The following is a 57,671-nucleotide window of genomic DNA, read 5'->3' on the forward strand; positions in this document are numbered from 1 at the left end:
AATAAACTCCATAGAAGTTGCCTGCCAGGTCATTGCCAACAACCTTCAGGCAAGCGGCGTAGTGAAGCGCGAGGCCAACAGCTACGCGCGGCATATTTTGGCGGCAATCATCTGCGGCCAACTTATTCAGTTCAAAGGTTCAACCGCGGATTTAATCGCAGATGCGGTCGCAGCAGCGGTAGGAGGGGCGATCTTCCATGAGTGGCGAGTTCCCGTAGGGCTAGTATCAGAGGACGCAGCGACAGATTGCCTCGAAGTGGTAGCCGAGTCGTCTGGATGCTTGTTGCTCAAAGGCGCGAACAGGTCGGCATTCGAGGTGTATGGCAGTGCCATTCGCGATGTTGTGGCACGTCGTCAGTTCGCCACGAGTGTTAACAGTCGCTTGGTTCTGATTGCGTCTTGGACCCACGGCCCTGCGGCGTTTCCGGACGGCGGGACGCTGTCAGAACTCGGGCCGGTGTTTGATACGGACGAGTTTGCTATGCGTGGGTTATCGGCGCAGATGCCGTTAATGCAGTTCGGCCAACTGACCGTGGATGATTGGAAAGCCCTGCACAACCAGGCTGAAAACACTCCATTGGCACTGCTAAGCACGCTGAGGGAGCGTCTAGGGCAGGTGGACTTTGCTCCAGGGAACCTGTGGCTCAGGATCGCTGACCGAGCGTACGCTCAATTGCGACTAGTATTGCAAGGTCCTTCTGAGCGAGCGCTTCACACCGTGATGAAGCAATGGGCACTGCCATGGGCTCAATCACTCGGGGGGCCAGTAGAGGCGCTTACCCGCAGCACGACCGAGTTACTGAGCGACATCGACGCGGACGCCGTGCACGCGGAGAGTGTTGAGTGAAGTGGGTGGGGGTTAATCGCGACGCCACCCGGAAAACCTTGGCCGCCGCTTTGGGCTGCAGAAACGACGGTGAAGGATTAAGGGTCGCAGCAGTAGCGGAGTGCTTGCGGGCTGCATCCTATCTTTGTTCCGCGCCCAGGAATGACCGGGAAGCTTGGGTGCCTGCGACCACGCTCAGTTTGACAAGTATAGTCCGCCAGCGTTTGACGCCTCTGTGGCCGACTCTCGACGACGAACACGCTGCTGAACCAGGTATCAAGGCGATTCTGTACAGTCTGGGTGACCTTGGGGATTTGGTGCGACTCGACGGCGGACGTTGGTTAACGCCTTCACCCCAGGCGGTCAGACTTGGGGACAAGCAGGCAGTGATCATCGGCGGGGGGCCCGCACAAACCTTTCCCTGGCCAATCGCGATGCGCGGGGCAGGGCGGGTCAGACTAGTCAACGTCGATGCCTGCGCGGAACGGATTGACCTCTGGGAGCCAAACGAATGGATTGGCTCCCCCATCGAAGGATTGCAGGCGTGGTCGACCCAGTTGTTAACCAGCGCCAAAGAGCAACTGGCGCCCGCGACGACTGAATTAGCGGACATTTCAATTCGGACCAGTGGTAAATGGATCGCGCTGTCTGCTTGCGCGACCGCCGAAGGGCTCTTCCTCGCCAGATGCCGTACAGGTCTACGGTTTGAGTATTTTGTGGTCCAGGTGTCGCGGGGGTGTCTGCGGCAACTGACGGGACTGCGACCGCAACAGGCGAGGCGCTTGCAGTTTTATTTCGACGTGCAAGCCGGTCATCCCATGAAGGTTGAAGCGCATGTGTCGCAAGTACATGTTCGACTGCGCCTGCATCGTTACCTGCCACGGGAAGAGACAAAAGCGCTGCTACTGGGCTGGCAACTGCCGTCACTCGGCGGCGGCGTAGGGACGACCGACTATGTGATACCACGTGAGCTGTTTCCGCTCGTGCGCCAAGCACTTGCAGGGTTGAGCGTGGAAGTGGCTGAGCGCCAGTTTGCCGAGGGAAGTTAATAATGGGTGGGATTTCTATGAATGAAGCATCTGGTGTTCATGAGACTGCGAAAAGCCTGGCGGATAGTCTTCGACAATATATCGAAGCTCAATACCATATTCGCGATGAAGGGCTCGTGAGAGAGCGCCACGCTCTTCTCCTAAGTTCTGAAACGATTGTCCAGACGCCTTATGTGGAAGCGACCTCAGTCTACAAAATTGGAGATCCGTTCAACCGACTTCCCATTCCCAAGGTCGCCGCCGATATGCTCACCCAGTTGTCGCTCATGGGGCTCGGGCTTTACCCTCGGCCCTACGAGCACCAATCGCAAGCGCTAACTGCGTTTCTAGGTGACGAGGCTGCAGATTTAGTTGTCGCAACAGGTACCGGTTCCGGCAAAACCGAAAGCTTTCTTATGCCAATTATTGGTCAATTAGCCATTGAGGGACAGGAACGGCCCGACTCGGCGCAACTGCCGGGTTGTCGGGCACTGTTGCTTTATCCGATGAACGCCTTGGTTAATGATCAATTGGCGCGAATCCGTCGCCTAGTAGGAAACACTGACGCATCGTCGATCTTAACGCAGACTCGTTCCCACCCGATCCGCTTCGGCAGTTATACCGGGCGCACCCCCTACCCGGGAGAGCGCTCCAAAGAGCGTGACGAGCGCTTCATAGAGCCGCTGTTTGAAGAGTTTTATAACAAAGTCGCCGAAAAGCCTGCCGTGAAAGGTGAGCTCGTGAGGATTGGGCGCTGGCCAAGCAAGGATTTGGTAGGTTTCTATGGCGCTGCAGCCATCGAAACGAAGACCTACGGATCGGGTAAGAAAAAAGGCGACAATTTCACCAAAAAAAACTGGACCGGTCGGCTTCAAACCCAGCCTGGCGACCGCGAAATGATGACTCGCCATGAAATGCAAGCACGTTGTCCCGAGTTATTGATTACTAACTACTCCATGCTCGAATACATGCTCATGCGGCCTATCGAGCGCGACATCTTTGATCAGACGAAGGCATGGCTCAAAGCGGACTCGCGTAACGAGTTTATCCTCGTGCTGGATGAGGCACATATGTACAGGGGGGCCGGGGGGGCCGAGGTGGCCCTGCTGATCCGACGTCTCTGCGCTCGGCTCGATATTCCACGAGAACGCATGCGCTGCATTATGACCAGTGCGAGTCTGGGACCTGCTGAAACTGCGGCAGTCGATGGCGAGCGCTTTGCGCGGGACTTGACCGGTTTGGCTGATACATCACCACGGCGCGTCAGGGTAATCCAGGGGACGCCGGAGGAACGTTCCGCATCACAGGCAGCGCCAGCAGAACAACTCAATGCGCTGGCGGATTTCAATTTGGCGGACTTCCAGCGCTCGGCCGATGACCTCGTCGCGGCCACCGAGGCCGCAGCGCAACTGGCACGACGGTTGGGCTGGAGCCAACCGCCGAGTCAGGACCATGCCGCGTTTCGCAACTGGTTGTTTGAACGTCTCACGGGGTTCGAACCGCTGGAAAACTTGATTACCGCTGTATCGGGTCGCGCAGTTCGCTTAGATGAGTTAAGTGATCTCCTGTTTGGCAATTACCCAGCGGTCGACGCACAAAAAGCTACCGACACGCTTTTGGCGCTGGGGAGTTACGCACAGCGGAGCACGGATGGCCGGGTCTTGCTGCCGACTCGCCTGCACCTCTTCCATCGGGGGTTGCCAGGGTTGTTCGCTTGCGTGAACCCTACTTGCTCCAAGCGCTTAGGTGATCACGACGGGCCCACGATTCTCGGCCGCCTGTATACGAAACCCTCGACCCAGTGCGGTTGTAAGTCCAATGGACGTGTGTATGAACTGCTTACGCATCGTGATTGCGGGGCAGCTTTCTTGCGTGGTTTTGTGAACGAGGAGCAGAACTTCGTTTGGCACCAGCCCAGCGGTCCATTTTCAGATGGTGCGATTTCTGCGCTGATGCCGATAGAGTTGTGCGTTGAGGATGCCACTCATCCCCGCAGTCGTCACATCGATAAATGGTTACACATGGCCAGCGGCATCCTCACGGATGATCAGCCGAGAGACGAAACCGGGTTCCGTAGGGTCCGCGTACCGGACAAGGCGGCAGACGCAGGTGATCTGACTTTTGATCATTGCCCTGTCTGCACGCGTAAGATTAGAAATACCAAAGATGATCCATCGAAAATCATGGATCACCTTACCAAAGGGGAGGCTCCGTTCACTGCGCTCGTTAGGACGCAAATGGCGAAGCAGCCTGCCAGTCGAGCCAAAGATGCCCGGCATCCCAATGCAGGGCGAAAGGTTTTGATTTTCTCGGATGGTCGACAAAAGGCCGCTCGACTAGCGCGTGACATTCCGCGCGACATTGAACTTGACGTGTTTCGGCAGGCTGTCGCCTTGGCATGTCAGAAACTGAAGGACTTAGACAAACCCGCCAAACCCGCCGGCTTGCTTTACTTGGCATTTCTTTCCGTGTTGACCAAGCATGACCTCCCTATGTTCGATGGCGGTGATTCAAGACGAGTTGAGAGCGCACGCAAGTTATTTGATGACAATTATGACTCTGACTTGGCGGAAGCCATTGAGGCGAATTTTTCACTACAAGAGATTCCGGCGCGCTACCAAATTGCCCTTCTTAAATTGCTTTGTGGCAACTACTACTCACTGTCCGGAACCATGGTCGGTTTCGTTGAGCCAACGCCTCTGAAACTTAGAAAGTTGAGGCAGCACCTGGTGAATGCCGAGCTTGCGATAAGCGAAGCGAACGTCCGCGAGTTGGCCGTAGGTTGGATAGACTCGATGCTGCAAGAGTACGCATTCGATAGATCGATTGAGTCAGCCTACCGCTACAAGGCTGCGGGCTACTCGAAACCGGCATGGGGCAGCAACGGTCAATTTGGTAAATCGCTGAAAGAGAGCCTGATCAACCATTTCGGTTGGTCGAGTGAGGTGGTTCAGCGCGTTGAAGCGATCTTCCGAGATCAGTTGGCAGAGGAGGACGATGGTCACTGGTTCCTGGTGCCTGACTCCCTAGCCATTGTCGTCGACTTGGCGCATTGTTGGGCGCAATGCGCTGACTGCACAGCCCTGATGCCCTTCGCTTTGGCAGGTAAGGTTTGCCTGGCGTGCGGCAGCGACGCGGCGTCCTCCATCGATCCGATAAACAGCGATTACGTCACGGCTCGCAAAGAGTTCTGGCGACTTCCGGTGGCGCGCGCCCTAACACCAGGTGCAGAGCTATCCAACATGAGCGTCGAGGAACACACGGCGCAGTTGTCGAACCGTGACCGCAGTCGAGTGCATGCCACCACCGAACTCTACGAAATGCGATTCCAGGACGTGCTTATTGAGGATCGGGACCGCCCGATTGACGTGCTCAGTTGCACAACGACGATGGAGGTAGGGGTCGACATTGGCTCGCTGGTAGCGGTGGCGCTGAGGAACGTTCCTCCGCAGCGGGAAAATTACCAGCAACGCGCCGGCCGGGCAGGGCGGCGCGGTTCGTCGGTATCCACCGTCGTAACCTATTCACAGAATGGACCACATGACAGCCACTACTTCTTGAACCCAGCGCGTATCGTGGCGGGCCCCCCACGTACACCGGAGGTCAAGATAGACAATGCGAAAATCGCGCGCCGGCATCTTCACGCGTACCTGATCCAGACTTTCTTCCATGAAATCATGGCGCAAGGCACTGGCGCGTCGACTGAAAAAACCTCGTCGTTGCTCAAAGCGCTTGGTCCGACCGAGGATTTCTTCTGCAGTTCCGACCAATCCGGCCCGAACTTGAAGAGCTTTGAGGCTTGGGTGACACGTCGGGTGCTCGCCAGCGACGGCGATCTCCGAGAGTCAATTGTGGCTTGGCTACCGCCGGGGTTGGATACCCGCGGCCTTTCGTTGATGGAGTGGTTAGCCGCGACCAGTCAACGCTTACTCGTGGAACTTAAGAAGCTTGGTTCAACCATCCAGGTGAATGCCACGCATGAGGAAATCGCTGGACAAGAAGCCCAGGACATTGAAAATCCCTCATCAAGTATCGAACAGGCGGAGCTTCTGGAGTTTCTGTTCTATCACGGATTGCTCCCCAGCTACGCGTTTCCGACCAGCTTATGCAGCTTCCTAGTAGAAAAGCTGACTAAAAACGCGCGAGATCGTTGGGACGTGCGCACGGTGCAACGACCGCAGCAGTCGATTATCAAAGCGTTAAGCGAGTATGCCCCGGGGCGCCTCATCGTTATTGACAAGAAAACCTACCGTTCGGGAGGCGTCTTTGCAGATCTACCGCCGGGAGTTGTGAATCGTGCGGGCCCGCTCTTCGAGAACGCCAAACCGCATACACACTGTAAAGCCTGCTCGTTTGTGCGTGACCCCAATCGGTCAGCGAAGGAACAAACGGGTTGTCCCGTCTGCGGCCAACAGTTGATAACTGAACTGATGATTGTGCCAGAAGTTTTCGGGCCGGAGAGCGCCGCTGACTTGCCAGATAATGACCGTGAGCAAGAAATCACCTACGCGACGATGGCCCAGTTGCCACAACCCGTTGATCCGGAGATTTTCAGTTTTTCCGCATGTGGTCCCTACGCGAGCTTTACCCATGCGGTAGACCGCACGCTCGTCACCGTCAACCGAGGCAAGGAAGGCACAGGCGAGGGTGGCTTTTCAGTCTGCATGGAATGCGGCAATGCCTCGGTCTTCGATCAGGAGGCAAACGCGGGGGCCCATGAACGTCCATACAAACAACTCGGTCCAAAAGGAACACCGCCGAAGTGCTCTGGTAAATTCGCACGCGTGTTGCTAGGCCATGACTTCGATACGGACCTTCTCCTGTTACGCCTCAAAATCGCCTCGCCAATTGTTACCGATACGGTCAACGGGGTGGTGTTGCGCATTCTCGAAGATGCCTTGCATTCGCTTGCAGAAGCGCTGCGGCTAGCGGCCAGTCGGCATCGGCAATTAGATCTGGACCCTGCCGAATTCGGCTCTGGCTTTAGGATTGAACCCGCGCTGCTGGATGAGGCTCGCATCCTGGATGTATTTTTGTATGACACGTTGTCAGGGGGGGCAGGGTACGCAGAGATTGCAGCTCGACACATGGAGGAGGTTTTGGACGCGACTCTTGAGCTGTTAGAGAACTGTACATGTGAGAGCTCCTGCACAGAATGCCTCAATCACTTCCATAACCAACATCTTCAACACCGCCTTGATAGACATTTGGCTTCGATGCTCTTGCGGTACGCCATACGAGGAGAGGAGCCGGCATGTTTGCCGGCGACGGGGCAGATGGTGAAACTGGCCCAGCTTCGAGCCAGCCTTGAGTTAGCAGGGTATGCCTGTAGGGTTGGCTCGATTCCCTCTGCTCCCTTGCTGGTTGACCGAGAGGGTAAAACGGTAGCGGTGGGCTGCTACCCGGGGCTCATCGATAGTCTGGAGCGCCAGCAACCCATTGGCGGCACTGCAGGAGTTCACGCAGTGATCGGGCTCAACGAGTACCTGCTACGCTCGGATCTGGCGAACGCCCAATTGAAGGTACAATCGCTGTTTAAATCGTAGGTGGATCTGTTCTAGTTTTGAAGTTCAGTTGCCCGGCCAGTCACTCCCCGTGACTGGCCGGGTCGTTTTGAGCGTACGCTCAACCGCCAGTTCTGGCCCTCACGGCTTGTTGGCGATCGTTACGGAGGTCTTTTCTGCAGTCTCATTCATCGCGCCATACTGGCTCGACAACTGCTGCTGGAACGCAATGTTTGCGCCCAGGACGAGCAAGCTGTCTCGCGGTTAGGGACAGTTGTTTCCGGATAGGCAGGATCCAGCTACAGAGCGCATCTGAAGCAGGTGGACGATCAAGAGAAAGCTGCCAACACCGACCAGATCTGCTAGCAAATTGCTATAGGCGGACGTGAAAGGGACCCCGTTGCTGATCGGATCAATGACTACCTCATTGGCGATCGAGAAAACCACTGTCCAGCACCCACCTGCCCATGGGCTCCACGGAATTCCTTGCTGCAGGTCACGGCGAATACCCTGGATGCAGGTAGTGGCAGGCGTCGTAGCTAAGTCGGATCAGATCGACGCCGAAACGTTGGACCAGTACGAACACCGCGCATACCAACAGGAACGCGGTGATCGGAATACCCGCGTACTGAATCGCCCCTGGTTTCCTAGACACCTCCAAGCCTCATAATTGCCCAAATAGGAGGAGCCATGAGTCGTCAATGCCCGGTGCGCATCAGAGAGTTAAGGCATTACTTGAAGGAAGCACACCCCTGAAGCGCTCATGAGATCATAAGGATCAGGCTCAGCTGACTACCTTAGAGGTGGTCAGTTGAATCTCATTAAACGTAGCATCCTTTCTTGCCGACCGAAGCAATCGCGGATCGCGTGCGTCAGGCCCGTTTAGCATGCGTGTCGCTGTCACTCGTGCAATGAAGACGGCGACTATTTTGATGCCGACTGGGCGAAATCGCTGCCCGTTGATTTGAACGCAAGAGGACTCATCAGTTGGAGATGCCGCCAGGGATCATCGCGTCATTACTGATGTGCGACTGATCGGACGTTGCGGCCCGCTAAGCTAGAGTGAAAAACAAAAGGCTCAGTAGCAACGACCCCGCCTTCTTTGTCTGGCGGACAATGTGGAACGGGTTTCAGGTGAGTGCAAAACAGCGCTGGTTGATCAAGGTTGGACCTATAGCTCGCTGGTGATACTCCGATTCATCGGTTTCGAAATAAAGCGCGAGTTCGATCCTGCCCAATGTCCTGCGCGCGCTCTTTTCATGTATTCACCAGAGACCTCGAAACTGATTGATATCTGCTGTTTGTGAATAACGATACTCCTCAGGTGAAAAGCGTCCCTGTGGACCAAACAGTAAATCGGCCGTTAGATTTTCGAGATAGGTGATCGCCGCCGGTTGCGCATATCGCATAAAGTACTCGCGCTGTTCCGCAGATAGACAAGCTCGGTGTTTCAGACATGTTCTCACCATTTCCGCCAGTACATAGCCGCGTATGTCGTATCGCTCATCCATGGCGCAAAGGATGGTTCGATAGCATAAGTGATAGTTCGGTTTCTGGCCGGTCTGTAGGTAGGCGTCGTTACTCATCCTTGGCTCCCGGCCTGCCAGGAGGCCAGAAATTGCAGCACCTGCTCAGCTTGGCCCTGACTGACCAGTTGTTCCGCAGTTCGCCCTTCGAAAGTTAACAATTGATCTTGGCGGAACCAGCCAATGGCTTGCTCGACAGTAACTCCGGTCTCAGTCACCGTCAGAACCACCCGTAGGACATCTGTTATGAAGCGTAGCGCTGCTTCGGAGTCAGGCATGGTTGCACCATCTGACTGGCTTTGGCGATAAGTAGTGAGGTAAACGTCAAACTCAGCTGGGTTGAGGCCAAAGACCTTGGCGTAACGCTCCCCTGGAGAGGTTGTCCCTTTCGTGTTGCATAGGTAATCAGCCAGTTCTGCAGCCGACAGCGCGGTTAACTGAAATGCCTCTTGGTTCATGACTTGTTCCCCTCGCGACCTTTCGTTAACAGCATGCCCCCAAATCAACAGTAAGCAAAGCCATAGCTTTGTGGTTTTTATGGTCGACGTGGCAAGGGCGGTCGTTCAGCGGAATCGTATGTACGTCACGGATGTGGAGCTTTCAAGCAACGGCTTGGAATCCCCCAATGACACAGTAGACACAGAAAGGGCCAGGTTGAACGACTAAGGCCGCGTGATGGCGGTGGGCGGCCTGGAACTAATGTTTAGGGAATGTGCGGCAGGGTCGATTTGGGGGATTGACTTACCGCTTTTTGGTCTTTTCAGTTCTGATCACTAGTAGTGGTGCGCAGCGCCGGTTCGCAAGATACCGGAGACCGGCAGGTCCATGAAGTCGTGGTAGAACGACATACCGGTCATGGACCCCGAAACGACTGAGCAGCCGTGGTAACCGCGATCACGGGAAATGATCTTTTTCTTCTTCGGCAGACCACGCAGGTTGTTGTAGTACCACACCAGCTTGGCTTGGGTTTCGTTGGCGTCGGAGCCCGACAGGCCGTAAAACACCTTGCTCATCTTGCCCGGGGCCATTTTTACCAGCCGATCGGACAGCCGCGCCAACTCGTCGGTGGTGTGCGCGGCATAGGTATGGTAGTACGCGAGCTTGTGGGCCTGGCGGGAGATGGCTTCGGCTACCTCGGTGCGGCCGTAGCCGACGTTCATGCAATACAAGCCGGCGAAGCCGTCGATGTACTCACGGCCGGTCGCGTCTGTGATGGTGATACCTTTGCCGGTCTCGACGATTGTTGGGTCTCCCAGTTTCCCGGAAGCGAAGTCCTTCAGGTGGGTGAACGGGTGCAGTACCGCGCCACGATCCTGGGCCGAAATGAGGTCGATCTTTTGCTTGTCCATGGTTGTTCTCCTGTTATTTGATCAAAGGCCGCCGACGCAGACGTATTTGAGTTCCATGTACTCGGCCAGGCCATGTTTTGAGCCTTCCCGGCCCAGGCCGGACTGTTTCCAGCCACCGAAAGGAATCGGTGCGCCGGTGAATTTCGGCGTGTTGAGCGCGACCATGCCGTACTCCAACTGCTCGGATACTTGATCGACAAGAAGACCGCACTGGCCAACTGGCCAACAACATCACCACCCTGGAACAGTTGAAAGATCCGAAGGTCGCCGCGTTGTTCGGCTCCAGTGGCAAGGCCGAGCTGACCAGCTGCGACCCGGCGTGGAGCTGTGGCAAGGTGATCGACTACCAGATGAAGGCGTTCGAACTGACCGGCACGGTGCGCCAGGTGCGTGGCAAGTACGAGGCGCTGATGGCCGACGTGGTGACCAAGGTCAAGGGCGGCAAACCGGTGTTCTTCTATGCCTGGAGCCCGTCGTGGGTGACCAATGCGCTGGTACCGGGTAGCGACGTGCTGTGGCTGCCTACGCCCAAGGACGCGCTGCCCCCGGACATTCCCAACGACGGCTCGGCGCTGGTCAAGGACGTCGAGGGCTGCGCCGGCGATGCCAACCCGTGCCGTATGGCCATGGGCTCGTGGAACTACCACACGGTGGCGAACAAGCAGTTCCTCGCCGACAACCCGGCGATCCGGCAACTGATGCAGCAGGTGCATTTCCCCACTGCCGTGTGGTCGCAGTGGGAGGCAGCGATCGGTAAGGAGGGCGGCTCGCCGGAAATGATCCGCAAGCTCGCCGACCAGTGGATCGGCGCCAACCAGGCGCAGTTCGATCAGTGGATCGCCGCGGCCAAGTGACAGTCACGCCGGGGCGGCTGGCGCCCCGGCACTTATCCAGTATCGAAACGGAGAACCTTGCATGAATCAGGAACTGTTTGAACGCGGGCTGCAGACCCGTCGTGAAGTGTTGGGCGACGCCTACGTGGACGCCGCCCTGGCCAACGCCGATGAGTTCGGCATGCCGATGCAGGAACTGGTGTCGCAATACTGCTGGGGCGATGTATGGAACCGGCCGGGCCTGGACCGGCGCACCCGCAGCCTGCTTAACCTGGCGTTCATGACTGCGCTCAACCGGCCCCACGAGCTCAAGCTTCACATTCGTGGCGCGCTGAACAACGGGGTGAGCAAGGACGAGATCCGCGAGGTGTTCCTGCAGGCGGCGATCTACGCTGGGGTGCCGGCGGCAGTGGACAGCTTCCGCTGTGCCCGTGAGGTGTTCCAGCAGGGTTGATGCCCTGGCACGGGGCTCTCGCGTCAGCGCTATCGCGAGTTCGCCCCGTGACTCAGCCGCTGCAGGCACACTTCCAACCCTCCCCACGGTGATATTCATGGACTACCGCTACTTGGGCCACAGCGCCCTGAAGGTCTCCCCCTTGTGCCTGGGTACCATGATGTTCGGCGGCGCGACCGACGAACCGACCGCCCAGCGCATCATTGCCCACGCCCATGCCCAGGGTGTCAACTTCATCGACACCGCCGACGTTTACACCGGCGGTGCCGCCGAGTGTATCGTCGGCCGGGGCATCGCCTCCCAGCGCGACGACTGGGTGCTGGCCAGCAAGTTCGGCTCACCCGTCGATACTGCCCCGAACCGCCAGGGTCAGTCGCGCAAATGGATCAACCAAGTCGTCGAAGCGAGCCTCAAGCGCCTCGGCACCGACTACCTCGACATCCTTTACTTCCACCGTGCCGTTCCCGGTGTGACCTTGGAAGAAGGCGTGCGCGCCGTCGGCGACCTGATCCGCCAGGGGAAGGTACGTTATTTCGGGGTGTCAAACTTCCGCAGTTGGTACATTGCCGAAGTGGTGCGTCTGGCCGACGATATGGGCCTGGACCGGCCGGTGGCCAGCCAGCCGCTGTATAACCTGGTCAACCGCAGCGTTGAGGTCGAGCATTTGCCTGCCGCCCATCACTACGGTTTGGGTGTTGTGCCTTACAGCCCGCTGGCGCGGGGTGTTCTGACCGGCAAGTACGCTCCAGACGGCCCGCCACCGTCGGACAGCCGGGCAGGGCGCGGCGACCAGCGCATCCGCCAAACCGAATGGCGGCGCGAATCCCTGCACATTGCCCAATCGGTCGCCGCCCACGCCGCCTCGCGCGGCACCAGCAGCGCTGCCTTTGCTCTGGCCTGGGTCCTCAACAACCGCTGCGTGAGCTCGGTCATCGCCGGGCCTCGCACCGAGGCGCAGTGGTACGGTTACCTAGAAGCATTGCAGGTGCGTATCGAGGAGCAGGACGAGTGCTTCGTCGACAGCCTGGTACCGCCCGGGCATTGCTCCACGCCGCACTACACTGACCCTAGCTACCCGGTCGAGGGGCGTTTCAGTTCTCCCTTGCCTCGGCGGTAATGTCCCGCCGATCGTAAGCTTCACTTGGATGGCGAGCAGACCAACTTGCTGGCGCTCAATGCCGATATTGACGCTACCCGGCCAGGCCACCGAGGCCGGGGTATGAGGCGAAGTAGGGCAGCAAACAGGCGATTGGCCAGCGGGCTGTGGTGGTAACGTTCAACCCTGCAGCGTTGCCATTGAAAGGTCAGAAAGCGTGCTCGCCAAAGTATCCATGTCTTCTCCACAGCGGATACCCATTCAAATACCCTTTCCGCACAAATCATTTGCCAGTCGGGTGGTTTTCAGCGCGCCCCCGAAAGGCCAGCATGACCTCGTCGGTCCTTCCAGATGCAAAGGGGAACGGGCCATGTTCTGACTCTGTTCGGTCCATTGTACTGGTCTTCAACCTCTGGGTGGCTCAGGTTTTTAGACTGGTCGCGGGTCGCAACACCTTAGACTGAGGTTCATATGCCCGCTGCTTTCGCCATGCTCATCGGTGCACAACTGCTGGGGGAAATTGCCCGGCGCCTGTTCCATCTGCCGTTACCTGGGCCAGTGATTGGTATGTTCCTGCTCGCAGTGGCACTGGTCACTTTTGCCAACCATTGGATTGTCCCAAGTGATGGGGCACCGGCGCCGTTGACGCAAGTGGCGCAGTCGCTGATCGGTAACATGGGATTGCTGTTTGTACCGGCTGGCGTAGGTATTGTGGCCGAGTTGGGTGTACTCGAGCGAGACTGGATACCGATTGCGGTCGGCCTTCTAGTTTCTACACTGCTTGGCCTGGTGGTCACTGGCTTGGTGATGCATCACCTGACGCGTCTGGCTGAACGGCGTCAAGCATCGGCGAGTGAAGAGGATCGGGCATGATTAGTTCATTGCTTGCGTTATGGACACCATTGGCAGTCTCTCCTCTGTTATGGCTGTCGCTGTCGTTGTTAGCCTTCGTGGTCGGTCAACAGGTGCAACGTCGATGTGCAGGGGCCGCCTGGGCGAATCCCGTGTTGATAGCCATCGTATTGATGGTCGTGGTACTGCAAGCGACCGGGACCGGTTACGACACCTACTATTCTGGTGCGCAATTCATCAATTTCCTCTTGGGACCAGCAACTGTCGCACTTGCGGTACCACTCGCACTTAACCTCAGCCATGTGAGGCGCAGCTTGAGTGGGGTAGGGTTGGCCCTCCTGGCCGGTTCGCTCACCACGACGCTCAGCGGTGTTGTGCTGGTCTGGTTACTGGGAGGGGATCGGAGTGTGGCGCTTTCTATGGCACCCAAATCGGTCACTACGCCAATCGCCATGGCATTGTCGGAGGAGGTTGGTGGAGTCCCCGCACTGACCGCCAGCCTGGCCATTGCCGGGGGAATCGTAGCCGCAGTCTTGGGGCGGAGTGTGTTGGGTTGGCTACGTGTCGACGACTGGCGTGCCCATGGGCTGGCTGCTGGGGTCGCCGGCAGTGGGGTAGCCGCCGCGCAGATTGCTCCGCTCAGTGGGTTGGGGGCTGCGTTCGCGGCGGTCGGCATTGGCCTTAATGGACTGTTGACCGCAGTGATCGTCCCCCTGATCAGTTCCCTGTGGCCTGCCTGAGTGTTGCTTTACCCCTATACGGGGTAATGCGCCGGGTATGGCAGGCGGGCAACGCCTGACTCGACTGCAGCCTTGGCAACTGCGCTCGAAATCGCTACCAGCAAGCGGGCATCCATCGGTTTGGGCAAGATGTAATCCCGGCCAAATGCCAGACTGTCCAGTTGATAGGCCTGCAGTACGTCACTTGGGACCGGGGTTTTGGCCAACTGTCGCAGTGCCTCTACCGCCGCAATTTTCATCGCTTCATTGATATGTCGAGCCCTCACATCCAGGGCACCACGGAAGATGAATGGGAAGCCCAGCACGTTATTCACTTGGTTGGGGTAGTCAGATCGACCGGTGGCGATGATCAGATCGTCACGCACGGATTTGGCCAACTCAGGGCTAATCTCTGGGTCAGGGTTGGAGCAGGCAAACAGGATTGGCCTCGCTGCCATATTGCCGAGTGCCTCAGGGGTCAACAGGTTCGCACCAGAAAGACCCAAGAATACATCGGCGCCTTGCAAGGCCTCGTCCAGGGTGCGTGCTCCTGAGTCATTGGCGAATGCCAACTTGTGCGGATCGAGACCTTCACGACCAGAGTGGATCACGCCTTGACGGTCCAGCATATACAGCTTGTCGCGACGGGCGCCGAGTGCAACCAGCAGGTTCATGCAAGCGGTTGCTGCCGCACCGGCACCAAGACAAACGATGCGAGCGTCCTCTAAGCGCTTGTCCTGGATTTCTAGCGCATTGAGTAGACCGGCCGCAGTCACGATCGCCGTACCATGTTGGTCGTCGTGGAAGACAGGGATGTCGCACAGCTCAATCAATTTCTGCTCAATCTCGAAGCAGTCCGGCGCCTTGATATCTTCAAGGTTGATGCCACCGAACGTGTCGGCTATGCGTGCCACGGTATCGATAAACGTCTCGGGCGTCGTGGCCTTGACCTCGATATCTACCGAATCGATGTCCGCAAAGCGCTTGAAGAGCAGTGCTTTACCCTCCATCACTGGCTTACTGGCCAGCGGGCCGAGGTTGCCGAGGCCGAGGATCGCCGAACCGTTGCTGATAACGGCGACCAAGTTGCCCTTGCTGGTATAGCGGTACGCATCATCTGGGCAGGCAGCGATAGCCCTTACTGGCTCGGCGACGCCTGGGCTGTAAGCCAAGGCAAGATCGTTGGCGGTGTTGGCCGGCTTACTCAGTTCGATACGGATTTTCCCTGGCGTGGGATGTTCATGATAGTCCAGGGCTGCTTGCTTGAAATTGGAGGTCATGGGTTCTCACCGATCATGATTGGGGTGGAAAGGCGCCGGTGAACCCGGCGCCCGGTGGGTATCAGTGCACCAGCATGCCGGTGAACACGTATGCCTGGGACAGGGTGATCAGACCGATGATGGCGGCAAAGATCAGGCTGTGCTTCAAGGTGAAGCGGAACAGATCCGACTCCTTGCCGACGATGCTGGTGGCAGCACATGCCACAGCGATCGACTGCGGCGAGATCATCTTGCCGGTTACGCCGCCACTGGTATTGGCAGCGACCAGCAGGGTGTCGCTGACGCCAATCTGGTGCGCGGTGGTGGCTTGCAGCGAGCCGAACAGGGCATTGGACGAGGTGTCGGAGCCGGTCAGGAATACCCCCAGCCAGCCCAGGAACGGCGAGAAGAACGGGAACGCCGCGCCAGTACCGGCCAGCACCAGCGCCAAGGTGGTAGACATACCGGAATAGTTGGTGACGAAGGCGAAAGCCAGCACCATGCCGATGGACAGGATCGGTAGCTTGAGTTCGACCAGGGTCTCCTTAAAGCTGACCAGTCCGGTCTTCCAGTTGATGCGCAGGACAAACATCGAGACCAGCGCCGACAGTAAGATTGCACTACCACCCGCCGACACCAAGTCGAACTTATACACCGCCGCCATTGGGGTGGGTTGGGCGACGATGGGTGCGGCCTTCATCACCAGTTGGTCCAGGTGCGGAATCTTGAACATCAGCACCAACTGCTCGAGCGCGCCACCTGGGGCGAACATCGCCTTGAATGGTTTGAGCGTCCAGATGGTTACCAGCACAGTGAGGATCAGGAACGGCGACCAAGCCTTGAGGATCTGCCCGAAGCTGTACGGCGACGGCGTACCGCCGCGAGGGCCGGAGAAGCCGCCCATGACCGCCGCACCGCCGGACACGCTGACCACCTCACGATCGGCGGCACGGGTCGGCTGCCAGACCTTGAGGAACAGCGTCAGCGAGACGATACTGACCAGCGCCGAGGTGATGTCCGGCAGTTCCGGGCCGATGTAATTCGAGGTCAGGTACTGGGTGATGGCAAAGCTCGCGCCGGCCACCAGCGCGGCAGGCCAGGTTTCTTTGACGCCGCGCCAACCGTCCATGATCGCTACCAGCCAGAACGGTACGATGACCGAGAGCAGCGGCAGTTGGCGTCCGGCCATGGCGCCAATCTTGAACGCGTCGATGCCAGTCACTTGCCCAGCGACGATAATCGGCACACCCAAAGCACCGAAGGCCACCGGTGCGGTGTTGGCGATCAGGCACAGCCCTGCGGCGTACAGCGGATTGAAACCCAGCCCCACAAGCAAGGCACCGGTGATCGCCACTGGCGCGCCGAAGCCGGCCGCACCTTCGAGGAAAGCCCCGAAGGAGAAGCCGATCAGCAGTACCTGCAGGCGCTGGTCATCGGTGATCGACAGCACCGAGCTGCGAATCACCTCGAACTGACCGCTTTTGACCGTAAGCTTGTAGAGAAATACGGCCGCGACAATGATCCAGGCGATTGGCCACAGACCATAAGCGAAGCCGTAACCGGCAGCGGCAAAGGCCATGTCCAAGGGCATGTCGTAGGCCAGGGTGGCGACTAGGATCGACAACACCAAGGTAATGGTGCCGGCGATATAGCCTTTCATGCGAAAGACGGCGAGAGCAATAAAGAAGAAAATGATCGGGATCAGCGCGACCAAGGCTGACAAGCCCAGGCTGCCGAGGGGAGTGTACATCTGTTCCCAAGTTTGCATGTTAAAAGCCTCTTTTTATTGTTGATAGCTTGTAAGGGTGATGCGGATGTTTCGACGGGGTTAGCTGGTCGAATGTGTATGACGGTGAGCAATGCCTCCTCGCTGGCAAGCCAGATCCTGTCGGCACTGGATGCTGCGAAAACGTTATTTGGGATCTCCCACAGACGCGGTGCAGTCATGTGGGAGTGAGCTCATCAGCGACGGGCAGGTACGGGTTCAGCGAGCCTGTTTGAAGCGTAACCGCCAGGCATGGAGCAGCGGCTCTGTGTAGCCACTTGGCTGCTCACGTCCCTTGAACACCAGGTCACAGGCGGCGCGGAAGGCATGGCTGCTTTCAAAGTCCGGCGCCATCGGGCGGTAGGCTTGGTCCCCAGCATTCTGCCCATCGACCACCTGAGCCATGCGCTCCAGCGCTGCACGGACTTGGCCAGTGCTAACCACACGATGGTGCAGCCAGTTCGCAATATGCTGGGCGGAGATACGCAGGGTGGCGCGGTCTTCCATCAAACCTACGTCGTGGATATCGAGCACTTTGGAACAACCAACGCCCTGTTCGATCCAGCGCACTACATAGCCAAGGATGCTCTGGCAGTTGTTATCCAGTTCTGCCTGGATCTCGGCCGGGCTCCAGTTGCGATCGACACTGACCGGCACACTGAGCAGGCCTTGCAGCAACTCGGCGCGCTGGCTGTCCAGGTCGATGCGTTCCAACTCTTGTTGCACTTGACGCACGTCTACTTGGTGGTAATGCAGCGCATGCAGCGTCGCGGCGGTAGGCGAAGGTACCCACGCAGTGTTGGCGCCGGCCTTGGGGTGAGCAATTTTCTGTTCAAGCATGGCTGCCATCAGGTCCGGCATGGCCCACATGCCCTTGCCGATTTGCGCCCGTCCACGCAGGCCACAGTCCAGCCCCACCAGTACGTTGTTGCGCTCATAGGACTGGATCCAGGGAGTCGACTTCATGTCGCCCTTGCGCAGCATGGCGCCGGCTTCCATGGTCGAGTGCATCTCGTCGCCCGTACGGTCGAGGAACCCGGTATTGATGAACACCACTCGGTTGGCGGCTTCGGCGATGCACGCCTTGAGGTTGATGCTGGTGCGGCGCTCCTCGTCCATGATGCCCATCTTCAAGGTATGAGGGGCCAGGCCAAGAAGATCCTCAACTCGACCAAACAGCCTGTTGGCAAATGCTACCTCAGCAGGGCCGTGCATCTTGGGCTTCACGATATAGACGCTGCCGCTACGCGAGTTGCCGCGGCGGCGCAGGTCGTGAACGGCTGCAAGGCTAGTGATTACGGCATCGAGAATTCCTTCGGGAATCTCCTGACCTTCCTGATCGAGGATGGTTGGGGTGCTCATCAGATGACCAACGTTGCGCACGAACAGCAGCGAGCGCCCCGGCAGGGTTACTGGTTTACCGTCGCGGCCCTGGTAGGTGCGGTCAGGGTTCAGGGTACGCGTGAATGCCTTCCCGTTCTTGCTCACGGTTTCAGTCAGGTCGCCCTTCATCAGGCCCAGCCAGTTACGGTAGACAGCCACCTTGTCATCGGCATCGACCGCGGCCACTGAATCTTCGCAGTCCATGATGGTGGTCAAGGCCGACTCCAGCACCAGGTCCTTGACGCCAGCGGCATCGGTGCTGCCGACTGGGCTGGTCGGGTCGATCTGGATCTCCACGTGCAAGTCACGATGCACGAGCAGTACGACGGTCGGTGACAATGCTTCGCCCTGGTGACCAACGAATTGATCCGATTGGGCCAAACCGATCGCTTCACCGCTATGCAGCGATACCCGCAATTGACCATCCACTACCTGGTAGGCGCTGGCATCGACGTGAGAACCGCCCTGCAGGGGGAAGGCCTGGTCGAGGAAGGCGCGGGCGAACGCAATGACTCGAGCGCCACGCACCGGATTGTATCCAGGCCCCTTGCTGGCGCCGCCGTCTTCGGCGATGGCGTCGGTGCCATACAGGGCATCGTACAACGAGCCCCAACGGGCATTAGCGGCGTTGAGCGCATAGCGTGCGTTCATCACCGGCACCACCAACTGCGGGCCGGCCTGCACTGCTACCTCACGGTCGACATGGTCCGTGCCGACCTTAACCTTTTCAGGTTGTGGCAGCAGATAACCGATGCAGCCAAGGAAGCGCTGATAGGCCTCCATGTCCGTTACCGGCCCGGGGTGGGCGCGGTGCCAGGTATCCAATTCGCCCTGCAAGTGAACACGCTCGGCCAGCAAAGCGCGGTTGCGCGGCGCCAGATCGTGCACCAGGGCATCGAGCCCCCTCCAGAAATGATCCGACGTAATCTCGGTGCCGGGGAGCACCTCATCCTCGATGAAGTGCTTGAAGTTCTCAGCCACCTGCAAACGCTGGCATGGCACGCGCTCGGTCATTCTCGTCTCTCCTATCGCTTGGTTCATCTGTTCTTGAAGCCGCGCTCAGAGCGCAGCGATCCCGGCTGCAGCCACTTGGGCATCCTGTTCGGCCTTCACTCCGGAAACGCCCACGGCAGCAACCACTTGCCCGTCCACCCGCAGCGGAAGGCCCCCTTCGAGCGATGTCAGCAGCGGTGCGCTGACAAACGCGGTGCGCCCGCCGTTGACCATTTCCTCGTAACCCTTGGTGTCGCGTCGGCCGAGCGCTGCGCTGCGAGCCTTTTCGGTGGCGATGTAAGCAGCGATGGGGGCGCAACCATCGAGGCGCTCGAGGGCCAGCGGGTGGCCGCCGTCATCGACTACGGCGATACACACCGCCCACTGGTTACGCTGCGCCTCTTCGCGTGCGGCAGCGAGGATGCGGGCGACTTCGGCTTGTTCGAGCACAGCTTTGCGTTGCATGGTGTTCTCCTGGCTAGTGCTTCTTGCATACTGCTATGCGTTGCATGGCACTAGGTTTTCTGTGGCTATCAGTCTGGATGAGGCTTGTTAGCGGCAGAACACTTGGAAAGCGTTTTCTGCCGATACAAAAGGTATCGAATGGCACTTCGGGAACTCCCACGGACGGAACGTAGCGCCGTGGGAGATCATCGGAGTCACCTAAACGAGTGCTTCTTCCACCAGTTCAATCCAATGGCGCACAGGTGTGCGTCCAGCGCCGTCGAGGTGGGTCTGGCAGCCGATGTTGGCGGTGACGATAACTTCCGGATTGCCGCTTTCCAGGGCGTTGAGCTTGTTGTCGCGCAGTTGAAATGACAGTTCCGGCTGAGTCAGCGAATAGGTGCCTGCCGAACCGCAACACAGGTGACTGTCAGGCACGGCGGTTAGGCTGAAGCCCAGTCGCTCAAGCACACCTTCAACAGCGCCACCGAGCTTTTGTGCATGTTGCAGAGTGCAGGGGCAGTGGAAGGCCAAGCGACGATCGCCGTGGATACCCAGCCGTTCCAATGGCTCGTCGCGCAACACCTCGACCAAGTCACGAGCCAGAGTACTGACCCGCGCGGCCTTTTCGGCGTATGCAGGGTCGTCTTCGAGCAGATGGCCGTAGTCGCGCACAAAAGCGCCGCAGCCACTGGCCGTCTGTACGATGGCTTCGGCACCTGCCTCGATAGCTGGCCACCAGGCATCGATATTGCGCCGGGCGCGTTCCAAGCCCTTTTCTTGAGCATTGAGGTGGTAGTCCACTGCACCACAGCAACCGGCTTCGCGGGCCGCAGTCACAGAAATGCCCAAGCGGTCAAGCACACGTGCTGCCGCCGCATTTGTGTTGGGCGAGAGGGCAGGTTGCACGCAGCCTTCGAGCATTAGCACACGACGTGCATGCAACAGTTGAGGACGAGGCTTAGCCGGGTGCGGATGGCGCGGTAGCTTGGCTTGTAGGGTTTGCGGCAGCAACGGACGGAAGGCTTTGGCGGTGCTGGTCAAGGCCCTGAACAGTGCAGGACGCGGTACCACTGCACGCAGGCCCTCACGCAGTAGCCGCTGGCCCAGCGGGCGAGGCACCTGTTGCTCAACCACGGCGCGGCCGATGTCGAGCAGGTTGTGGTACTGAACTCCGGACGGACAGGTGGTTTCACAGTTGCGGCAGGTCAGGCAGCGGTCCAGGTGAGCTTGGGTCTTGGCCGTGACCGGCTGGCCTTCGAGCACCTGCTTGATCAGGTAAATGCGTCCGCGTGGACTATCCAACTCATCGCCCAGCAGTTGGTAGGTGGGGCAGGTGGCCGTGCAGAACCCGCAATGCACGCAGGAGCGCAGAATACGTTCGGCTTCCTCTGCACGGGGAAGACTTTTGGCTTGTTCGCTCAGATTAGTTTGCATGGTGCACTCTCAGACTTCGGCGTACAGGCGGCCCGGGTTGAAGATGCCCTGGGGATCGAGTTGCAACTTGAGATTGCGGTGGTAGCGCAGCAGCGGTGCCACCAGCGGATGGAACGACGCCGGATCTGATTCATAAAGAGTCGCATGACCGCCGATGCGGGCTACCGCCTGGCGAATCAGTTCTGCGGGGACGTCGGACTTCAACCAGCGCTGTGCGCCCCCCCAGTCCAGCAACTGCCTGCCTGGCAATTCGATCGGCGCGCTGTTGTGTGGCAGCGAAAGGCGCCACAGCGGTTGAGGGGCCTCGAAAAAGCCCAGGCGTTGCTCACGCAGGTCAGTCCAATAACTACCATCGAGGTCCTCACCTCCCAGACGCTCGACCGCGGAGGCCACCGAGCCTTCGCCGCCTTCCAGGCGCAGGTGCAGGGCATGCCCGTCGTAGGAGGCTGCACTGATCGGTATCGGTTGCTGGCCCCATTCGGCCAGCTCGCCCAAGGCCTGGTGCAGGTCCATTTCCAAGCGCAGGCTCTGGCACTTGCGCGGCTTGGGTAGCACCTTCAGCGACACTTCGGTCAACACCCCCAGGCACCCGAAACTACCCGCCATCAGCCGCGAGAGATCGTAGCCAGCGACGTTCTTCATTACTTCACCACCGAAGCGCAGCAGTTTGCCGTGACCGGTGATAACGCGGGTGCCCAGTACATAGTCCCGTACCGAGCCGGCCCAAGGGCGGCGTGGGCCGGAAAGTCCGGCGGCGACCATGCCGCCGAGGGTGGCTCCAGGGCCAAAATGCGGTGGCTCGAAAGGCAGCATCTGGCCGGCGGCGTCGAGCGCGGCCTCGATGTCCACCAACGGCGTACCGGCGCGGGCGGTTAGTACCAACTCGGTGGGGTCATAGCTGACAATCCCGCGGTGGCTGCGGGTATCAAGCACCTCGCCCGTGACCGGACGGCCAAGCATATTCTTGCTGTTGCTGCCCTGAATGCGCAGAGGCGTGCGTTCGTTGAGCGCCTGATTGACCTGCTCCAGCAGGGCAGCGCTAGCGTCGTGATCGTGTCGCATCAGAAGCGCTCCAGTTCAGGGAAGGGCAACTTGCCGTGGTGCACGTGCATCGAGCCAAATTCGGCGCAGCGGTGCAGGGTAGGGATATTCTTGCCGGGGTTGAGCAGGCCCTGCGGGTCGAAGGCGTGCTTGACGGCGTGGAACAGGGTCAGCTCATCGCTGTTGAATTGCGCGCACATCTGGTTGATTTTCTCGCGGCCCACACCGTGCTCACCGGTGATGCTGCCACCGACTGCCACGCACAGCTCGAGGATCTTCCCGCCCAACGCCTCGGCACGCTCCAGTTCACCAGGCTGGTTGGCATCGAAGAGAATCAGCGGATGCATATTGCCGTCGCCGGCATGGAATACGTTGGCGACACGCAAACCGTATTGTTCCGAAAGCTCCGTGATGCCATTGAGCACGCCCGGCAACTCACGGCGTGGAATGGTGCCGTCCATGCAGTAATAGTCTGGAGAGATGCGCCCCACCGCCGGGAAGGCGTTCTTGCGTCCGGCCCAGAAGCGCGCGCGCTCGGCTTCATCGCAGGCCAGACGCACGTCGGTCGCGCCCGCAGCCCGAAGCACTGCCTCGACGCATTCGCAGTCCTCCTGCACGTCGGACTCTACGCCGTCAAGCTCGCACAACAGGATGGCAGCAGCGTCCACGGGGTAACCGGCGTGAATGAAGTCCTCCGTGGCGCGGATAGACAGGTTGTCCATCATCTCCAGCCCCCCGGGGATGATGCCGGCGGCGATGATATCGCCAACTGCGCGCCCGGCTTTTTCCACCGAGTCGAAGCTAGCCAGCAAAACGCGTGCGACCTGGGGCTTGGGCAACAGTTTGACAGTCACCTCAGTGACAATGCCCAACATGCCTTCAGAACCAGTAAACAGCGCCAACAGGTCAAACCCTGGGGCGTCTAGCGCATCGCTGCCCAAGGTCATGTACTCGCCTTCGATGGTGAGAATCTCAACCTTGAGCAGGTTGTGTACGGTTAAACCGTACTTCAGACAATGCACGCCACCTGCGTTCTCGGCGACGTTGCCGCCGATTGAGCAAGCGATCTGTGAGGAAGGATCAGGTGCGTAGTACAACCCATGAGGCGCAGCCGCCTGAGAAATCGCCAGGTTACGAACACCGGGCTGAACCCGTGCGTAACGACCTTCGGGATTGACCTCAATGATTCGGTTGAAGCGGGCCATTACCAACAGAATGCCTTGCTCCAGTGGCAGGGCGCCTCCGGATAGACCTGTGCCAGCGCCGCGTGCGACCACCGGGACCTGACGGGCATGACAAATCTTTAAAAGGGCTTGGACGTGCTCGATCCGCTTAGGCAGTACCACCAACAGCGGAACCACACGGTAGGCGGAAAGACCATCACACTCGTAGGGAAGGAGATCTTCTTGGCTGTGGAGGATTTCCAGATCTGGAAGGGACTCTTGTAGCTCAAAAAGCAGGGCAGCCTTGTCGACCCGCGGCAGGGCACCGTCGACTCGCTCATCGTAGAGAATATTCATAAGGCTCACTTGTATTTTTGTTGTTTTTTGGCGTGGCCGGGGCGCCTGGGGGGATCACCCATACGACGCTGGCTCACCAGACCGAAGTCGAGATTAGGCTGCTCGTTCTATCGCGGGGAGTCGATGAGCACGCCAACTGGTAGGACCACTTTTTTGCCGCATGGCTAAAATGAATGTGGTGGTAGAGAGGTTTTTGCGTGAAAATCTTTCTCTAACGAGATAACAATAAGAAGCTGGTCCTACCAGTTGAGAGGTGGCAATGAACACCGTGGTTTCGCAGAAGCATGAAAAAGTACAGATCGCCGATCAAGTGGCCGAACGTATCGAAAAGCTGATCGTCGATGGTGTACTCAAGGTTGGCCAGGCATTGCCTTCTGAGCGACGTCTGGTGGAGAAGCTGGGATGCTCGCGATCAGCATTACGGGAAGGTTTGCGAGTGCTACGTGGCAGAGGCATTGTTGAGACCGAACAAGGGCGGGGTTCATTCGTTGCAGATTTGAGTAGGACAGGTAATGCGACCCCTTTGATGCACCTTTTTAGCTCACAACCGCGGACGCTGTTCGACCTGCTGGAAGTGCGAGCACTTCTTGAAGCAGAGTCGGCCAGACTGGCCGCACTACGTGCGACTGATATTGATCGGGTGCTGATCAAACGTCGCTACGACGAGATGGTAGACGCCCATGAGAATCCAGAATCCCATGACCCACGTGAGCACGCCCGGCGCGACCATGCCTTCCACAGAGCGATTAGTGAGGCTTCGCATAACCCGGTCTTAGTGCACACCTTGCAGTCACTCAGCGATTTGACGCTCAGCACGGTGTTTGCTTCCGTCAATAATCTCTACTGTCGGCCAGCGCAGAAACGGCAGATCGATCGCCAGCACTCTCGGCTCTACCATGCGGTGATGGAGCAGTTACCCGAACAGGCCCAACGAGCTGCTCGAGAACACATCACTAGCGTCCGTGACAACCTGCAAGAGATTGAGCAAGAAGAACAACGCCTGGTTCGAGCGACTATGCGCCTGGAAGGTTGGAAATAAAAACAGGCGCTTGTAAGCGCCTGTGCTCGGGACTATGGCCTGAGGGTCCTAGCTCATGGGAATTTGTTCTATGCGTAACGTGTTGGTGCTGCCAAGGCGTCCAAACGGCATACCGGCGGTTATGACAACCGTGTCGCCGGGCTTGGCCATTTCCAGCAATTGCACTTGAGAGAGTGCTGTACTCGTAACATCCTCGACCTTCCGCAACCGTTGATTGACGACCGAATAGACGCCCCAGGCGACGCTCAGACGTCGACCTGTGTTCAGATTTGGTGTCAGGTTGAGGATAGGAGCTCTCGGGCGCTCACGGGCGGCACGCAGGGTCGACGCCCCTGATTCGCTATAATTCACCAGCACCGCCACCGGCAGAATGCCGCTGATCCGGCGGATCGCACAACTGATCGCATCCGAGACAGTGGCCTCGGCCTGAGGCCGTCCAACGTCTAACTGCACCTGGTAATCCGGGCCCGCTTCAACCTGGCGGATGATCTTACTCATCATCTGCACCGCTTCCAGTGGGTAGTCACCCGAGGCAGTCTCGGCCGACAACATCACCGCGTCCGCACCTTCGGCCACGGCGTTGGCTACGTCCGTGACCTCAGCGCGGGTCGGGGCAGGGGAGAATCGCATGGACTCGAGCATCTGGGTCGCAACGACCACCGGGCGGCCCAACTGGCGGCAGATGGTGATGATGCTCTTCTGGATCTGCGGCACGCTTTCGGCCGGCACTTCCACACCTAGGTCACCACGGGCGACCATGATCGCGTCGCTCAGTTCGGCGATCTCGCGCAGTTGGGTAACGGCCGACGGTTTCTCGATCTTGGCCATGAGGAAGGCACGGTCGCCGATCAGTTGGCGCGCCTCGACGATGTCCTGCGGGCGCTGCACGAACGACAGCGCCACCCAGTCCACGCCCAGTTCCAGGCCGAAGGTCAGGTCGCGGCGGTCTTTCTCGGTGAGCGGAGAGAGGTCGAGCACCGCCTGCGGCACGTTCACGCCCTTGCGGTCGGACAGCTCGCCACCATTGAGCACCTCGGTGTCGATAGCATCAGCGTGCTTGGCGGTCACCCGCAGGCGCAACTTGCCATCGTCCAGTAGCAGATCCATGCCCAGCTCCAGGGCGGCGATGATCTCAGGGTGCGGCAGATTAACTCGACGCTCATCGCCCGGCGTGCCATCCAAGTCCAGGCGTAGAGACTGGCCACGTTGCAGATGGACCTTGCCTTCGGCAAAGCGGCCAACGCGCAGTTTCGGACCTTGCAGGTCCATGAGGATGCCCAGTGGGTAGTTCAGTTGGCTTTCCACTTCGCGGATCCACTTGAAACGCATCGCATGGTCGGCGTGCTCGCCGTGGCTGAAGTTGAGGCGGAAGATGTTCACCCCGGCCTCGACCAACTGGCGTACGTCGTCGATGCCCTTGATCGCAGGGCCCAGGGTGGCAAGGATCTTTACTTTTTTATCAGGCGTCATGTTGGGCAGTCTCGAGGATCAGGATGGCGCGGAAATCGTTGACGTTGGTGCGGGTCGGCTCGGTGACGATCAGCGCATCCAGCGCGGCGAAGTAGCCGTAGCCGTTGTTGTTGTCCAGCTCGTCGGCGGCCGACAGGCCCAGGGCCTGGGCGCGGGCGTAGCTGTCGGGGGTCATGATCGCCCCGGCGTTCTCTTCCGAACCGTCGATGCCGTCGGTGTCACCGGCCAGGGCGTAGACGCCCGGCAGGCCCTTGAGGCTTTCGGTCAGGCTCAGCAGGAACTCGGCGTTGCGCCCGCCACGGCCGTTGCCGCGCACGGTCACGGTGGTCTCGCCGCCGGAAAGGATCACGCAGGGCGCGGCCAGCGGCTGGCCATGCAGGCGGATCTGCCGGGCGATGCCGGCGTGCACCTTGGCCACTTCACGCGACTCGCCTTCCAGGTCGCCAAGGATCAACGGGCTGAAGCCGTGCTTGCGGGCGATCACGGCGGCGGCGTCCAGCGACTGCTGGGGCTTGGCGATCAACTGGAAGTGGCTGCGGGCCAGGGCCGGGTCGTTTTCCTTGACGGTTTCCGAAGCCGGGTTGTTCAGCCAGTCGATCACCGCTTTTGGTGCGGCGATGTTGTAGCGCTTGATGATCGCCAGGGCTTCGGCGCTGGTGCTCGGGTCGGCCACGGTGGGGCCGGAGGCGATGACCGTGGCGAGGTCGCCCGGTACATCGGAAATCGCATAGGTGTAGACCGTGGCCGGCCAGCAGGCCTTGGCCAGGCGGCCGCCCTTGATCGCCGAGAGGTGCTTGCGCACGCAGTTCATCTCGCCGATGGTGGCGCCGGACTTGAGCAGCGCCTTGTTGATCTGCTGCTTGTCGGCCAGGGTCAGGCCTTCGGCGGGCAGGGCCAGCAGGGCAGAGCCACCGCCGGAAAGCAGGAAGATGACACGGTCGTCTTCGGTGAGGTTGCTGACCATCTCCAGCACGCGCTTGGCAACGGCCAGGCCCGCGGCGTCCGGTACCGGGTGGGCGGCTTCGACCACCTCGATCTTCGAGCAGTTGGCGCCGTGGCCGTAGCGGGTGACCACCAGGCCCGAGACGTCGCCTTGCCAACTGCGCTCGACCACTTCGGCCATGGCTGCGGCGGCTTTGCCAGCGCCGATGACGATGACGCGGCCGGTGCGGTCGCTGGGCAGATGGGCTTCGAGCACCTGGCGGGGATGCGCGGCGTTGATGGCTGTATCGAACAGCTTGCGAAGGATTTTTTGCGGATCGACCGACATGGCAGGCTCCCAAAATTCTTGTTGTTCTGCAGAATCGAAAACGCCCCTGGAACTGCCTCCGTGCAGGCCGAACCAAGGGCGGGTATTGCTCATTGCCGCTGCCTGACCCGTGGTCGCAAGTCAGACAGTGCTGGACGCTTTGCGAACTTCCAGCGAAGAAACCGCTGTAGTCGCTAGGGAATCACTTCTCGTCGCGGATCGAGAAGTTGGCCATGTGCTCAAGGCCTTTGATCAGTGCGGAGTGGTCCCAGTTGCTGCCACCGATGGCCGCGCAGGTGCTGAACACCTGTTGCGCGTTGGCAGTGTTGGGCAGGTTGATGTTCAGTTCCTTGGCGCCTTGCAGGGCCAGGTTCAGGTCCTTCTGGTGCAGGCTGATGCGGAAGCCTGGGTCGAAGGTGCCCTTGATCATGCGCTCGCCGTGCACTTCGAGGATCTTCGAGGAGGCGAAGCCGCCCATCAGTGCTTCACGTACCTTGGCAGGATCTGCGCCGTTCTTGGCGGCGAACAGCAGCGCTTCGGCGACGGCCTGGATGTTCAGGGCGACGATGATCTGGTTGGCGACCTTGGCGGTCTGGCCGTCACCGTTACCACCGACGCGGGTGATGTTCTTGCCCATGGCCTGGAACAGCGGCAGAGCGCGTTCGAAGGCGTTCGGGCAGCCACCGACCATGATGCTCAGGGTCGCGGCTTTGGCACCGACTTCGCCGCCGGACACTGGGGCGTCGAGGTAGGCAGCGCCGGTGGCCTTGACCTTCTCGGCGAAAACCTTGGTGGCGGTTGGTGAGATCGAACTCATGTCGATCACCACCTTGCCTTCGCCCACGCCCTCGATTACACCGTTTTGACGAAACAGAACATCCTCAACGTGAGGGGTGTCGGGCACCATGACGATGATGAACTCAACTGCTTCGGCCACCGCTTTTGGGCTGGGCAGTGGTGTGGCGATGAGGTCGGCGGGCACCGGGTCATGGTGGGTAGAAACGAACAGTTCATGACCTGCTTTTTGCAGGTTTTGGGCCATGGGCTTGCCCATGATACCAGTGCCGATGAAACCGATTTTAGCCATGAGAAATTGCCTCTTTTCTATTTATTGACCCCATACAGTTACGTGTCACGGAACTGTATGGGGGCTTTGGTCTCGATCAGGCCTTGAGCCAGCCGAGCCCCGCTTTGGTTGTTGTCAGTGGCTTGTATTCCGCGCCCACCCAGCCTTGGTAGCCAATGCGGTCCAGGTGTTCGAACAGGAACGCATAATTGATCTCGCCAGTGCCGGGCTCGTTGCGCCCAGGATTGTCGGCCAACTGGATGTGGTTGATCGCAGCGAGGTTGGCTGCCATCGTGCGTGCCAGGTCCCCTTCCATGATCTGCATGTGGTAGATGTCGTACTGCAGGAACAGGTTTGGGCTGCCGACCTGTTCACGAATCTCCAGCGCTTGCTTCGTGGTGTTCAGGTAGAAACCGGGGATGTCACGGGTATTGATCATCTCCATCACCAGCTTGATGCCCACCGCTTCGAGGCGGTCGGCAGCGTACTCGAGGTTGTCGAGCAGGGTGTTTTGCACCATGAACGGGTCTACACCCTGCGGCGTGATGCCAGCCAGACAGTTAACCTGGGTGTTACCCAGCACCTTGGCGTATTCAATGGCAATGTCGACGCCGGCACGGAACTCCTCGACCCGTTCCGGCAGGCAGGCGATACCACGCTCACCCTTAGCCCAGTCGCCAGCGGGCAGATTGAAGAGCACCTGTTGCAGTTGGTTGGCATCCAGGCGGGCGCGGATCTCCTCTACGGGGTAATCGTAGGGGAACAGGTACTCGACACCACGGAATCCGGCCTGGGCGGCGGCTTTAAAACGGTCCAGGAAGTCCACCTCGGTGAACAGCATGGACAGGTTAGCGGCAAAACGAGGCATGATCGGCTCCGGGTCAGTCCAGTGGCAGGATGGAAGTAGGGGCGTCGGCTCGACTGGTAGCCAGCGCCTCAAATTCGTTAATGGCGTTGATCTCAGTACCCATGGCGATGTTCGTGACGCGCTCCAGGATTACCTCGACCACCACCGGTACGCGGAAGGTTTCCATCAGTTCGCGGGCCTGGGCGAAGGCGGCGGGCAACTGGTTCGCGTCGAATACACGGATGGCCTTGCAGCCTAAGCCCTCAACCACGGTCACGTGGTCCACGCCGTAGCTACCCAGTTCTGGCGCGTTGACGTTTTCGAACGACAGCTGCACGCAGTAGTCGATGTCAAAACCACGCTGGGCTTGGCGAATCAGACCGAGGTAGGCGTTATTCACCAGCACGTGGATGTACGGCAGGTTGAACTGTGCGCCCACCGCCAGTTCCTCGATCATGAACTGGAAGTCGTAGTCACCAGACAACGCGACGACCTGGCGCTCTGGATCGGCTTTCACCACGCCGAGAGCAGCGGGGATGGTCCAACCCAACGGCCCCGCCTGGCCGCAGTTGATCCAGTGACGCGGCTTGTACACGTGCAGGAACTGGGCGCCGGCAATCTGCGACAGACCGATGGTACTGACGTAGCAAGTATCCTTGCCGAAGAAACGATTCATTTCCTCGTATACCCGTTGCGGCTTGACCGGCACTTCGTCGAAGTGGGTCTTGCGTTGCAGGGTGCGTTTGCGTTCACGGCAGGCTTCAGCCCAGGCTTTGCGGTCCTTGAGCTTGCCAGCGGCCTGCCACTCGCGAGCTACCTCGAGGAATACATCGAGGGCGGCGCCTGCGTCGGAGACGATGCCGAGGTCCGGGGTGAACACACGACCGATCTGGGTCGGTTCGATGTCCACGTGCACAAACGTGCGGCCTTCGGTGTAGACGTCGACAGAGCCAGTATGGCGGTTGGCCCAGCGATTGCCGATGCCGAACACCAGATCCGACTCGAGCAGGGTAGCGTTGCCGTAGCGGTGCGAGGTCTGCAGGCCACACATGCCCGCCATCAACGGGTGGTCATCGGGCAGGGTTCCCCAGCCCATCAGGGTAGGGATTACCGGCACGCCGGTCAGTTCGGCGAAGGCCACCAGCTTGTCACTGGCGTCGGCGTTGATGATACCGCCACCGGCGACGATCAGCGGGCGCTCAGCGGCATTGAGCATGGCAAGAGCCTTCTCGGCCTGAACGCGACTGGCTTGGGGCTTGTGCACCGGTAGCGGCTCGTAGGCGTCGATGTCAAACTCGATCTCGGCCATCTGCACGTCAAATGGCAGGTCGATCAGTACTGGGCCGGGCCGGCCACTGCGCATTTCGTAAAAAGCTTTCTGGAAGGCATAGGGCACCTGACCCGGCTCCAGCACAGTAGTGGCCCACTTGGTCACCGGTTTGACAATGCTGGTGATGTCGACGGCCTGGAAGTCTTCCTTGTGCAGTCGAGCTCGAGGGGCTTGCCCTGTGATGCAGAGAATCGGAATGGAATCTGCCGAGGCGCTGTACAGGCCAGTGACCATGTCGGTGCCAGCCGGGCCGGATGTGCCGATGCACAGGCCGATATTACCTGCGTGGGTACGGGTGTAGCCCTCGGCCATGTGCGAGGCACCCTCGACATGGCGGGCCAATACATGGTCGATTCCACCAATTTTTTTCAAGGCAGCGTAGAACGGATTGATTGCGGCTCCGGGGATACCGAATGCGGTATCGATACCTTCACGGCGCAGCACCAGAACGGCGGCCTCGATTGCTCTCATTTTGGCCATTGTGTACTCCTTCGCACGGGTCGATAATTTTTGTAGTGGAGGTCAGTCTGTATTAGGCTTGCGTGCGTTAGAACACCTGAAAAATGTTTTCTGTCGATATGAAAGGTATCGAATGGCACGGTACACAGAGCTACATAGCTTCGTTCAGGTTGCCCAGAAGGGCAGCTTCGCTTCTGCCGCGCTGAGCGAAGGGGTGACCCCGGCAATACTCGGTAGGCGACTAGATGCATTGGAGAAACGCTTGGGCGTGAAACTGATGCACCGATCGACTCGGGGTTTGCGCCTGACCGAACTTGGGGAGCAATTGCTGGAGCGCGCTAGGTTACTGCTGCGTGATTTTGACGACATGGAGGCCGATATCAGTGGCTGCGGCTCTATGGTCAAAGGCAACCTGATGGTTTCGGCGCCCGCTTCTTTTGGCAGAGTTCACGTTGCCCCGCACGCATTGGGGTTTCACCAAGAGTTTCCCAACTTGAAGCTCTCGTTCAACCTCACCGACAGCCTCGTCGATCTGGTTAGCGAGGGCTACGACATGAGCATCCGCATTGGCGGGGTAACCGACCCGAACTATGTAGCGGTCAAGTTGTTCAGCAATCGTCGGGTAGTTTGTGGCACTCCTGAATACTTTGCCCGGAATGGCCGTCCGACCACCCTGGAGGACCTGGCCGACCACAATTGCTTGGCATTTACTTTGCAGGGCGGCCAGCAACGGGGCTGGGTATTCCAGCGGAATGGCCGACAGGTAGCGATGCGGGTCAGCGGCAGTCTCGCGTGTAACGATGGCGAACTGCTGTTCTCATGGATGCGCCAAGGCTTGGGGATCGGCTGGCGCTCGACGTGGGAGATTCAGAAGGAGTTGCTAAGCGGCGAACTGGTCACGGTTCTGGATGACTTTGCCCTCGATGACTACGATATCCAAGCGGTGTATCCACAGCAGCGCTTCTTGCCAGCCAAGGTGCGGCATTTTATTGAGTACCTGAAGCTGGTGTACCAGAGCCCCGGATATTGGGAACAGTGATGGGGGCAGCGATGCACCCTATGGATGCTATAGAGGTCGGGGTTTGGATTATTTCAGTGCTTTGAATGCCTTCGTCGAGGCGGCGCGGCAGAGCAACTTCTCACGGGCGGCAGAACGACTGGAGGTGAAGGCCTCAACTATTTCTCGGTACGTAAGAGACTTAGAGACGGACCTGGGTATTGCTTTGTTTAATCGCTCAACCCGCGCGCTGAGGCTGACAGAGGGCGGGAGAACATTCCTGGTACATGCTCAGCGCGTGCTGGATGAACTGGAAGTCGCGCGCGCCGCAGCCTCTTCGTTGAATGACGAGCCCCGTGGCGTGCTCCAACTTAACGCACCACCGGCGTTTGCCCGGCACCACATCGTGCCGGCGCTGAGCGAGTTCAGGGCGCGATTTCCACAAATCCAAGTCGATCTCACCTGTGAGGAGAGTCAGGTCAATCTCATCGACGCCGGAGCCGACTTAGCAATACGTCTCGGTTGCTTGCCGGACTCCTCGCTTAAAGCCAGGAAGATTGCTGACGAGCAGTGGGTGCTGTGCGCCGCGCCCTCATTGTGGCATGAGCCGAGCGGACCAGAGCATCCAGAGGCCCTGGCGGATCAAGGCTTCATTGCGTCCAGCCAACGTCTGGACCTGTATTGGAGCCACGCTGGCGAGACAGTCCGGCAAAGTCACACGGTTACGTTGCGAACCAACGACCTTGAGGCTCAGCTAGTCGCCGCGCAGGCGGGGCAGGGCCCCGTCCTGCTGCCGGCTTGGCTGGTCGCTACGGCGATCCGCCAAGGCACGTTGGTGCGCTGGTTATCAGCATGGCAGTGCCAGCCTGGAGAGGTAGGTACCTCGCTGTGGTTTATCTATCCGCCGAAACGGATCGTTTCCTCTAAGGTGCGCAGCTTCATCGACTTCATGGTGCAACGCATTGGCGAGGCTCCATACTGGCGTCTTTGAGTGCCGGCCACAGTACTCAACTGAAACGGATATCTAAGGCGCGCAACCAGGTCTGCAGCCCTGCGTCCTGGATCGGGATCAGCAGCGCCTCACGATCGGAAGTATTGTAGTGGGCATGCCAGTAACCGGGCGGGGTGACGAAAGCCAGGCCTGGGGTCCAGTCGACCCGAGTCGGGTTAACGATTTCACCGGCTTCGTCGAGTTGTGTACCGACCAGACTGTAGCAACCTGGCGGGCAGTCGACGATAAAGTCCAGCGCGAGGGACTGGTGTCGGTGGGGTTTCTGCACGGCACCAGCCGGGACCAGGCCATACATCGCCCAAAGCACGTGGGTGACGGTGCGAGTTTGCGGGAAGTTACGATTACCGAGCAGAATGCTGACTCGGCTGCGGTCCTTGGCCCGCGGGTCGGCGGCGGCTTGGCGCAAGTGGGCGTTGGCGACCTCGCTGGCATACAGCGTCGGTGCAAAACGGTCCTCACTGCGTGTGGCGCCCAGGTAACGAAGCAGCGGTTCGTCGTGCACATAGTAGAATCGGCTGTCGCTAGACGCCTGAAGGATGCTCGCATGCATGGCCGGCAGCGCAACGAAGCAGCCTTTATGCCACTCGAAGGTGGATTTGTCATAGGTCAACCGACCCTCACCCTCGATGACGTAGAGCACTTGCGAGGTGGCGTTAGGAGCTAGATGCAAGCTGTCGCCAGCAAGTACTCGTACGAAGTTAGCGCACAGCCCCGGCCCCGTGGCAGGTCCTTCGCAACCCAGTGCTTGGCTTAAGTCCAGTGGTATGACTCGAGACTCGCCCTCCTGACATAGGGACGCCGGAAACGTATGGTACGGCACCCGAGAGATCAGCTTCGCGCCAATGGGATTGGCAGCTTTGCTGTACTCGAAGAATTCGGCTTCGGCTAAGTAGCTCGGACGTGCTGAGATGATCTGCTCGTTCAGGGGTTTGTTCACGGTATGACCTCTTGATAAACGATGAAAGCGGTGGTGCGAGGTCACTGTACAAACGTGGGGGAGGAGGATTAAGCCCCCAAAGAGCATAGGTGTTGTGCCAGTAGGGGATGTGAACAGCCGTACCATCATTGGATAATGACACCCCCACATATTGGACGGCACCTTCGTATGCAGACGAGGCCGTGCTCTTGCTCGATGGCGAAGGATTCAAAAACAGCTATAGCGCCGTATGCCTTTGTCAGCCCCCGGAACCAGTGAGGATCAAGCCCAAGTATGTATGCGCCATCTTCGAAGGTTGTACCTTCAACCTATTGCACTGAGCTTTGGGCTGTGAGGACCTGCAAAAACGAATACCAGTTCCGGTGTTACCAATCCGGATTTTTTTGCTGTAAAAGCGCGGATATCACTCGTTTCCGTAGCGACGTCGCCGTTACCCTTCTTCATTAGTGGATTTGTCTATGCAGGGCTTTCCTGGCCAGGAGATCGATGCAATGGCGCCAGAGCGTGGCGCGTTCAACGATCTGCTTTTGCGCTTCATCTGCCTCATCACCCTGGCGATCTTCATTGTCGACACTCTGACTTCGTTCGAGATCGCCGTTGCCGTCCTCTACGTACTGGTCATCATGATCGCCACGACCCGTCTTTCGGTGAGGGGCATACGTCTGCTAGCAGCGATTTGTAGTTGCCTGACGTTGGCGGCTTTCCTGCTTTCGCACCACAACCAGTTCTTCAGTGAGGCTTTGGCCCGCTGCCTAGTCAGCCTTGTTGCCATTGCAGTCGCTGGCTGGCTTGCCGTGAAAAGTCGGAAGGTCACCGACCGTTTACGAGAGCAGTTTGCACTGCTGTCGCAGACCCATGATGCGATTATCGTCTGTACGTTTGACAGCCGTATTCGCAGTTGGAATTCCGGTGCCGAGGCACTCTACGGCTGGACCGCCGATGAAGTAATCGGACGAGACTGCTGGGATTTGCTCTGCAGTCGTTCATCACAGGCACCGCAGGCAATCAAGGCCGAGCTGTTGGAAAAAGGTGTTTGGGAAGGCGAACTGATCGAGACAACACGCGCCGGCAAAGAGGTCACAATCCTCAGCCGATGGTCGCTACACCGAGACCAACTTGGCAATCCCAGGGCGATTCTGGCCAGTAACAACGATGTGACCGACCGGCGCCTAGCCGAGGTCGCACTACATCGCTCCCAGGCTGAACTGGCCCACGTAAGCAGAGTCAGCATGTTGGGCGAGTTGGGCACCTCAATAGCTCATGAAGTTAACCAGTCACTGGCTGCCATCGTAACCAATGCCGAAGCGGCCCAACGTTGGCTGGACCGTGCCGACGCACATGAAGCGCGCGTGGCAATTGGCAGGGTGGCCAGCAATGCCCGACGGGCGAGCGATGTGATACAGCGGATTCGCGAACATACCCGCAAGGCCGAGCCACGGCATGAATGCCTGGATATAGAGAGTGTTGTGAGCGAATCCCTGACCCTCCTTGAGCGGGATATCCAGCATCGCCGGATACAACTCTTTCGAAGCCCGGTCCGTCGTCTGACGGTACGCGGTGACCGGATTCAGCTGCAACAGGTCATGATCAACCTGTTGATTAACGGCATCGACGCTATCGACGAGCGTGAAGGCTCAGCTCGCCATTTGTACATCGAGGTTTGTGAGCAGGATCAGCAGGTGCAGGTCACGGTCAGAGACAGTGGTACAGGTATAGAGGAAGAGCACCTCGACATGTTGTTCAACGCATTCTTCACCACCAAGGATGAGGGGATCGGTATTGGCCTGCCCATCTGCCGCTCAATCATCGAGGTGCATGGCGGTCGCATCTGGGCCGACAGCCGAGCGGGAGAAGGCGCGACATTGTCGTTTGTACTGCCTAGAGTCTGCGAGGAGGTAATAGCATGAAAAACACCTGCATCTACATGGTGGACGATGATCACGACCTGTGCGAGGCCGTAGTTGGGCTTCTGCGTTCGGTTGATCTGGCCGTGAAAACCTTCGCTTCGCCGAATGAGTTCCTCCAGTTTCCGCGTCCGGAGGTTCCTAGTTGTTTGATTCTCGATGTGCGCCTCAAAGGCGCTAGCGGCCTGGACTTCCAAGCTCGTATGGACGATTTGCGGGTGAACATTCCAGTAATCATGATGACTGCCTACGGGGATATCCCAATGAGCGTCAGGGCCATGAAGGCCGGCGCCTTGGGCTTTCTCACCAAACCATTTCGCGATCAGGATCTACTCGATGCTGTAGTAGAGGCTCTTGAGCATGATCGTCAACGCCGAGTGAGCGAGGAAGGCATCATCGAGTTGCGTGAGCGCCACAACCGCCTAAGCACACGTGAGCAGGAGGTGATGGCCATGGCCACGACTGGCCTGTTGAACAAGCAAATTGCAGCCGAGCTAGGGATTAGCGAGGTCACGGTGAAGATTCATCGAGGCAGTGCGATGCGCAAGATGAACGCCGGCTCGTTCGCCGAATTAGTGCGCATGGCTCAAGCGTTATCAGTGCAATGGCAAGCACAAGGTCAAGCCTAGGGGCATACCAGAGCATGATTTGCAGCAGGCCAAGTGCAGCATAGTCTAAAGCTCGGTCTTTGGCTTTTCAGGTAGTACGTCTTGTCTCCCTACCATATTTGTATCGTCGATGACGATGAAAGCGTCAGGATGGCGCTCGATGGGCTGGTCCGTTCGATGGGCCATTGCGCTGACACCTTTGGGTCGGCAACTGAATTCCTGGCGTCGCAAGCATTGCACACCTGCGATTGCCTAATCCTTGATGTGCAGATGCCCGGGCTGTCCGGGCTCGAGCTGCAACAGCAGCTACTGACCTTGGGCGTATGCCTGCCGCTAATTTTCATTACCGCGTTTCCTGAGGCTCGCTGGCGTGAGCAGGCTCTGGCCGCCGGGGCTCTGGAGTTCCTTGGCAAACCCTTTGATGGTCGCACGTTGGTAAGCCTGATCGAGCGGGCGGGCCGACTTGGACGCGGGCGTTAATACCAAGGTATGAGTCGTTAGCACCATGATATGACGCCGGCTCGTCCAAGGTGTGGCAGGCGTGATCGTGACGTTGCTCCATCATTGAGACTCATCCGGAGATGGCATCTGGCTATCTCACGGCAGAAGAGTAGGAGAGGTATCTCCTGGGTTTATCTGGATGGGGGTCGCAGTGCTTTTGAGCAATCTTACGATAGGCAAGCGTGCGGCCTTGGGCTTCGCGGTGGTCACACTAATCTTCCTGCTCACTGGAATCTTCAGCTTGTCGCGCATGGCCGAGCTAAATCGAGTAGCACGACATGTGAATGATACTTGGATGTCGGGAATGAGCATCCTGCAAACCTTCAGTGCTCAGGTTGCCGTTATGCGAATTGAGAGCGTGCGCATTCGGTCGACATCTGATCCACAGGCCTTGGTTCGCAGTGAAGACTTGATCATCTCTGCCCGGCAGCGGCTGACCGAAGAGCTAGCGCGATACAAGAACCGCGGGATTTCGGCGCTAGAGAAACAAATGGTCGAGATGCTAGAGGTAGAGCTAGCAAATTACGTGGGCAATCTGGACCGGTTGCTTCGGCTCTTGCAGGTTGGCACCCCAGATGCTTCGCAACAGGCGGAAATCAATGCGGCCCTGGCACAAAGTGGGAGCCTGATCGGCGAACAGATCGACGCACTTGTTTCGCAGAACCAAGCAGGGGGGGCGAAGGCCATCACTCAGGCCCAAGCGCTGTACGAACGAGTGGTCGTGGTCGTCGCCTCTGCCTTGTGTGCCTCGATTGCGGCCACCGTACTGCTTGCGTTGCTACTCACCCGCAGCATCGTCAGGCCGTTGCATACCGCGCTGCAGGCGGCACGTGCCATCGCTGACGGTCACCTAGACAGGCCGATCGTACCCTCCGGCAAGGATGAGCCCGCGCAGTTGCTGCATGCGATGGCGGAAATGCAACATAGCCTGCGCACAACTATCTGCCTGATCAGTGACTCTGCCGGTCAATTGGCCACCGCCTCGGAGCAGATGAGCACGGCGATGGACGAGAGTACTCGAGGCCTTCAACAGCAAAGCGAGGAAATCGAACAGGCCGCGACCGCGATCACCCAGATGAGCAGCGCCGTGGATGAGGTGGCGGGCAATGCTGTTTCCACCTCCGAGTTGTCCCGCGAGTCGGACGAGGAGATGCGCAATGGTCACAGCCAGGTCGCCAACATCGTTGACCAGATTCAGGTTCTAGCCGAGGGCATCACGCGTTCCTCGGGGCAGGCAAGTGGACTGTCGGATCAGGTACGAGACATCAGCATGGTTATGGAGGTCATCCGTGGCATTGCCGAGCAGACTAATCTACTGGCCTTGAACGCCGCGATCGAGGCAGCCCGCGCCGGAGAGGCGGGGAGAGGCTTCGCGGTAGTAGCCGACGAGGTTCGCTCACTGGCTCAGCGTACGCAGAGTTCAACTCTGGAGATTGAGAGCATCATCACTGCGATCCAGCAGGGCACAGTCGTCACAGTTGAGGCCTTGCAGATGAGTGTTGGTCAAGTGGCTCAGACCCTTGAGAGGGCCCAGGCTGTGAGCGGTTCGTTACAGCGAACTACGGAGGCCGTTTCAATGATCAACGAACGCAATTTGGTCATTGCCAGCGCCTCCGAACAACAGGCCCTCGTGGCCCGTGAGCTCGACCGCAACCTGGTCAGCATCCGCACCTTGTCCAACCATTGCGCCACGAGTGCGACCCAGACGTCTGTGGCAAGCCTGCAGTTGTCACAACTGGCGGTCCAGCTCAAGGGTATGATTTCGCGTTTTTCGGTGTAACCCCATGATTTCGACCCGTGACAGCGCACGCTCGGCACTACAAACATGGCGTGGACATCTGTGGAAGGTATTCGGCTGCGGTCTGTTCGTGCTGCTCGCAGCCCTCTTGGTGGTGGCTTACCGACAGACAGAGCGTCAGGCGCGGCTGGATGTTCGCAATCTGGGGCTCGCACTAGAGGCGCGGCTTGATTCTGGCTTGCTACAACCTCTACACGCCAATCTGCGTACTCTGGCTACCCGGCTATCGGGCGGGGAGGTAAGTAACCACGGTTTGGATGCCACGTTGATCAGGCGCTTTCACGAAGAGGCGGCTAGCCTGCCAAGCCAGATGCCCTTCGAACTGATCGACGAAAAGGGGCGCCTGGTTGCTAGCAGCTTCGATGGCACCGCCGCGCCTTCCTTCGACCAACTTCGATACTGGTCACTGCTTGCTCGGCAAGCGCAAGACGGTGACTCGCTGGTGATCGAGCAAGATCCTAATCAACCGCGGCTGCACTTCGCCATACCTATCTTTGATCGCTTGGGAAGCAGGCAGGGTTGGGTCGCCACGTCGCTAAATTTGGCAACGGTGCTCGAACTGTTCCACGAGGTAGACGTCGGGCTCCACGGCGTCATCAGTGTACGTCGAGTGGATCGGCCGGAAAGCGTGCTGCGCGATCCCCCCCTGGCCAATCCTCTTGATCCTCAGGAACGCGTCGCCCTGGACGAGCAGCATGTGAGCGGACGCCGTGACGGTGACTTCTATATGCGTTCACCGCTGGATGGCATTGAGCGCCTGTATGGCTTTAAACGTATAGGCGAGTATCCGCTGGCATTAACTATCGGCCTTGCCACCGACGATTACCGAAAGGAATGGCACTACACCTTCGGTTGGGCCTGTGCGCTCAGCGCCGTGTTCTTTTTGGTGATCATCTCTCTGGACCGTCGTCTGCATCGTGCGCAACGGCGTGAGTCACGAGCGACAGCCGACCTCGCATTTATGGCGTACCACGATGCCCTGACCGGGCTGCCGAACCGGCATCGCATCAGTGAGCGCATTGAAGAAGCCATTGTCGACGCAGAAGGTTTCCACCTGCTGTACCTCGATCTGGACAATTTCAAGACCATCAACGATTCCCTCGGTCATGTGGCCGGAGACCAGGTGCTGTGCGAACTGGCGCAGCGTCTTACAAGTCTGCAGGGCATCGATACTACTGCCCGCTTGGGGGGAGATGAGTATCTGATGTTGGTCAGAGCCACGACCAGAAAACAGTTGGAGCAGTTGCTGCGCGACCTTGACAGTCGTCTGCGAGAGCCTTGGCTGGTACATAACTGCTTGTTGGAGGTGCGGACTTCCATTGGTATTGCCTGTCATCCTGATCACGGGACGAGCTTTGACGACTTATTCAAGGCTGCAGACATTGCGCTGAATCAAGCAAAGAAATGCGGTCGGGCCCGGCATACCTTCTACACCCCTGCGATGGGGGAGCGCGCGCTGAAGTCACTACAACTGCAAGTTGAGTTGCGGGCTGCACTACACAACGATGAGTTCGAGCTGCACTACCAGCCGCAGGTGAATCTAGACAGCGGTGAGGTAGTCGGAGCAGAGGCATTATTGCGCTGGCGCCACCCTTCTCGAGGAATGATATACCCGGGGGAGTTCATTGCTGAAGCGGAGTCCAGTGGATTAATCGTGCCCATCGGGCGTTGGTTGCTTACCACTGCATGCGAACAGGCCGTGGCTTGGCAACGCATGGGCCTTGGAGCACTCATAGTCGCGGTGAACTGCTCTGCTATTGAGTTCAAACAAGGCGATTATGTCGATAGTGTCGCCCTGGCATTAAGCACATCCGGTTTAGAGTCATCTTTATTGGAGCTAGAGCTCACCGAGTCGATTCTCATCGAGGACACAGAGAGGATGATCGCTTGTTTCGGGCGGTTGAAGGCTATGGGCGTACGGTTGGCAATCGATGATTTCGGTACCGGCTATTCGAGTATGGCTTACCTCAAACATCTGACGATTGATCGGCTGAAGATCGATCGCTCATTCGTCCAGAATCTGGCCGACAATGCCGATGACAGAGCTATCGTCGGCACAATGGTGACCTTGGCGCACAATCTTAATTTGCAGATCGTCGCGGAGGGTGTGGAAAGCGACAATGTATTACCCATATTGAGTCGTATGGGGTGCGACGAAGCTCAGGGCTATTACTTCTCTCTACCAGTGCCGGTGAAGGAATTCGAGTTGTTCATGTCATCTGCTTTGGGAACAGTCTAATCAACCATGTCCAAGAGAGAAGCATGTTGCTCCATGTTGCTCATAGAGCAGCCGCGCGAACTTTGATGTCGTCAGCATCTTCTAACTGCTGTGACGTCTAGGTACGTAAAAATTAGCGTTGCTAGTGACGTATTACGTTTGCTGGTGCTGGACTGATTTACAATGACAATCTGTTACGTGCAACGTGTTGCGTGTGCCCAGTTGTTTTTTTTAGTGCAAAAATATCCCTTCAAATTCTTATAAAAACCTGCGCACTGAAATTCTTGACTTAAATAAATACCTACCGTCGCCGCAAGGATACGTACAGCGCTGTCCTCGCGGCGGATTGTTTCATATGCGCTTTTTTGAACGTATTGGGCATCAAAACCCAGTCGACATAGGCAACGCACTGCTTCCGCTGGAGGTATTGTTGTTCAATTGGAATGGAGTAACTTGTAGTCTATTCATAATGAGCTCAAGGATTAATTTGGTTACAGATTCATTGGGTGCTATGCATTTTTAGCTTCCTGATGATAGCACTATGGTTAATCTGTTTTTTGGCCAGATCATAATGAGAATAGAGGTAGCCTGATATGCGTGTAAATTTGCCCATTACCGAGCGCGAAAGAACGTTCTCCAATGAGCAGCGGCTGATCTCGACCACCGACCTCGACAGCCGGATCACCTACTGTAATGATGCATTTGTAGCAATTAGCGGGTTCACTTATGAAGAACTGATAGGGCAAACCCACAATTTGGTTCGCCACCCGGATATGCCACCCATTGTGTTTGCTCATATGTGGGAGACGATCAAGCAAGGAAAACCTTGGATGGGGGTGGTCAAAAATCGCTCGAAGAATGGCGACTTCTATTGGGTCAGTGCCTATGTCACCGCCATCTATGAAGACGGTCGCATCAGTGGTTATGAATCGGTTCGTTCGCTACCTAGTCGCGCCCAGATTCGTCGCGCGACGGCGCTTTACGCGCGGCTGCGATCCGGTAAAGCGGCTATATCCCTAGGGACGCGAGTTTTGGGAACACTACAGTTCGGTTGGCCACTGCTGATGTTGGGAGGTCTGTCCGCGACTAGTGCTGTCTGGCTGCCACAGACTGCGGCCCTTACGATTTCGGGGGCGAGTCTCTTGAGTGCCTGGTACTTATTCGAGTCGCGCCAGCGTAAAACCATCGAGCGCATTTTGGCGGAGCACCCGAAAGCGTTTACAAGTCCATTGGTCGCTCTCACTTATAGCGATAACCCCGGAGCCCAAGGGCAACTGGAAATGGCCATGATCAGTGAGGAAGCACGCCTGCAAACGGCTCTGACCCGTTTGGTCGATGCTGGGATTAGTGTTAAGTCCAAGGCAGCACACTCATCTGAACTGTCCGGTTCGCAAGCGCAGTCACTCGAACGCCAACGCAGTGAAACTGATCGCTCAGCCGCCGCAATCTCTCAGATGTCGGCAACGATTCAGGAGATCACGCATAACGTGCAGAATACTGCGCATGCAGCATCTGAGGCTGACCGATTGGCCATGCAGGGCAGCGATTTGGCTCAGAAAAGCTTGGTTTCCATGGGAAACATGAGCCAGGCAGTCAATGAAATTGGTCAGGCGGTCGATGCGTTAGCAAGTCAGACCGAGTCTATCGGTAGCGTAGTGGATGTCATCACTTCAATTGCCGAGCAGACCAACTTGCTGGCGCTCAATGCTGCTATTGAGGCTGCCCGGGCAGGCGAGCAGGGTCGGGGTTTTGCTGTCGTCGCTGAGGAAGTGCGCGCTCTGGCTCAGCGTACACGAACTTCGACCGAAGAGATCCATGGAATCATTGCTTCATTACATGTTGGTACAGAAAGAGCAGTGGCGACTGCGAGCAGAGGGGAGGAGATTTCCCGCGACAGCATGCAGAGTGTTGAGGCGGTTCAATCGGCGCTTGTTGGCATCAGCGAAGCGGTTAGCCGCATTACGGGTATGAGCCAACAGATGGCGTCGGCATCATCTGCGCAAAGTCATGTAGCTGAAGACATCAATCAACAGATTACGCGCATTGCGCAATTGTGCGATCACAGCGCCGGGAAGGCCATGCAAGGTGCAGAAATTAGCCAGGATCTAGAACGAATGGCGGAATATCTGCATAGCTTGGCTGAGCGCTTCAACCGATAGACGTTAGCTTCGATTGAGTACCCACAAGGATGTGGGACTGTCATCATCGGAGGTGATCTGCTCTAAATATTGACCGATCGCTCAGTAGGCTTGTTCTTAACTGGCAGTTGATATGCGGTTCCACCCTTAACCTTGCTCGGCTGTAGGCCGAACTGCAGAAGTGCCGATCTCCTTACTCCTGCCAGCGCGCCTCAATGGGTAAATCAACTGGCTGTTGCAGCATGAGCACATGCTCTGGCACGCGCTCGCGGTCAGGATCCATTGCAGCCCGAAACGTCTGGATTACGTACTTGGCAAGGGAGGCTCGTACATTGAATACCATCGCCGCTGTCCCCCCCATGTACTCTTCGCGCACCATGCGAGCCTGCTCGGCGGAAAGGTCTCGATGGGGTACCAAGCGTATTGGGACGATACGCTGCCAGTGTCGGTCCTGCTCTGCTCCAGGTAGCAGCAGGGCGTCGGCCAGGCTAACCGCTGATATCCGACCTAGGTTGAAATCACGAAACTCTCCGGCCTTCTCGCAGTATGCCCGTACATGCCATCGTGGTCCGGCTTGAATCAGTGAGTGAGGGCGGATAAGCCGTTCATGAGCTTGGGGGGTGCTCATGGAGCGATAGGTCACCCTCACACAAAGCCCAAGCCGCATAGCTCGATGCAGTCGCGAGAACGGGGCAGGGCGAATCGCCGTTGCATCGAATTGCGTACTTTCGAAAGGTACTCCAATGGAGATGGTTTCCAGAGAGCCTGAGGCACCGACAAGCCGTTGATATTCGGTGAATACGCCGCGGCTTAGGATTGGTTCGAGTTGTGGAGTGCTGCTGTAGCTTTTGCTGGCGGAATCAGGCTCGCAGGCTTCGGGGTATCGTACCCGAAAGCTCGCGATGTCCCGACTGGCTAGCGTTTCATGGATGTTGAACAAATCCAGCAAGCGCGATCGTGAGATTCTTCCTTCCCAGAGAAGCAGTATCTCGATCGCTTCAAAACGTTCTTGCGGGGCTGAGTTGCGACGTGGCATGGAATGATCACTGTTGAAGGGTTTTCATAGCATAGATGCATCAATAGATCTATGCTACGGTCAATGCAATGGCCACACGGACTTTGGTATGGAACCTAATATACCGCCGCTGTTCGAGCATTTGCCCAAGGAGCTTTTTCGCCCTTTGGCCGCCGCCAACAACCTGCGCTATTGGGATGTGCTCTGTCGGCTTATGGCGGCCATGTGGGGAGAGGGTGGCCGCTCACCCGGGGAAGAAGCGCCCAAGTCACTGGTCCTTCGAACGATCGAATCGTTTCTAGTAGCCGATGACCCTTGGGAGGATATGGACAGCTCCCTTACGGTGACCGGAAGGGCTCATCTGATCTTCACCTCGCTCCATGCCAGCGGGTGGCTAAGTCAACGGCGCAAAGGCGTAGTAGAACAGGTCACGGTCAGGCCTGTTGTGGCACGGTTTTTTGGTCACCTGGTGGAGTTTGCCAATCAGACCCCTGAGTTCCTCGGGATTAGGTTCCACTCGATCTACGTCTCCCTGCGTGAAGTGCGCGATGCAAACGCGCACGGTCTTTATCATGAGGCGGCACGTCAGGCCAAACAGTGCATGGCACACATCACCAATACGAGTTGCCGCATTCAGGATCTGATGGGGAAACTCTCGGCGAAGGAAACCATGGGCGAGTTCGTTCGTGGCTTTTTCGAAGAGTACATCGAGAACGTTTTCATTGCCGACTATAGCGACCTGCGTACTCACAACCATCCGTTGCAGTTTCGCTCACAGATTATCGCTCTGGTTCGCCAACTCCAGTGTGACGATCAGCAGCGCCAGGGATTGATCGGTTGGTATGCCCAGATGAAGACCGACGACGACTTCCTACGCGCTGAGTTGCTCTACGAACGGGATACCCATCAGTTGCTGCGCCTTCGCGAAGTCGAAGAGCACTTGCAGAGATTGGATGAAGAGGTGCGTGACGCCAATCAGATGGCCATTGCGCTCTTTGAGTACAAGCTGCGCTCGCCTGGCAATTTCGACAAACTGATCGCGAGGGCCCTCAATGCCGTGGAGATCCTGGGGGAGGGGCATGCCTCGCTTCCGGGTAGGTCAGGCTTCTATCACGCTTCCGAGGTCGGCCTGTCCAAACCTCGTGTAACTCCGCGGGTTCACGAGCCAACACTGGTCGAAACCTACAGTCCGACAACTGAGGAGCTTGCAATGGAAGCCCTTCGACAACGGATGAATGCCAATCGGCACGTTACGCCGCTGAAGCTGGCGGAGTACGTCACGCGACACGTCGGCTCTGATCTGCGCGTGACCTCGAGCCAACTGTCAATCGAATCGGTCATAGATCTGTGCTGCTACCAAAGGCTGTTATTGATCGCCTCGCGCGAGGCATGCCCTCCAGGAAAACGCAGAGATGATGTCCACCTGCAGTTGGTCCCTGGGATACGTGTCGAATTTGTCCCCGAAGCCATGACTCGCAACGCGTACATGGAACACCAAGAGTTCATGATTCATGTGAGGATGCCGTGATGGTCAACTGGGAGCGATTGGCAGAACAGTCAGAGGTAAGTTATGTCAGTGCCGACTTCGAGAGAGCGGCTTACCGGCTAATGGTTGAGCAGATCCTTTATGCCAATGACAAGTTCAGCCGGGTGGCCTATCACTTGATCGTCAAGCATCTCGCGGCGTTTCGGGAGGTGATGTCCTTGCTAGGGGTTCACCTGATTCACAATGCCCATCACGCTTATGTCGCGGCCATCCCTAGCCACCCAGTGGCCGAGAAAATGCGCCTTAGTGAGACACGTTTGGCGCTTGTTCTACGCCGCATCTATGACGACCGTATGCAGTCGGCAGAGATCGCTGACGGAGAAGCGTTCGTGTCACTTGAAGAGTTGGAGCGTGCCTACAAGGAATGGCTCAAACGTGAGCTCCCCGAGCGGGGCGAACTGCGCGAGTTGGCTCAGGCCATGAAGCGCTACGGGTTGGTGCGGGTTTCAGAGGCCGACGACGGGCAACCCTACAAGATTGTCATCCGTCCTGGGATCGTCGATGTGCTGAGCGAGGGGGCGTTGCACCAATTGGCAGCGCACGCGCCAATGAAGGATGAGGAGGCCGGCGATGGTCTTGCTTGAACGGGTTAACCTGATTCAGTTTTTCCTTTACGAGGCCCGGGATGTCGATATCGGGAGAAATACGGCCTTCCTAGGGCCTAATGGAACCGGAAAAACGGCGCTTCTGGATGCAATTCAGGTAGTCATGTTAGCGGCCGATGGCAACCGCATAAACTTCAACGCAGCGAGTGACAGCAAGAAAAAGCGTTCTCGCAGCATGCGTGATTACTGCCTCGGCTCGATTGTACCTGGTGGCAGTTCCTACCAGCGGACCTCCGCGAACACATACGTGGGATTGGTTTTCCGCAATACCATTACAGGCGTTCCGTTCACTGCCGGCGTTTCACTACAAGCTCATATCGAGGACGCCAAAGCGGAGGTGAATGGATACTTCATATTGCCCGGTGTCGAACTGTCGGCTAAGCAATATTTGCAGACCGACGGCGCACGCGAAACCGTGATGCCCTGGCGAGCCTTTCAGCATGTAGTCGCTGATTTGTGTCGCTTGGAGGCAAACAGTACCCCTTATATAACGCCTCACAATCGCGACGACTTTATTCGACGCCTCTTGATCGATCATCTGGCCGGTCCAGGCGACAAACCGAACTCACAGGCATTTCGGGCTGCGTTTTCTCGTTCTCTGAAGCTCAATGAAGACATCGTTGATCTTAATGAGACGTTACGACAGCATCTCATCGAGCCGATGCCAATCCGGATTACCGAGTTCCGCGAGCGCCTAAACGAGGTTCGTGACATGCGTGACCTTATTAGGCGACTGAGAGGGCGCATTACCCAAGCCTCAGAAGTGGCTGACACCTATGCCCAAGTGCTGCAGGCTCGAACCTCCGAGGCGAACCTGACGGCCTTGAAGCATGTCTACGCAACCGAACGCAGCGCAGAAGCAGTGGATGCTATTCAGATCAAGCAAGAAGCGCTAGAGGAGGCGCTTACCAGAGCGCAGCGAGAACTCGGAAGGGCATGTGCCCAAGCGCAGTTGGCCAATGCCGCCCGAGATCTGGCCCTGACTGCGCTGACTTCCAGCCCTGACTTTCAACAGCAAGCAGGTCATGCCGGCGAGCTCTTGCTGTTGGAGAAGCAATTTGATGAGAAACAAGCGCAACTCCGCACGCAATTGCACGCGATGCAGCGTGCTCTTTCCGACGCCAGCGGCCTAGCTGAAATCGCATCCAGTAGAGACCTCTTTGACAGCGGGCTCGAGCAATTGCAAAGCTTGGAGAAACGGCTGGAATCAGATGACATGCCATCATCTGAATCACTCCAGCGTACGCTTCAAGCGGTAAGCCAAGCCTTCGAAGTGCTGCGTCGGGCAATGGCGGAGACAGAAGGCAAAGCGGAAAAGGCAGCCAACCATCTGCGTGACGCTGAGATGGCAAGTGCCCGGGCTGGCCAAGGCCTTGCGAAACTGAGCGATAACACCACCGCATTGTTGCGTATCCTCGCGAATGCGGGTATCGACGCGACTCCCATCTGCGACCTGGTAAGTGTCGCAGATGTAGCATGGCAAGCAGCGATCGAGTCATGGCTGGGGCGCCATGTAGAGGCTTTACTTATTCCAGAAGATCGGGAGTTGGAGGCCATTAAGGTCTATCGCAGCGCAGCGGCAGACGGCGTTTATCGCGTGAAGTTAGCTCTTCCTTCACGTATCCGGGACTGGCACGGATACGATACTGAGCCTTACGCAGCTCAGTTGGTCCAAGGGCAGAACCTACTTGCCGTGCGCTACCTACAGGGCGCGCTTGGGCGAACGATACTAGCCGAATCCAACGAGCAACTGCGCGTTGGTGTCAAAGCGCTATCCAAGGACGGCATGGTCAGTTCAGGTGCGGCCGTGGAGCGACAATCCTTACCTAAACCCTCAGAGCTTAGGTTGGGCCGTAAAGACGTCGATGCCATGCGCCAACAGGCAGAACAGGCGTTGCAGATTGCGCAGGCACAATCCAGGCAACACGAGGAGGCGGTCATTCGGCTTCGCAACGGCTTGCAGAATCTCACCCCGTTTGCCAACACCGAGACGCTGCAGACCAGCCTTGAAAGCATCTTTATGGCGAAGGTGCAGGCAAACGCCCATGCCGCGCATTTGCGCGAGCGGTTGGCGCGTACACAAACTGCTGGTTTGGTTGAACTGGAGGCAAGGAAACAGCTTGCCGACGAGGCGGCCCACACCGCCAATGAGTTGGTTCTTCGATGGACTAAGGATGAGGCCAGCTTCGTCGAGCAACTTAAGCTATTGGGCGAACAGCTCGGCGTGCTGACCAAGCAGTTGGAAGTAGAAAGCGCCCGGGAAAGAGAGAGTCGGCAGCACCCGCTTTACAATGCGAATGAAGTCGATCGGCATCGCAAACGATCGGATGAGCGCCATGGCGACGATGCGAGCGCGAAGGTTATTGCTTTGGAGCAGGCGATCGTAACGGTTAACGGAGTGGCTGGCAGCAAAGACCGCGAAGCCTGGAACCTGTTCGCGAATTACCTGAAGGACTATAACCTGCAGAACACGGATATCTGCAGCAATGATTGGAAGGGCGCTTACGGCTTCATACTGGAGGACCAGCAGCGACTAGTGAATCTTGAACTGGTCGAGCAAGAAGAGAAAGCTGAAGAAGCCTACCAGGCTGCCGTGAAGGTTTTTCGCTCCGATGTCGCTCAGGCACTGCTTGCAGGTTTTGATCGCATCGAGGAGCAGATCGCGGGCCTCACCTCAATTCTCGAAAACGCACCGATGTTCTCCAACAACGAACGCTATGAGTTTAAGTTCAAGGTGGTCGAAGAGCATCGAAGCCTGTATGAGTTCTTGCTACGCGTGCGTACCCATGGGACAGAGGACGACCTTTTTGGCGGACCAGGTGAGGTGCCGGAGGAGTTTCGCGCGCTTGTCGAAGGCGACAGCAACTCACCGCTGCTGAACGAGGCCAGCCCCCTGAATGACCACCGCCGCTTCTTCAGCTACGACGTAGAGGTCTATCAAATGTCGGAGAGTCTGGGCTTGCTGAGCAGGCGCTTCGAGCAGGCCTCTGGAGGAGAGCATAGAACACCGGTCTACCTCATATTCGGTGCCGCTTTGGCGGCCTGTTACGGGAAGTCGAAGGACAGTCTCAGTGGCGGCGGTATCATGCTGTTGGATGAGGCGTTCGAAAAGATGGATCCTCAGAATATCCGAGCCACCGTGCAATTCTTGAATGCCCTTGGCCTGCAATTGATCCTGGCGGGGCCGGAATCTGACCAAGCCAAACTCAGTTCTTTCCTGAATATCTACTATGACATGTCCCGCTTCGGAACCCGAAATGTGCAGATGAAGAAGAATGTCGTCCACGATGCTGCTCGTGAATTGCTGCAAAGTGACAACTACTTGCTCAATCCAGTGTTGTTGCAGCAGGAAATCAACCGTTTGAAGGAAGAACAGAATGAGCCTGGATGACGCAACCCTTGATCGACTGCTGGTTCGTGCCGAGCGCGCTCGTCTAAGCGGCAGTACCCGAACTATCCGTGAGTCCTTCAAGTCGCTAACCTCGCCATACTGGCAGCTCAGTCTGGACGAGCGTGACCGCATGCACGAACGAATGCGGGCAGCGGCGTCAGCTGGCGCGATTAAGCTGGAGTGGGCCAGGCAAGGAGGGGGGGATCGTCCATTGGATGCGGTAGTTCTTCAGGATCTCGATCGACTCGCCGACCATCTGCAGCGTCCCACCTCCAGTGCAATCCTTGGCCAGGCGGCTGCACTACTGGCGCCTTGGCACGGACAGGGACAGGTGGACGAGTTGCTTGCATGCTGGGCCCAGCTCAAGCAGGTGAGGCTCCTGGGACCTGGTTCGGCTGCTGATTTCGCTGATGCGTTGCGGGCGCTCGATGCGATGGCCGGAACCAAGGAGGATCGCATCGTCCGCCAACTCAGTACTCAGCTTTTCGGCGACTCCAAGCGTCTGGAAGCCCTGAGCAAGCATTTGGATCTGCTCACCGCGGAAACCCTGAATGCGCCGGCCCGACATTGGAGTGAAGTTTTCGGAGCGATCGGACTCATCAAAGAGCCTCAACCTTTTCTCGTGGCGGGTATGGGCAAGCTCCGGCTGACCGACCAGGATGACTGCACAGTCATTCGGCCGTATTTGGGTGTCGCCAATACCGTGATCCAAGGTTACATGGGTGCGCCTGCTTGGTTATTGACGATAGAGAATCTCACAACCTTCCACCAGGCAGCGCGGGAACTAAGCAAGAATCCGTCGGGAGTGATTATCTACACGGCAGGTATGCCATCGCCAAGTTGGGGGCAAGCTTACGTTCGAATCTTATCCTCGCTTGAGCACAAGCCTCCAATTTACCACTGGGGCGATCATGATGAAGGGGGCTTTCGTATCGCCGCTCGAATCGCCCAGTTCGCCACCCAGTCAGGGTTTCGATTGCAGCCATGGTCTATGCAGGCTTCACGCTGGCCTGATCGCGGTCAAGAGGCCAAAGCTGAGCAGCATCGTGCGATGAAGAGAAATGCTGCCCGCGCAGGCTGGGCGGAATTGGCCGATCAACTTGCCCCTGTACTGTTCGAGCAGGAAGGACAACCTTTGAATCTTCCTACCTAGTTAGAGCGTATGCCAGGACAGATCGCTGCCGAGCGCTAGGAGTGGCGGAGAAAAGGGAGGTAAACAGCGCGGACTAATGGTGGTCTTGGTTGAACGCTAGGTGGCGGAATCGCGAAGGGCAGGGAGCCAAGCCGGACTAGCTGCCCTGCTTCTGTTGGAGGCTGTGCATATTGCTTACGACGCCAAGGAAACCATATCCCTTACACGGATACCCGGCACCTGACAGGCGACTCCAGCCCCCAGCAAGCTGGGCACCATTCAGTCCTCTCTGCCATCCTTGGGCATTTAAGGCATATTAGAGTCATCGATTCAGCATCGGGGCCCTCCGCCTGGTGCAATCGGCCTCGAACTGCGAAGGGATTGAGAATGACTGCGAGTAGCAAAAGCCAATCAACCTCCACAGAGTTGACAGGTGGGGCAGGGTTCAACTACGAAGACTTGGTGGTGGCTTACTACCTCGCTGCCTTGCTGCTTGAAGGGCATGCCGCCGGGTGCACTGGAGTAGTCGAGTCGGTTGCAATACAGCAAGCGGCTGATCACCCGATGGACGACCTTGTCGTGGAAATTAGGGATGAAGCCGGAAAGCGGAACCTCGGGCTGCAGGTGAAGCGTTCCCTTCGACTCACGGCCGCGCCCAGCAACTCAGACTTTCTAAGCATAATGGCCGCCGCGGCCGTGACACGACGCTTGCCAGCATTCCAGGTCGGCCGCGATGCCTTCGGCTTTGTGACTGAGCATGTCGCAGTAGATAGCTTACGTTCACTCAATCGGCTGATTGAATGGGCCCGGGCAGATGTTTGTGGGGCGGATTTCAACCGACGCTTCGAGACTGGAGGGTCTGCTGCGGCGGCAGAGCGCACAATGCGCACAGTATTACAGCCACTGACTGAGACGCAAACCAACGATGAAGAACTGGACTTCTATCAACACCTTGTCGCGTTGCGAATCGATGGGCTAGGTGAGAGAGGAACTTTTAGGGGGGCAGTCATTACTCAGTTGAAGGGCGTGCTTGCCAGTGACCAAGATGGCCAAGCCGAGTTGCTGTTCAACCGGTTGTGCCAGATCGCCAGTGATGGTGCGGGTAATGCGAGAAAATGGACCCGAACCACGCTTGTCCAGCAGTTGCAAGGCGCTATGCGGCTGCGATGCGCCCCAAGCTACAGCGCTGATCTGGAGTTAATTCAGCGCTACTCCTCAGCCAATATGGCCGATATTCTGGAGACGATTGGCGACTTCCGGATCGCACGTCCCCGTATCAACAAGCAAATTCAAGCCTCACTGGGCACGTTCCGCCTGGTCAACCTCACAGGGTTGCCCGGCTGTGGGAAATCCGTGGCTTTAAAAGGTGAAGCAGAAGAAGCATTCGACAAAGGACCAATTCTGTTCCTGAAATCAGATCGGTTGCTCGGCAACAGTTGGTCCGCATTTTCTGCAGCACTGGGCTTGCGCCATAGTGCAGAAGAGATTCTTACCGAAATAGGTAGCACCGGCACACCAGTTCTCTTTATCGATGGTATTGACCGCGTTCCATTGGATCAGAAGGGCATCATCACCGATTTGTTGAAGGTGATTGAGAGCCACGGAACCCTCCGCAACTGGAAAGTCCTGGCGACTTCCCGGGATCAAGGCCTGGAACCTTACCGCGCGTGGTTCCCCAGCAGCTTCTACCGAGAACACGGTATTGGCGATGTTGTCGTCGATCCGTTTAACGATGCAGAGGCAGCCGAACTCGCCGAACAGGTTCCTGCTCTGCGCTCGCTGCTAAGCATATCGTCTGCTGTGAAGGAAGTGGCACGCCGACCGTTCTTTGCTGCGGTCTTGGCGAGAAACAGTGCTGCGATGCAAACCTCAGCGCTTCACACGGAAACTGATTTGATTGCAGCCTGGTGGTCGCGGGCGGGCTACGACGCAGTATCCGAATCAGCGGAGGTGAGGCGACGGGCCATTCTCGATTTGGCAGAGAAGGGAGTAGGGGAGCTAGGTAGACGAATTCGGATCCGAAGGCTGGATAGTAATACCGTGCCCCAATTGGCAGCGCTGAAAGCCGACTTGATAATTCGCGACCATGATGATGGCGCGGCCGTCTCTTTTACCCACGATATCTTCTTCGAATGGGCATTTTACCGGGTATTAATTGATCTCGATTCCGACTGGCACGGCGCGATCTTGGACGCAGGGGAGCCGCCGTTGCTTGGGCGAGTAGTGGGACTACTGGCGCAGAGGAGCCTAAGCACCCCCGGTAGATGGACAACCGGTTATCGACTGCTGGAGAGCAAGCCTCTTAGACCGCAATGGCGTAGAACCTGGCTGACCGCTCCTCCGTTCACCACTGCTTTCACCGATGCAGGCCCATGGGCAGAGTTTACTGCTGTGTTGCAGGAACAGGACTTTCGACTCCTGGAAAAGCTATTGGTGTGGTTTCAGGCAGAGCACACGATCCCAAACCCCGTCGTTTTGGGCCGTGCAGCGAGCACTGACGACGGGGAAAAATCCATCCGCGTTGCACATCTACTGGGGTGGCCGTCTGACGTCAGGACTTGGGGACGACTGATCGATTGGTTGCTATCCGTCGCAGATACGGTACCTGGACGTCTAGTTCCGCATGCCGCGGACGTTTTCGAAGTGTGGCTAAACATGTGGGGGCACAATGCAATCCAACGTACAGGCAATATCGTAGCCCAGAGCGTCCGTTGGCTGAATGATCTTGAAAATGCCAAACGTGTCGAGTCGACCGGTAACAAATGGAAGGAACTTGGACGCGATGCGCGCGAGCAACTGGCGATGTCTCTGCGCCGGGCAATTCTGCGGTGCGCACCGGCGTTCCCGGACCCAGCGATTAAACTCTACCAACACGCAGTAGCCGCCGAGCACCTACGGGATGCTAATTACGGTACGCTCATGGCATATGCACACGTCATGGCAACCGTCGCGCCCGACGCTGTCATTGAGCTGGCCAAATCAGAACTCCTTCAAGAGTTGCCTGGTACCCGCTTTGCTAGGGAGGAGGAGGAGAGGCGAAGAAGCGCGGAGCGCAGGAAAGCCATTCGCGAAATTCCAGAAGCTGAGCGAACGCCCAGACAGCAACAGCAGTTGGACCAGATGTTCTATCCCTTGGGTCGGGAGTTTCCGGAGCTTGATGAAGTCGGCATCAACAAATACCACCATTATTACACCGACGTCTCAGCGCTTCACGAACCGTTCGCTAGCCTCTTTGCCCATGCGCCCGATCACGCACTCAAGCTTATCAATGAGATGGCGAATCATGCAGTGACAGGTTGGCGGCAAGTACACGCCCTTCGAGCCGACACAAAAAAACCTTTTCCCGTTGTAGTGGATTTCCCCTGGGGCGAGCAGACATTCTGGGGGGACTGGACAGTTTATAGCTGGTCCCAAGGCCAATTGGGTGCAGCACCACTGGAGTGCGCATTTCTTGCCCAAAGCTACTGGGCATTCCAGCAGTTGGAGAATGGTCGCCCGACAGATGAAGTCATTCGTGTGGTGGTCGAACAGTCTGAATGTATTGCTGCACTTGGATTAGCCCTGCTCATAGCGCTCGAATCGCTTCACGTGTCAGAAACAACAATGGCTTTGGTCGGGTGCCAAAGACTCTGGGAGCATGACCTGAAACGTGTCATACAAACACCCACTCTAGAGCTTGGTGTCCTGGGTTTCAGCCTAGATTCGCGCCTTACGGATGATCAGTGCCAAGCCCAGGCATTCTTAAGAACGCGGACAAGCCGTAAACGCAATGTGCGTCAGCTTGCCATGGCTTTCGCCGTTTCGACAGACGATCAGTTGCGCGCTCGGTGCAAGGCGATACTGGCAGCATTCCCCGACAGGCTTCCATTCGAATTTGAAGAAGACGCCAGCAATAGTTCAATTGCCAGCCGCTTGAAGTCGTTGGCAGAGCAATGGGCAGGCCAAGGCGATGTCGACAACTATCGCGCCGTGGCTACCAAGTCGGGTCATCAAGCCATTTCCTATGAATCGCCGGTTCCCTTCGACGCTCAACAACAGTTGCGATTTGATGAAGCAGAGGCTTTTCTTCACGCATCGAACGTTCTCGCTTGGGCTACCCAGTCACTGGAACAAAACATTCTGCAGCCTCACATGAAGCTGGCCAGCGCGGTGGCATTTGCTAAGCAGCAAGATTCGGACGACATGTTCAAGGTGCGATTTGATGTAGGAGATCATGCGGTACAAAGCGCAATCTCCTGCATCGCTGCGTGTGTCATCCGTTTTAGTCAGGATGAGAGTGATGATCTTGACTGGGCCTGGGAAGTGATGGAGCGTGTTTGGAACATGCAGGAGCGCCCATTGAACGGCTCACACGTACCATGGCATCCGTTCAACCACCTCATTGCAGCGTTGGTGCAGCAACGCGTCAACAACAATCAGGATACTGATGCAGTCGCTATGCTGCTTGAACTGGCTGACCATCCGCAGGAGGACGTTTCGGCGTTGGCGGTTGCCGGTTTACTGCGAGACGACGACTTGGCAGTCACCTGGGTGGCCGCTTTACTCGTCATGAGGCGGGCCATTCGCTGGCGCTCAACCTGGACGCCCGATCGGGGCCACGATCATTCCAGAGACCGAGCCAGCCGCGAGCAGGCACTGCGTCTCGCTCTGGACGAGTTGGCCGAAGGGCACCCGGCGCAGTTCCCGCCCATGCCGGTGGCCTGGGTGCAGCTACCGGGTGGCGAGGAGGAAGATTGGGATGACGGTAGCGATCGGTATCTGCGTGATCCAGACCCGTTCTTTGATTGGCACTTCGCTGCAGGGATTTTCAGGTTTTTCCCAGTTGAGCGGTGGTGCACTTCCACAACCTACAAAAGCCACTGGCAATCGGCGCTCGATGAGCTTTGCACATGGACTGCATCACGCTTGTTTCCACCGAGATCGGCAGATAAAAAACAACACCACCCAGATGGGTACGAGTGGCATGACACGTTAAGCCGCCTGATTGCACGATCGGCGCCCCTGCTCGACGAAGAGTGGTTCATAGAGATCTGCTTGCAGCCATTCTTGTCAGCGGAGAGGAACTCATTGCAGATGCTGAGTCGCATTGTCCGGTCATTGACTATCCACCATGTAGTCGACGCCGTCCGCATCGATACACATATGCTACGGCTTCTAGACATGTGTGCGGAGCGCCTAATCAATGATCAAGCCTTCTCAGAAAAAAGCGACGGCGCAGTTCACGACAACGCATTGGCCCGTCTCGTCGAGGCGCTCCTTTTCGTGGCCGTAACAGATGCGCCGCAGGCGACCCGATTTGCGAATGGTGACTGGTCACAGGTGGCGGCGATCATGCCGATGATCACTCGCATTATGGCCAAAATTGGCTGGTCATCAGACGTGATGAGCAAGTTCTTGACCCTCTGCGAGCGAGCCGCCGATGCCTATCCAATTCGGGCATTCTCACAGCAGGTTGCAGCCGCACTGGAATCCATTCATCTGTCGCAGGGTAGTTGGACAGGAACCACACTGCCCGCACGTATCGCCGCTACGATTCAGCGCCTTACGGATAAGCACTATCCGCTCGAGCAAGATCAGGCCCTGGTGTTACTGCGTATCCTCGACGCGTTGATAGACTTGGGTGATCGCCGTAGCTCAGCCCTAGAGCAAAGTGAGGCATTCAGGGAAGTTCGCAAAACAGCTTAAGGTGGTGCGGTTGCGTCATTCGTCTTGGCAACGGCTCCAGCAAGCTGGTACCCAAGTAGGCTTAGCCTTGACTGCCCTGTTGTATCTTGGAAAAGCCGGGGTAAATGAGCAAGCCGCCGGCAAGATCCTTAGCTCGCTTAGCGCTGAGGAATTCAGCAAGCTCATGGCCTGCAAGATGCCTAAGTGGGTGCGGAAGGTATTGGCCGATTTTGCTTAGTTTGGCCCTGGCTTCTTGAATTAATTGCGCCTTTAGCTTCCATTTCGAGGTTCTGACCTTGGGCCTTCCCTTCATAGCTCCTCTGTCATCGCCGCTCTGGAAGCAGTTTTGCATCCGGCCCGAGAGTCGCACGCTCTATCCGACTCTCTTGGACGGAGGCTACCTATCGCCGCAGGTCACGCACATCCGAAAACAAGATGCTAAAGGGGGCCAAACTCTTATCAAGATCGTCTCTCAGTGAATAGACGGTCCCGCTGGCCACCTGGTAGACGAGAAAGTACGACCCGTCTTGGGGATCTGCTGCAATCCCTGCCATCGTCAGTGGTTCCATAAGCCAGGTGGATTGGCTGTTGACGTGAGGAGGTGTCACCAACTGAACCTGTTCAACCCACATACGGTTCGACTGGGCATCGACGAGCTGTTTGAGTTCATGAGCATGGTACATCATGAGCATGCTGGCGAAATTTTCACGCCCCGA

The 57,671-nt window shown here is 57.7% G+C and carries 41 protein-coding genes and 1 pseudogene (2 of these 42 running past the window's edge); 22 read left to right on the top strand and 20 right to left on the bottom strand.

What is annotated here, in order from left to right:
* From HXW87_RS17450 to HXW87_RS17460, 3 genes are all read left to right on the top strand, one after another.
* Window positions 1-847 carry the end of a hypothetical protein gene (locus tag HXW87_RS17450; RefSeq protein WP_004577317.1) on the top strand. Its footprint begins 1,046 nt before the window's first position, so 847 of the gene's 1,893 nt are visible here — the last part of the coding sequence; its start codon lies beyond the left edge, outside the window; its stop codon occupies window positions 845-847.
* A gap of 158 nt (window positions 848-1,005) precedes the next feature.
* Entirely contained in the window at window positions 1,006-1,875 is an 870-nt protein-coding gene (locus HXW87_RS17455; protein ID WP_049955556.1) for a hypothetical protein, read from the top strand.
* A gap of 17 nt (window positions 1,876-1,892) precedes the next feature.
* Complete coding sequence (locus tag HXW87_RS17460) at window positions 1,893-7,400, top strand: DEAD/DEAH box helicase (protein ID WP_031642613.1); 5,508 nt, start codon at window positions 1,893-1,895, stop codon at window positions 7,398-7,400.
* Window positions 7,401-7,854: 454 nt separating this feature from the next.
* On the opposite strand, the gene HXW87_RS17465 is transcribed toward HXW87_RS17460, so the two are convergent.
* The 5 genes and pseudogenes from HXW87_RS17465 to HXW87_RS17485 form a co-directional block, all read right to left on the bottom strand.
* A complete protein-coding gene (locus HXW87_RS17465; protein WP_156179934.1) occupies window positions 7,855-8,013 on the bottom strand; it encodes a hypothetical protein in 159 nt (52 codons plus the stop codon).
* 610 nt (window positions 8,014-8,623) lie between these two features.
* Window positions 8,624-8,944, bottom strand: coding sequence for a hypothetical protein (locus tag HXW87_RS17470; protein WP_023102075.1), 321 nt, complete (start codon window positions 8,942-8,944; stop codon window positions 8,624-8,626).
* Entirely contained in the window at window positions 8,941-9,342 is a 402-nt protein-coding gene (locus tag HXW87_RS17475; protein WP_004577320.1) for a hypothetical protein, read from the bottom strand. The genes HXW87_RS17470 and HXW87_RS17475 overlap by 4 nt, the downstream gene beginning before the upstream one ends.
* A gap of 315 nt (window positions 9,343-9,657) precedes the next feature.
* Window positions 9,658-10,233 (bottom strand): aminotransferase class III-fold pyridoxal phosphate-dependent enzyme, encoded by a 576-nt coding sequence (locus tag HXW87_RS17480; RefSeq protein ID WP_004577321.1) that lies wholly within the window; start codon window positions 10,231-10,233, stop codon window positions 9,658-9,660.
* A gap of 21 nt (window positions 10,234-10,254) precedes the next feature.
* Window positions 10,255-10,425: pseudogene (locus HXW87_RS17485) on the bottom strand (aldehyde dehydrogenase family protein); the annotation flags it as partial.
* A 56-nt stretch (window positions 10,426-10,481) separates the two neighbouring features.
* On the opposite strand from HXW87_RS17485, the gene proX reads away from it, so the two are divergent.
* The 5 genes from proX to HXW87_RS17510 all read left to right on the top strand — a co-directional run bounded on the left by proX (window position 10,482) and on the right by HXW87_RS17510 (window position 14,208).
* Window positions 10,482-11,087, top strand: a complete 606-nt coding sequence (gene proX / locus HXW87_RS17490) for a glycine betaine/L-proline ABC transporter substrate-binding protein ProX (RefSeq protein WP_004577323.1) — start codon at window positions 10,482-10,484, stop codon at window positions 11,085-11,087.
* Between the two features lie 61 nt (window positions 11,088-11,148).
* Window positions 11,149-11,520 (top strand): 4-carboxymuconolactone decarboxylase, encoded by a 372-nt coding sequence (gene pcaC / locus HXW87_RS17495; protein ID WP_004577324.1) that lies wholly within the window; start codon window positions 11,149-11,151, stop codon window positions 11,518-11,520.
* Window positions 11,521-11,617: 97 nt separating this feature from the next.
* A complete protein-coding gene (locus HXW87_RS17500) occupies window positions 11,618-12,637 on the top strand; it encodes an aldo/keto reductase (protein ID WP_004577325.1) in 1,020 nt (339 codons plus the stop codon).
* Window positions 12,638-13,087: 450 nt separating this feature from the next.
* A complete protein-coding gene (locus tag HXW87_RS17505; protein WP_004577326.1) occupies window positions 13,088-13,489 on the top strand; it encodes a CidA/LrgA family protein in 402 nt (133 codons plus the stop codon).
* Window positions 13,486-14,208: an LrgB family protein gene (locus HXW87_RS17510; RefSeq protein ID WP_004577327.1), complete on the top strand. Its 723-nt coding sequence runs from the start codon at window positions 13,486-13,488 to the stop codon at window positions 14,206-14,208. The genes HXW87_RS17505 and HXW87_RS17510 overlap by 4 nt, the downstream gene beginning before the upstream one ends.
* A gap of 14 nt (window positions 14,209-14,222) precedes the next feature.
* Here the strand turns inward: HXW87_RS17510 and HXW87_RS17515 are convergent, their stop codons facing one another.
* The 7 genes from HXW87_RS17515 to glcD all read right to left on the bottom strand — a co-directional run bounded on the left by HXW87_RS17515 (window position 14,223) and on the right by glcD (window position 24,029).
* Entirely contained in the window at window positions 14,223-15,467 is a 1,245-nt protein-coding gene (locus tag HXW87_RS17515; protein ID WP_004577328.1) for a malic enzyme-like NAD(P)-binding protein, read from the bottom strand.
* A gap of 61 nt (window positions 15,468-15,528) precedes the next feature.
* Window positions 15,529-17,214: a lactate permease LctP family transporter gene (locus HXW87_RS17520; RefSeq protein WP_004577329.1), complete on the bottom strand. Its 1,686-nt coding sequence runs from the start codon at window positions 17,212-17,214 to the stop codon at window positions 15,529-15,531.
* Between the two features lie 216 nt (window positions 17,215-17,430).
* Entirely contained in the window at window positions 17,431-19,608 is a 2,178-nt protein-coding gene (locus HXW87_RS17525; RefSeq protein WP_004577330.1) for a malate synthase G, read from the bottom strand.
* A 45-nt stretch (window positions 19,609-19,653) separates the two neighbouring features.
* Window positions 19,654-20,052 (bottom strand): heme-binding protein, encoded by a 399-nt coding sequence (locus HXW87_RS17530; RefSeq protein WP_004577331.1) that lies wholly within the window; start codon window positions 20,050-20,052, stop codon window positions 19,654-19,656.
* Between the two features lie 198 nt (window positions 20,053-20,250).
* Window positions 20,251-21,468, bottom strand: a complete 1,218-nt coding sequence (gene glcF, locus HXW87_RS17535) for a glycolate oxidase subunit GlcF (protein ID WP_004577332.1) — start codon at window positions 21,466-21,468, stop codon at window positions 20,251-20,253.
* A gap of 9 nt (window positions 21,469-21,477) precedes the next feature.
* Entirely contained in the window at window positions 21,478-22,530 is a 1,053-nt protein-coding gene (glcE, locus tag HXW87_RS17540; RefSeq protein WP_004577333.1) for a glycolate oxidase subunit GlcE, read from the bottom strand.
* Complete coding sequence (gene glcD, locus HXW87_RS17545) at window positions 22,530-24,029, bottom strand: glycolate oxidase subunit GlcD (RefSeq protein WP_004577334.1); 1,500 nt, start codon at window positions 24,027-24,029, stop codon at window positions 22,530-22,532. Before glcD ends, glcE begins: the two co-directional genes overlap by 1 nt.
* A gap of 259 nt (window positions 24,030-24,288) precedes the next feature.
* Between glcD and glcC the strand changes: the two genes are divergently transcribed.
* Window positions 24,289-25,068: a transcriptional regulator GlcC gene (glcC, locus tag HXW87_RS17550; protein ID WP_004577335.1), complete on the top strand. Its 780-nt coding sequence runs from the start codon at window positions 24,289-24,291 to the stop codon at window positions 25,066-25,068.
* Between the two features lie 48 nt (window positions 25,069-25,116).
* On the opposite strand, the gene pyk is transcribed toward glcC, so the two are convergent.
* From pyk to gcl, 5 genes are all read right to left on the bottom strand, one after another.
* Window positions 25,117-26,538: a pyruvate kinase gene (gene pyk, locus HXW87_RS17555; RefSeq protein ID WP_004577336.1), complete on the bottom strand. Its 1,422-nt coding sequence runs from the start codon at window positions 26,536-26,538 to the stop codon at window positions 25,117-25,119.
* Window positions 26,528-27,808 carry a glycerate kinase gene (locus HXW87_RS17560; protein WP_004577337.1) on the bottom strand — a complete coding sequence of 427 codons (1,281 nt, stop codon included), beginning with the start codon at window positions 27,806-27,808 and terminating at the stop codon, window positions 26,528-26,530. The genes pyk and HXW87_RS17560 overlap by 11 nt, the downstream gene beginning before the upstream one ends.
* A gap of 181 nt (window positions 27,809-27,989) precedes the next feature.
* Window positions 27,990-28,874, bottom strand: coding sequence for a 2-hydroxy-3-oxopropionate reductase (locus tag HXW87_RS17565; RefSeq protein WP_004577338.1), 885 nt, complete (start codon window positions 28,872-28,874; stop codon window positions 27,990-27,992).
* A gap of 76 nt (window positions 28,875-28,950) precedes the next feature.
* Window positions 28,951-29,721 (bottom strand): hydroxypyruvate isomerase, encoded by a 771-nt coding sequence (gene hyi, locus HXW87_RS17570; RefSeq protein WP_004577339.1) that lies wholly within the window; start codon window positions 29,719-29,721, stop codon window positions 28,951-28,953.
* A gap of 13 nt (window positions 29,722-29,734) precedes the next feature.
* Window positions 29,735-31,510, bottom strand: coding sequence for a glyoxylate carboligase (gene gcl, locus HXW87_RS17575; protein ID WP_004577340.1), 1,776 nt, complete (start codon window positions 31,508-31,510; stop codon window positions 29,735-29,737).
* A 112-nt stretch (window positions 31,511-31,622) separates the two neighbouring features.
* Between gcl and HXW87_RS17580 the strand changes: the two genes are divergently transcribed.
* Together HXW87_RS17580 and HXW87_RS17585 are read left to right on the top strand one after the other, a co-directional pair.
* The gene (locus HXW87_RS17580; protein ID WP_004577341.1) at window positions 31,623-32,528 is read left to right on the top strand and encodes a LysR family transcriptional regulator; all 906 of its coding nucleotides are present in this window, start codon (window positions 31,623-31,625) and stop codon (window positions 32,526-32,528) included.
* A 43-nt stretch (window positions 32,529-32,571) separates the two neighbouring features.
* The gene (locus tag HXW87_RS17585; protein ID WP_004577342.1) at window positions 32,572-33,477 is read left to right on the top strand and encodes a LysR family transcriptional regulator; all 906 of its coding nucleotides are present in this window, start codon (window positions 32,572-32,574) and stop codon (window positions 33,475-33,477) included.
* Window positions 33,478-33,493: 16 nt separating this feature from the next.
* Here HXW87_RS17585 and HXW87_RS17590 read toward each other — a convergent pair whose 3' ends face one another.
* Window positions 33,494-34,564: a cupin gene (locus HXW87_RS17590; RefSeq protein ID WP_231589926.1), complete on the bottom strand. Its 1,071-nt coding sequence runs from the start codon at window positions 34,562-34,564 to the stop codon at window positions 33,494-33,496.
* A 329-nt stretch (window positions 34,565-34,893) separates the two neighbouring features.
* Here HXW87_RS17590 and HXW87_RS17595 point away from each other — a divergent pair, with 329 nt between their 5' ends.
* From HXW87_RS17595 to HXW87_RS17620, 6 genes are all read left to right on the top strand, one after another.
* The gene (locus HXW87_RS17595) at window positions 34,894-36,342 is read left to right on the top strand and encodes an ATP-binding protein (protein WP_004577344.1); all 1,449 of its coding nucleotides are present in this window, start codon (window positions 34,894-34,896) and stop codon (window positions 36,340-36,342) included.
* Complete coding sequence (locus HXW87_RS17600) at window positions 36,339-36,968, top strand: response regulator (RefSeq protein WP_004577345.1); 630 nt, start codon at window positions 36,339-36,341, stop codon at window positions 36,966-36,968. Before HXW87_RS17595 ends, HXW87_RS17600 begins: the two co-directional genes overlap by 4 nt.
* Window positions 36,969-37,049: 81 nt before the next feature.
* Window positions 37,050-37,427, top strand: coding sequence for a response regulator (locus HXW87_RS17605; RefSeq protein WP_004577346.1), 378 nt, complete (start codon window positions 37,050-37,052; stop codon window positions 37,425-37,427).
* Between the two features lie 172 nt (window positions 37,428-37,599).
* Window positions 37,600-39,228: a methyl-accepting chemotaxis protein gene (locus tag HXW87_RS17610; RefSeq protein WP_024717483.1), complete on the top strand. Its 1,629-nt coding sequence runs from the start codon at window positions 37,600-37,602 to the stop codon at window positions 39,226-39,228.
* Between the two features lie 4 nt (window positions 39,229-39,232).
* Entirely contained in the window at window positions 39,233-41,485 is a 2,253-nt protein-coding gene (locus HXW87_RS17615) for an EAL domain-containing protein (protein WP_024717484.1), read from the top strand.
* A 572-nt stretch (window positions 41,486-42,057) separates the two neighbouring features.
* On the top strand, window positions 42,058-43,623 hold the full coding sequence (locus HXW87_RS17620; protein WP_004577349.1) for a PAS domain-containing methyl-accepting chemotaxis protein: 1,566 nt from the start codon (window positions 42,058-42,060) through the stop codon (window positions 43,621-43,623).
* A 172-nt stretch (window positions 43,624-43,795) separates the two neighbouring features.
* Here the strand turns inward: HXW87_RS17620 and HXW87_RS17625 are convergent, their stop codons facing one another.
* Window positions 43,796-44,638, bottom strand: a complete 843-nt coding sequence (locus HXW87_RS17625; RefSeq protein WP_023102066.1) for a WYL domain-containing protein — start codon at window positions 44,636-44,638, stop codon at window positions 43,796-43,798.
* Window positions 44,639-44,726: 88 nt separating this feature from the next.
* On the opposite strand from HXW87_RS17625, the gene HXW87_RS17630 reads away from it, so the two are divergent.
* The 5 genes from HXW87_RS17630 to HXW87_RS17650 all read left to right on the top strand — a co-directional run bounded on the left by HXW87_RS17630 (window position 44,727) and on the right by HXW87_RS17650 (window position 56,976).
* Window positions 44,727-46,145: a Wadjet anti-phage system protein JetA family protein gene (locus HXW87_RS17630; protein ID WP_004577351.1), complete on the top strand. Its 1,419-nt coding sequence runs from the start codon at window positions 44,727-44,729 to the stop codon at window positions 46,143-46,145.
* Window positions 46,145-46,747 (top strand): DUF4194 domain-containing protein, encoded by a 603-nt coding sequence (locus HXW87_RS17635; protein WP_004577352.1) that lies wholly within the window; start codon window positions 46,145-46,147, stop codon window positions 46,745-46,747. The genes HXW87_RS17630 and HXW87_RS17635 overlap by 1 nt, the downstream gene beginning before the upstream one ends.
* Window positions 46,734-50,159 (top strand): SbcC/MukB-like Walker B domain-containing protein, encoded by a 3,426-nt coding sequence (locus tag HXW87_RS17640; protein WP_004577353.1) that lies wholly within the window; start codon window positions 46,734-46,736, stop codon window positions 50,157-50,159. Before HXW87_RS17635 ends, HXW87_RS17640 begins: the two co-directional genes overlap by 14 nt.
* Window positions 50,146-51,312, top strand: coding sequence for a Wadjet anti-phage system protein JetD domain-containing protein (locus HXW87_RS17645; RefSeq protein ID WP_004577354.1), 1,167 nt, complete (start codon window positions 50,146-50,148; stop codon window positions 51,310-51,312). Before HXW87_RS17640 ends, HXW87_RS17645 begins: the two co-directional genes overlap by 14 nt.
* A 675-nt stretch (window positions 51,313-51,987) precedes the next feature.
* Window positions 51,988-56,976 (top strand): ATP-binding protein, encoded by a 4,989-nt coding sequence (locus HXW87_RS17650; RefSeq protein WP_177011105.1) that lies wholly within the window; start codon window positions 51,988-51,990, stop codon window positions 56,974-56,976.
* 380 nt (window positions 56,977-57,356) lie between these two features.
* Here the strand turns inward: HXW87_RS17650 and HXW87_RS17660 are convergent, their stop codons facing one another.
* Window positions 57,357-57,671 carry the 3' portion of a hypothetical protein gene (locus HXW87_RS17660; RefSeq protein ID WP_004577357.1) on the bottom strand. 138 nt of this gene lie beyond the right edge of the window, so 315 of the gene's 453 nt are visible here — the last part of the coding sequence; the start codon falls outside the window, past its right edge; its stop codon occupies window positions 57,357-57,359.

The sequence above is a fragment of the Pseudomonas sp. Y5-11 genome (assembly GCF_022368695.1).
In the GTDB taxonomy this organism is placed as follows: Bacteria; Pseudomonadota; Gammaproteobacteria; order Pseudomonadales; family Pseudomonadaceae; genus Aquipseudomonas; species Aquipseudomonas parakoreensis.

Excerpts from the sequence above, each read along its gene's own strand:
- HXW87_RS17460 (WP_031642613.1), top strand. The coding sequence starts at position 1,893 with ATGAATGAAGCATCTGGTGTTCATGAGACTGCGAAAAGCCTGGCGGAT.
- HXW87_RS17470 (WP_023102075.1), bottom strand. The coding sequence starts at position 8,944 with ATGAGTAACGACGCCTACCTACAGACCGGCCAGAAACCGAACTATCAC.
- HXW87_RS17475 (WP_004577320.1), bottom strand. The coding sequence starts at position 9,342 with ATGAACCAAGAGGCATTTCAGTTAACCGCGCTGTCGGCTGCAGAACTG.
- HXW87_RS17480 (WP_004577321.1), bottom strand. The coding sequence starts at position 10,233 with ATGGACAAGCAAAAGATCGACCTCATTTCGGCCCAGGATCGTGGCGCG.
- pcaC (WP_004577324.1), top strand. The coding sequence starts at position 11,149 with ATGAATCAGGAACTGTTTGAACGCGGGCTGCAGACCCGTCGTGAAGTG.
- HXW87_RS17500 (WP_004577325.1), top strand. The coding sequence starts at position 11,618 with ATGGACTACCGCTACTTGGGCCACAGCGCCCTGAAGGTCTCCCCCTTG.
- HXW87_RS17505 (WP_004577326.1), top strand. The coding sequence starts at position 13,088 with ATGCCCGCTGCTTTCGCCATGCTCATCGGTGCACAACTGCTGGGGGAA.
- HXW87_RS17510 (WP_004577327.1), top strand. The coding sequence starts at position 13,486 with ATGATTAGTTCATTGCTTGCGTTATGGACACCATTGGCAGTCTCTCCT.
- HXW87_RS17515 (WP_004577328.1), bottom strand. The coding sequence starts at position 15,467 with ATGACCTCCAATTTCAAGCAAGCAGCCCTGGACTATCATGAACATCCC.
- HXW87_RS17520 (WP_004577329.1), bottom strand. The coding sequence starts at position 17,214 with ATGCAAACTTGGGAACAGATGTACACTCCCCTCGGCAGCCTGGGCTTG.
- HXW87_RS17525 (WP_004577330.1), bottom strand. The coding sequence starts at position 19,608 with ATGACCGAGCGCGTGCCATGCCAGCGTTTGCAGGTGGCTGAGAACTTC.
- HXW87_RS17530 (WP_004577331.1), bottom strand. The coding sequence starts at position 20,052 with ATGCAACGCAAAGCTGTGCTCGAACAAGCCGAAGTCGCCCGCATCCTC.
- glcF (WP_004577332.1), bottom strand. The coding sequence starts at position 21,468 with ATGCAAACTAATCTGAGCGAACAAGCCAAAAGTCTTCCCCGTGCAGAG.
- glcE (WP_004577333.1), bottom strand. The coding sequence starts at position 22,530 with ATGCGACACGATCACGACGCTAGCGCTGCCCTGCTGGAGCAGGTCAAT.
- glcD (WP_004577334.1), bottom strand. The coding sequence starts at position 24,029 with ATGAATATTCTCTACGATGAGCGAGTCGACGGTGCCCTGCCGCGGGTC.
- glcC (WP_004577335.1), top strand. The coding sequence starts at position 24,289 with ATGAACACCGTGGTTTCGCAGAAGCATGAAAAAGTACAGATCGCCGAT.
- pyk (WP_004577336.1), bottom strand. The coding sequence starts at position 26,538 with ATGACGCCTGATAAAAAAGTAAAGATCCTTGCCACCCTGGGCCCTGCG.
- HXW87_RS17560 (WP_004577337.1), bottom strand. The coding sequence starts at position 27,808 with ATGTCGGTCGATCCGCAAAAAATCCTTCGCAAGCTGTTCGATACAGCC.
- HXW87_RS17565 (WP_004577338.1), bottom strand. The coding sequence starts at position 28,874 with ATGGCTAAAATCGGTTTCATCGGCACTGGTATCATGGGCAAGCCCATG.
- hyi (WP_004577339.1), bottom strand. The coding sequence starts at position 29,721 with ATGCCTCGTTTTGCCGCTAACCTGTCCATGCTGTTCACCGAGGTGGAC.
- gcl (WP_004577340.1), bottom strand. The coding sequence starts at position 31,510 with ATGGCCAAAATGAGAGCAATCGAGGCCGCCGTTCTGGTGCTGCGCCGT.
- HXW87_RS17580 (WP_004577341.1), top strand. The coding sequence starts at position 31,623 with ATGGCACGGTACACAGAGCTACATAGCTTCGTTCAGGTTGCCCAGAAG.
- HXW87_RS17590 (WP_231589926.1), bottom strand. The coding sequence starts at position 34,564 with ATGATGGTACGGCTGTTCACATCCCCTACTGGCACAACACCTATGCTC.
- HXW87_RS17595 (WP_004577344.1), top strand. The coding sequence starts at position 34,894 with ATGCAGGGCTTTCCTGGCCAGGAGATCGATGCAATGGCGCCAGAGCGT.
- HXW87_RS17600 (WP_004577345.1), top strand. The coding sequence starts at position 36,339 with ATGAAAAACACCTGCATCTACATGGTGGACGATGATCACGACCTGTGC.
- HXW87_RS17615 (WP_024717484.1), top strand. The coding sequence starts at position 39,233 with ATGATTTCGACCCGTGACAGCGCACGCTCGGCACTACAAACATGGCGT.
- HXW87_RS17620 (WP_004577349.1), top strand. The coding sequence starts at position 42,058 with ATGCGTGTAAATTTGCCCATTACCGAGCGCGAAAGAACGTTCTCCAAT.
- HXW87_RS17625 (WP_023102066.1), bottom strand. The coding sequence starts at position 44,638 with ATGCCACGTCGCAACTCAGCCCCGCAAGAACGTTTTGAAGCGATCGAG.
- HXW87_RS17630 (WP_004577351.1), top strand. The coding sequence starts at position 44,727 with ATGGAACCTAATATACCGCCGCTGTTCGAGCATTTGCCCAAGGAGCTT.
- HXW87_RS17635 (WP_004577352.1), top strand. The coding sequence starts at position 46,145 with ATGGTCAACTGGGAGCGATTGGCAGAACAGTCAGAGGTAAGTTATGTC.
- HXW87_RS17640 (WP_004577353.1), top strand. The coding sequence starts at position 46,734 with ATGGTCTTGCTTGAACGGGTTAACCTGATTCAGTTTTTCCTTTACGAG.
- HXW87_RS17645 (WP_004577354.1), top strand. The coding sequence starts at position 50,146 with ATGAGCCTGGATGACGCAACCCTTGATCGACTGCTGGTTCGTGCCGAG.